52 protein-coding genes (1 of these 52 cut by a window edge) are annotated in these 57671 nt (G+C 51.8%); 30 read left to right on the top strand and 22 right to left on the bottom strand.

Going from position 1 to position 57671, the window contains the following annotated elements:
• The 4 genes from BW956_RS15820 to BW956_RS15805 form a co-directional block, all read left to right on the top strand.
• Positions 1-390 carry the 3' portion of a DJ-1/PfpI family protein gene (locus BW956_RS15820; RefSeq protein ID WP_076464083.1) on the top strand. The gene continues 213 nt to the left of window position 1, outside the view, so 390 of the gene's 603 nt are visible here — the last part of the coding sequence; its start codon lies beyond the left edge, outside the window; it ends in the stop codon at positions 388-390.
• Positions 375-1613, top strand: a complete 1239-nt coding sequence (locus tag BW956_RS15815; RefSeq protein WP_244894380.1) for an alpha/beta hydrolase family protein — start codon at positions 375-377, stop codon at positions 1611-1613. Before BW956_RS15820 ends, BW956_RS15815 begins: the two co-directional genes overlap by 16 nt.
• Positions 1614-1680: 67 nt before the next feature.
• Positions 1681-2085 (top strand): DUF1801 domain-containing protein, encoded by a 405-nt coding sequence (locus tag BW956_RS15810; protein WP_175612029.1) that lies wholly within the window; start codon positions 1681-1683, stop codon positions 2083-2085.
• A gap of 221 nt (positions 2086-2306) precedes the next feature.
• The gene (locus BW956_RS15805) at positions 2307-2681 is read left to right on the top strand and encodes a VOC family protein (protein ID WP_076464079.1); all 375 of its coding nucleotides are present in this window, start codon (positions 2307-2309) and stop codon (positions 2679-2681) included.
• Between the two features lie 215 nt (positions 2682-2896).
• On the opposite strand, the gene BW956_RS15800 is transcribed toward BW956_RS15805, so the two are convergent.
• Genes BW956_RS15800 through BW956_RS15790 form a run of 3 tightly spaced genes read right to left on the bottom strand, consistent with a single transcriptional unit; the run spans position 2897 to position 6850 of the window.
• A complete protein-coding gene (locus BW956_RS15800; RefSeq protein WP_076464077.1) occupies positions 2897-4594 on the bottom strand; it encodes a putative bifunctional diguanylate cyclase/phosphodiesterase in 1698 nt (565 codons plus the stop codon).
• Positions 4595-4613: 19 nt separating this feature from the next.
• Positions 4614-5039 (bottom strand): response regulator, encoded by a 426-nt coding sequence (locus tag BW956_RS15795; protein ID WP_083703111.1) that lies wholly within the window; start codon positions 5037-5039, stop codon positions 4614-4616.
• Positions 5039-6850 (bottom strand): CHASE domain-containing protein, encoded by a 1812-nt coding sequence (locus BW956_RS15790; RefSeq protein WP_076464073.1) that lies wholly within the window; start codon positions 6848-6850, stop codon positions 5039-5041. The genes BW956_RS15795 and BW956_RS15790 overlap by 1 nt, the downstream gene beginning before the upstream one ends.
• A gap of 301 nt (positions 6851-7151) precedes the next feature.
• On the opposite strand from BW956_RS15790, the gene BW956_RS15785 reads away from it, so the two are divergent.
• From BW956_RS15785 to BW956_RS22925, 3 genes are all read left to right on the top strand, one after another.
• Complete coding sequence (locus BW956_RS15785) at positions 7152-10883, top strand: PAS domain-containing protein (RefSeq protein ID WP_076464070.1); 3732 nt, start codon at positions 7152-7154, stop codon at positions 10881-10883.
• On the top strand, positions 10880-14515 hold the full coding sequence (locus tag BW956_RS15780) for a response regulator (protein ID WP_083703110.1): 3636 nt from the start codon (positions 10880-10882) through the stop codon (positions 14513-14515). The genes BW956_RS15785 and BW956_RS15780 overlap by 4 nt, the downstream gene beginning before the upstream one ends.
• A 108-nt stretch (positions 14516-14623) precedes the next feature.
• Positions 14624-14812, top strand: coding sequence for a helix-turn-helix transcriptional regulator (locus tag BW956_RS22925; RefSeq protein ID WP_076464067.1), 189 nt, complete (start codon positions 14624-14626; stop codon positions 14810-14812).
• Between the two features lie 327 nt (positions 14813-15139).
• Here the strand turns inward: BW956_RS22925 and metG are convergent, their stop codons facing one another.
• On the bottom strand, positions 15140-17185 hold the full coding sequence (metG, locus tag BW956_RS15770) for a methionine--tRNA ligase (RefSeq protein WP_076464064.1): 2046 nt from the start codon (positions 17183-17185) through the stop codon (positions 15140-15142).
• Positions 17186-17333: 148 nt separating this feature from the next.
• Between metG and trmA the strand changes: the two genes are divergently transcribed.
• The 3 genes from trmA (at position 17334) to BW956_RS15755 (ending at position 19716) form a co-directional block, all read left to right on the top strand.
• Positions 17334-18419 carry a tRNA (uridine(54)-C5)-methyltransferase TrmA gene (gene trmA / locus BW956_RS15765; protein ID WP_076464061.1) on the top strand — a complete coding sequence of 362 codons (1086 nt, stop codon included), beginning with the start codon at positions 17334-17336 and terminating at the stop codon, positions 18417-18419.
• Positions 18420-18445: 26 nt separating this feature from the next.
• Positions 18446-18889: a DMT family transporter gene (locus BW956_RS15760; RefSeq protein WP_010322417.1), complete on the top strand. Its 444-nt coding sequence runs from the start codon at positions 18446-18448 to the stop codon at positions 18887-18889.
• A gap of 65 nt (positions 18890-18954) precedes the next feature.
• Positions 18955-19716 (top strand): helix-turn-helix transcriptional regulator, encoded by a 762-nt coding sequence (locus BW956_RS15755; protein ID WP_076464058.1) that lies wholly within the window; start codon positions 18955-18957, stop codon positions 19714-19716.
• Positions 19717-19754: 38 nt separating this feature from the next.
• Here the strand turns inward: BW956_RS15755 and trxA are convergent, their stop codons facing one another.
• A complete protein-coding gene (gene trxA / locus BW956_RS15750) occupies positions 19755-20075 on the bottom strand; it encodes a thioredoxin (RefSeq protein WP_076464055.1) in 321 nt (106 codons plus the stop codon).
• 12 nt (positions 20076-20087) lie between these two features.
• Positions 20088-20678, bottom strand: a complete 591-nt coding sequence (locus BW956_RS15745) for a carboxymuconolactone decarboxylase family protein (protein ID WP_076464052.1) — start codon at positions 20676-20678, stop codon at positions 20088-20090.
• Between the two features lie 308 nt (positions 20679-20986).
• Here BW956_RS15745 and BW956_RS15740 point away from each other — a divergent pair, with 308 nt between their 5' ends.
• A complete protein-coding gene (locus BW956_RS15740; protein ID WP_076464049.1) occupies positions 20987-21985 on the top strand; it encodes a cytochrome-c peroxidase in 999 nt (332 codons plus the stop codon).
• 59 nt (positions 21986-22044) lie between these two features.
• Here BW956_RS15740 and rlmE read toward each other — a convergent pair whose 3' ends face one another.
• The 3 genes from rlmE to BW956_RS15725 form a co-directional block, all read right to left on the bottom strand.
• Complete coding sequence (rlmE, locus tag BW956_RS15735; protein WP_076464046.1) at positions 22045-22665, bottom strand: 23S rRNA (uridine(2552)-2'-O)-methyltransferase RlmE; 621 nt, start codon at positions 22663-22665, stop codon at positions 22045-22047.
• A gap of 78 nt (positions 22666-22743) precedes the next feature.
• Positions 22744-24255: an ABC transporter substrate-binding protein gene (locus BW956_RS15730; protein ID WP_076464043.1), complete on the bottom strand. Its 1512-nt coding sequence runs from the start codon at positions 24253-24255 to the stop codon at positions 22744-22746.
• On the bottom strand, positions 24239-25615 hold the full coding sequence (locus BW956_RS15725; RefSeq protein WP_076464041.1) for a GGDEF domain-containing protein: 1377 nt from the start codon (positions 25613-25615) through the stop codon (positions 24239-24241). The genes BW956_RS15730 and BW956_RS15725 overlap by 17 nt, the downstream gene beginning before the upstream one ends.
• 373 nt (positions 25616-25988) lie before the next feature.
• On the opposite strand from BW956_RS15725, the gene BW956_RS15720 reads away from it, so the two are divergent.
• A complete protein-coding gene (locus BW956_RS15720) occupies positions 25989-26717 on the top strand; it encodes a TrmH family RNA methyltransferase (RefSeq protein WP_076464038.1) in 729 nt (242 codons plus the stop codon).
• 50 nt (positions 26718-26767) lie between these two features.
• Here BW956_RS15720 and BW956_RS15715 read toward each other — a convergent pair whose 3' ends face one another.
• Positions 26768-28849, bottom strand: coding sequence for a TonB-dependent siderophore receptor (locus tag BW956_RS15715; protein ID WP_076464035.1), 2082 nt, complete (start codon positions 28847-28849; stop codon positions 26768-26770).
• Between the two features lie 99 nt (positions 28850-28948).
• Positions 28949-29965: an AraC family transcriptional regulator gene (locus BW956_RS15710; RefSeq protein WP_083703108.1), complete on the bottom strand. Its 1017-nt coding sequence runs from the start codon at positions 29963-29965 to the stop codon at positions 28949-28951.
• A gap of 23 nt (positions 29966-29988) precedes the next feature.
• Here BW956_RS15710 and BW956_RS15705 point away from each other — a divergent pair, with 23 nt between their 5' ends.
• The 3 genes from BW956_RS15705 to BW956_RS15695 all read left to right on the top strand — a co-directional run bounded on the left by BW956_RS15705 (position 29989) and on the right by BW956_RS15695 (position 35367).
• A complete protein-coding gene (locus BW956_RS15705) occupies positions 29989-30906 on the top strand; it encodes a DUF1853 family protein (RefSeq protein WP_217695140.1) in 918 nt (305 codons plus the stop codon).
• Between the two features lie 136 nt (positions 30907-31042).
• Positions 31043-32188, top strand: a complete 1146-nt coding sequence (locus tag BW956_RS15700) for an efflux RND transporter periplasmic adaptor subunit (protein WP_010322408.1) — start codon at positions 31043-31045, stop codon at positions 32186-32188.
• Positions 32185-35367, top strand: coding sequence for an efflux RND transporter permease subunit (locus tag BW956_RS15695; RefSeq protein WP_076464032.1), 3183 nt, complete (start codon positions 32185-32187; stop codon positions 35365-35367). The genes BW956_RS15700 and BW956_RS15695 overlap by 4 nt, the downstream gene beginning before the upstream one ends.
• A 78-nt stretch (positions 35368-35445) precedes the next feature.
• Here the strand turns inward: BW956_RS15695 and BW956_RS15690 are convergent, their stop codons facing one another.
• Positions 35446-36069 carry a TetR family transcriptional regulator gene (locus tag BW956_RS15690; RefSeq protein WP_076464030.1) on the bottom strand — a complete coding sequence of 208 codons (624 nt, stop codon included), beginning with the start codon at positions 36067-36069 and terminating at the stop codon, positions 35446-35448.
• Positions 36070-36289: 220 nt separating this feature from the next.
• Here BW956_RS15690 and BW956_RS15685 point away from each other — a divergent pair, with 220 nt between their 5' ends.
• The 11 genes from BW956_RS15685 to BW956_RS15635 all read left to right on the top strand — a co-directional run bounded on the left by BW956_RS15685 (position 36290) and on the right by BW956_RS15635 (position 47262).
• Entirely contained in the window at positions 36290-38449 is a 2160-nt protein-coding gene (locus tag BW956_RS15685) for a PepSY domain-containing protein (RefSeq protein ID WP_076464028.1), read from the top strand.
• A gap of 151 nt (positions 38450-38600) precedes the next feature.
• Positions 38601-39284, top strand: coding sequence for a lytic transglycosylase domain-containing protein (locus tag BW956_RS15680; RefSeq protein ID WP_076464218.1), 684 nt, complete (start codon positions 38601-38603; stop codon positions 39282-39284).
• A 96-nt stretch (positions 39285-39380) separates the two neighbouring features.
• A complete protein-coding gene (locus tag BW956_RS15675) occupies positions 39381-39875 on the top strand; it encodes an NUDIX domain-containing protein (RefSeq protein ID WP_076464025.1) in 495 nt (164 codons plus the stop codon).
• A 173-nt stretch (positions 39876-40048) separates the two neighbouring features.
• The gene (locus BW956_RS15670; RefSeq protein WP_076464022.1) at positions 40049-40336 is read left to right on the top strand and encodes a DUF1330 domain-containing protein; all 288 of its coding nucleotides are present in this window, start codon (positions 40049-40051) and stop codon (positions 40334-40336) included.
• Positions 40337-40428: 92 nt separating this feature from the next.
• On the top strand, positions 40429-41208 hold the full coding sequence (locus tag BW956_RS15665) for an SDR family oxidoreductase (protein ID WP_076464019.1): 780 nt from the start codon (positions 40429-40431) through the stop codon (positions 41206-41208).
• 185 nt (positions 41209-41393) lie between these two features.
• A complete protein-coding gene (locus tag BW956_RS15660) occupies positions 41394-42317 on the top strand; it encodes an AraC family transcriptional regulator (protein WP_076464016.1) in 924 nt (307 codons plus the stop codon).
• Positions 42318-42487: 170 nt separating this feature from the next.
• Positions 42488-43102 carry a LysE family translocator gene (locus BW956_RS15655; RefSeq protein WP_076464014.1) on the top strand — a complete coding sequence of 205 codons (615 nt, stop codon included), beginning with the start codon at positions 42488-42490 and terminating at the stop codon, positions 43100-43102.
• A gap of 165 nt (positions 43103-43267) precedes the next feature.
• Positions 43268-45172 (top strand): bifunctional diguanylate cyclase/phosphodiesterase, encoded by a 1905-nt coding sequence (locus BW956_RS15650; RefSeq protein WP_076464012.1) that lies wholly within the window; start codon positions 43268-43270, stop codon positions 45170-45172.
• A 53-nt stretch (positions 45173-45225) separates the two neighbouring features.
• A complete protein-coding gene (locus tag BW956_RS15645) occupies positions 45226-45849 on the top strand; it encodes a transglutaminase-like cysteine peptidase (protein WP_244894379.1) in 624 nt (207 codons plus the stop codon).
• 121 nt (positions 45850-45970) lie between these two features.
• Positions 45971-46993, top strand: a complete 1023-nt coding sequence (locus BW956_RS15640) for a sensor domain-containing diguanylate cyclase (protein ID WP_076464006.1) — start codon at positions 45971-45973, stop codon at positions 46991-46993.
• A gap of 59 nt (positions 46994-47052) precedes the next feature.
• Positions 47053-47262: a DUF3955 domain-containing protein gene (locus BW956_RS15635; protein ID WP_076464003.1), complete on the top strand. Its 210-nt coding sequence runs from the start codon at positions 47053-47055 to the stop codon at positions 47260-47262.
• 34 nt (positions 47263-47296) lie between these two features.
• Here BW956_RS15635 and BW956_RS15630 read toward each other — a convergent pair whose 3' ends face one another.
• Complete coding sequence (locus BW956_RS15630; protein WP_076464001.1) at positions 47297-47893, bottom strand: SAM-dependent methyltransferase; 597 nt, start codon at positions 47891-47893, stop codon at positions 47297-47299.
• Positions 47894-48038: 145 nt separating this feature from the next.
• Here BW956_RS15630 and BW956_RS15625 point away from each other — a divergent pair, with 145 nt between their 5' ends.
• Both BW956_RS15625 and BW956_RS15620 read left to right on the top strand, forming a co-directional pair.
• A complete protein-coding gene (locus BW956_RS15625; RefSeq protein WP_076463999.1) occupies positions 48039-48407 on the top strand; it encodes a hypothetical protein in 369 nt (122 codons plus the stop codon).
• 39 nt (positions 48408-48446) lie between these two features.
• Positions 48447-49832, top strand: a complete 1386-nt coding sequence (locus BW956_RS15620; protein WP_076463997.1) for a dihydrolipoyl dehydrogenase — start codon at positions 48447-48449, stop codon at positions 49830-49832.
• 189 nt (positions 49833-50021) lie between these two features.
• Here the strand turns inward: BW956_RS15620 and BW956_RS15615 are convergent, their stop codons facing one another.
• From BW956_RS15615 to BW956_RS15600, 4 genes are all read right to left on the bottom strand, one after another.
• The gene (locus BW956_RS15615; protein WP_076463995.1) at positions 50022-50354 is read right to left on the bottom strand and encodes a cupin domain-containing protein; all 333 of its coding nucleotides are present in this window, start codon (positions 50352-50354) and stop codon (positions 50022-50024) included.
• Positions 50355-50449: 95 nt separating this feature from the next.
• Positions 50450-50899 carry a GNAT family N-acetyltransferase gene (locus BW956_RS15610; RefSeq protein WP_076463993.1) on the bottom strand — a complete coding sequence of 150 codons (450 nt, stop codon included), beginning with the start codon at positions 50897-50899 and terminating at the stop codon, positions 50450-50452.
• Positions 50900-51329: 430 nt separating this feature from the next.
• On the bottom strand, positions 51330-52136 hold the full coding sequence (locus BW956_RS15605) for an SAM-dependent methyltransferase (protein ID WP_076463991.1): 807 nt from the start codon (positions 52134-52136) through the stop codon (positions 51330-51332).
• Positions 52129-53550 (bottom strand): MFS transporter, encoded by a 1422-nt coding sequence (locus BW956_RS15600; protein ID WP_076463989.1) that lies wholly within the window; start codon positions 53548-53550, stop codon positions 52129-52131. The genes BW956_RS15605 and BW956_RS15600 overlap by 8 nt, the downstream gene beginning before the upstream one ends.
• 68 nt (positions 53551-53618) lie before the next feature.
• On the opposite strand from BW956_RS15600, the gene BW956_RS15595 reads away from it, so the two are divergent.
• Positions 53619-54059, top strand: coding sequence for a helix-turn-helix domain-containing protein (locus tag BW956_RS15595; RefSeq protein ID WP_076463987.1), 441 nt, complete (start codon positions 53619-53621; stop codon positions 54057-54059).
• Positions 54060-54337: 278 nt separating this feature from the next.
• On the opposite strand, the gene BW956_RS22780 is transcribed toward BW956_RS15595, so the two are convergent.
• From BW956_RS22780 to BW956_RS15575, 5 genes are all read right to left on the bottom strand, one after another.
• Positions 54338-54463 (bottom strand): hypothetical protein, encoded by a 126-nt coding sequence (locus tag BW956_RS22780; protein ID WP_276327838.1) that lies wholly within the window; start codon positions 54461-54463, stop codon positions 54338-54340.
• Positions 54464-54708: 245 nt separating this feature from the next.
• A complete protein-coding gene (locus tag BW956_RS15590; protein WP_076463985.1) occupies positions 54709-55086 on the bottom strand; it encodes an AlbA family DNA-binding domain-containing protein in 378 nt (125 codons plus the stop codon).
• A 395-nt stretch (positions 55087-55481) separates the two neighbouring features.
• On the bottom strand, positions 55482-55805 hold the full coding sequence (locus tag BW956_RS15585) for a hypothetical protein (protein WP_076463983.1): 324 nt from the start codon (positions 55803-55805) through the stop codon (positions 55482-55484).
• A gap of 112 nt (positions 55806-55917) precedes the next feature.
• Positions 55918-56319 (bottom strand): GFA family protein, encoded by a 402-nt coding sequence (locus BW956_RS15580; RefSeq protein ID WP_076463981.1) that lies wholly within the window; start codon positions 56317-56319, stop codon positions 55918-55920.
• A 27-nt stretch (positions 56320-56346) separates the two neighbouring features.
• Positions 56347-57306 carry a LysR family transcriptional regulator gene (locus tag BW956_RS15575; protein WP_076463978.1) on the bottom strand — a complete coding sequence of 320 codons (960 nt, stop codon included), beginning with the start codon at positions 57304-57306 and terminating at the stop codon, positions 56347-56349.
• A gap of 117 nt (positions 57307-57423) precedes the next feature.
• On the opposite strand from BW956_RS15575, the gene BW956_RS22305 reads away from it, so the two are divergent.
• Entirely contained in the window at positions 57424-57660 is a 237-nt protein-coding gene (locus BW956_RS22305; protein ID WP_139327208.1) for a hypothetical protein, read from the top strand.
• Positions 57661-57671: the final 11 nt, after the last annotated feature.

Here is a 57671-nt window from a genome sequence, read left to right as displayed (position 1 = left end):
CGAACCCGCGAGGTCATTAAGGATGCCTCCATCATGTCTCAGCTCACCGTTGACCCCAATCGGCAGTTACTGGGAGCACAGTGCTCAGGCTCATTGCTGCTGGCGCAATTGGGGCTGCTTGAATCTTCTTCGGTATGCAGCGACCTGACGACCAGGCCCTGGTTGTTGGATAAAGGGATAGACGTGTTGGATCAACCCATCTATGCCGATAAGAACGTAGCCAGCGCAGGCGGCTGTATGGCCTCTCAATACCTGGCGGCCTGGGTGATTGCACGTTTGGATGGTATCGAGGCGGCTGCGCAGGCTCTGCACTACGTCGCACCGGTGGGTGAGAAAGAAGAGTATGTTGCTCGTGCCATGAACTGGATTGAGCCTTGTTTGAATGGATGAGGCTGGTGAGAGGGGGGCAAGTGGCGGGTAGCCGTTTCATGGCTGTGCTCATGTGTTACTGGTATCACACGGCAAAATCGTTCAGTATCGAAGGTCTATGGACCGGCCGTTACTGGATAACGCACACGGCAAATCAGCAAAACGCGCATGCTTTTTTTCAATGGAAGAGAATGGCTGTGATTCCTCGATTTATACCTGCTCTTCAAATAGTTAGAACGGCTCTGTCCAGCATTGGGGTGAGAGCAAAGGCGCGAATGCTCAAAATGAATTTAGGATTAAAAATGAAGCTTCGATTTATCTGCCTGGTTTCTTTCTTTTTTATGCATGCTGCGAATGCAACCATTATCAGTGAGTATGCTGTCAGCAGACCAGATGGATCAGATATAGATTACTACCTGGCACATCAGGTTATTGAATCGGAAAGCGATACGCTTTTACTCATTCTTCAAGGTTCTGACTGCAATAGTGTTTTACATATAGATTCAATACTTACCGATTATAAAAATGTGTGGCCGCAAGCTGATATCCTGCTGATCGAAAAATATGGTATCAACAAGAAGTTGAACTATAGCGCCAATGCTGAGCGAGCAGACTGTCCTGAAAAATATATACAGCACGACAGCCCACAGCAGCGTGTGGAAGATATTAAGCGCGTACTGAATAATGTACGAGCAGATGATAAATACTCTAACCTTATAGTACTTGGTGGTAGTGAAGGAGCTGTCGCAGCCAACTTGGCTTCTGCTCAAATTGACGGTATCAGTGCAACGGTTTCTTTCAATGGGGGAGGTCGAAAATTTATTGACGATGTCGTACACAGTATTAAAAAAAGCGCGTCTAGTGTAGCTGAAGCCGAAGCGAGCATTGCGGGGTTTAAAGCGTTTTCAACTCATATCATTAATCATAATTCAAAGGATATTGAGGTAAGTGGGCATGGCTACAAATGGTGGAATCAAATGCTATCCATTGATCAGTTGGAGGTACTCAACAATGTGAATACGCCTTTGCTGGTTGTTCAGGGAGGTAGAGATTTATCTGTTTCGCCCCAAAAAGTTGATGAGATGATATTCGACCTTAAAGAATCGGGAAAAGGTAATATCGATTATCTCCGGTACGAAAATCTTGATCATGTTTTTGATAGTCCTGATGGAACAAACATGCGAAAAGAGATAACTATTGATATAAATACCTGGCTTAAGTCAAAAATTGATAACCCTTGGTAAATCAATCCAGCGAGGCTCAGGCTTGTCGGTAAAATAAGGTGCCATGTATATCGAAACGGGAGGTTCCTTGAATCCTGAAGTAAAGGCTAAATTTTCAACATATCCTGATGAGGCGAAGGAGCAGCTTGAGGCTGTGCGTCAACTCATTCTTGCAGTTGCGAGAGAGAAGGAGTTGGGACCAGTTGAAGAAACGCTCAAGTGGGGTGAGGCCAGCTATCTTGTGAAAGGCGGCACTCCGATTCGAATGGACTGGAAGCTAAAAGATCCAAATGCCATAAAAGTATATTTCCATTGCCAGACTAAATTGATTGAAACCATCAAGGAGGTCTATAGGGATGAATTCAAGTATGAAGGTAATCGGGCAATGATTATTCCTCTGGACGCTCCCCTCAAAGAAGGGATACTGGGCCATTGCCTCCAAATGGCACTGCAGTACCATAGTCTAAAACATCTTCCTTTGCTGGGGGCTTGAGATAAAAATATGTGACAGCACATATTGAGTTTGCGGCCTTTGCTCGGCTGTTATTGGCGAGAGTACTGCTTCCTTAGGCCGGCCTCCTGCAGTCTGACTGTGATGGACGGAGAAGTTCAGCCCATAGCAGCTTCGCTTATGGAGAAGATCATTGCAGACATTAGCTGGCCTTTCCTTGTTTCACAACGCAAGCTCTCCACAAAAAAAGCACAGGAGTAACCATGTCAATTTCAAACATTAACAGCGTGATTGCGGTTGTACCGGTTAGGGATCAAGAAGCAGCCGTCGGGTGGTACAAAACGCTGCTTGCAAGGGATGCAGATATCGTTCCGGTGGAAGGTGTAGCTGAGTGGCAGCTTGCTGAAAACGCATGGCTTCAAGTAACAGCTGACCCAGGGCGCGCAGGTAGCTCAACAGTCATCATTGGCGTCGATGACATCAATGCGCAGTGCAACGCCTGCACGGCAGCTAACGTGTCACATGGCGAAGTTATAGAGTACCCAGGCATTATCAAAATGATTGAGGTGACTGATCTGGACGGAAACAAAGTTGCATTTGTCCAAAACATTTCCAATGAGACTCAATCGTTAGAGTAACGTCGTTTGGTAGCCAGCGGGACTATTGTGGAAAGGGCTAACATCGAAAACTTGCTCGGACACCGCCGAGCAAAATCTGGTGCTCTGGTGGCTTTGACACGTGCCGAAGCAGCAGGTAGCTCCTTCGCTCACAGAGCAGACGTTCTAACCGGATCTAATTTTTCAATACTTCATCAAAGCTTAAAAAACAGTTCTCTTATATAACAATTGAGACACTAAAACCAAGCCTTTTCAATTTCATTTGCAGGGATAGGCTTGGAAAAATAAAACCCTTGAAGGCGATTAATACCAAGCTTTTTACATATTTCAAGCTGAAGTTCTGTTTCAACACCTTCAGCAACTGTTTCATAATCCATTGAATGGGCAAAGTTAGTAACTGCTTTAAGCAATTTTGCCTGCTCTTCTCTCTCTATGCTCATTATAAACTTTTTATCAATCTTAAGAATGTCAAAAGGAAAGTCATCAAGGTGTGATAGGGAGGAGTATCCAGTCCCAAAATCATCAAGAGCAAGTTTTATACCAGACGCTGAAAGTGCATTAAGCATATCTAAAGCAACCAGGCTACTTTCCAAACTACTTTCAGTTAACTCGATTTCAAGCCTAGACGCTGGTATATTATAATTATCAATGCACTGCTGAAGGTATTCAACTAAACCTTTATCTCGAAGTTGCTTTGCGGAAATATTTACTGCTATAGAAAAAACAATATCCATATCAGGATAAGAGCGCACCCATGTGCTAAATTGCTCACAGGCTGAGTCCAAAACCCAACGCCCAATACTATTTATAAGATCGCACTCTTCTGCAATTGAAATAAATTGATCTGGTGGGACCAATCCTAATTGAGGATGATTCCATCTTATCAAAGCCTCAACACCTGCAAGCGAATGATCATTGGTATTTATTTGAGGTTGATAATATAAAACAAGTTCATTATTTTGAATTGCGTTTTTCAAATCGCGCTCAAGATTAATTCTACTTTCAATTTTTTCATGAAAGTCTCTTGAGTAGTACTGTACCTGATTTCGACCATTCTCCTTTGCTCGGTACATGGCAACATCAGCAGATTTCATTAGCTCAACTGCTGTCGTGCCGCACTCAGGATACGTAGCTACACCGATACTTGCAGATATATCAACGGGCTGCCCTTCAATAAAAGTAGGTTCAGAAAAATTGGAGAATATTTTTTCTACAAGCAGTCGTATCTGATAAGGCTCGGCAATTTGATTGGCCAGTATTGCAAATTCGTCACCTCCCAAGCGTGATAATCTATCTCCTTTCCTGATGGATTTTTCTAACCGTTTAGCTACAGCAAGCAAATAATTATCACCAGCCAAGTGACCCATAGTATCATTAATGCTTTTGAAATTATCCAGGTCTATAAATATAAGTGCTAACGTTTTATTTGAACGCTCGGCTTGCGGAATCGCATCTTTTAATGATTCATCAAAAAAGTAACGATTACTTAAGCCTGTAAGTGAGTCTTGCTCAGCCAGCCTCCTTAATTCGTTGTGACCTTCAAGTACCTTTTCTTCAAGAAAATGTCGTTCTGAAGAAATAAGGAGAGCCCTTTTTAACCTAAGGGCTGTAACTTCACTTTTCATAATAAAGTCTTGTGCACCGGCCTCGATACACCTTAAGGCTAGTTCGTCATCATTGCTATGGCTTAACATTACGATAGCAGTGGAAAAATCAGAGCTTCCTCTGAGTTCACGCAGTACTTCTATACCATTCGTTGGTGGCAGCTTATAATCTAATAGAATCATATCGTATCTTTTTTCAACAGCCATACGGATGCCTTCATCTCCAGTTCCAGCTTGATGAATAGCCCCAATGGGTAATTCTGACTGTTGTAAAATTCTAGTAGTTGAAATCCTATCAACTGCATCATCATCTATAATTAAAACGTTCATTTCGATACTACTCTTTAGATTATCTTGGAAGCTCAACCAGAACCCAGTAGGTATTCAAAAAAGAGAGCAATTTATTGAAGTCCTGGCTTAGAGAGGACTTTACAATATAACCAGCAATATTCTTTTTATAAGCCCTTGTTATTTCTTCATCATTTCTTGAGGTGGTTAGAACAAAGACTACAGCATCACTGATTGTGTCATCTTCCCTAAGGTGCTCTAGCATTTCTAAACCTCCCATTCGAGGCATATTCAGGTCAAGAAGAATGACAAACGGCTTTTTGACAGCACCCAATCGAAGCATTTCCAAGGCTTCAACACCGTCCTTTGCACGCTCAATAGGATTTAGAAGATTCATCTTTCTCATCGAACGTTCAATCCCTATGGCGTCAACATCATCATCCTCAATGAGAAAGATAGTAATTTCTTTATAATTGTTGTTACCCACTATATGATCCTCTTGATTTCATCATCTAATGGCCATGTAAAAGTGAACAAACACCCACTGCCGTCTTCTGATGAAATTTCATAATCAGAACCATACCGATCCAATATTTTTTTTATAATTGATAACCCTAAACCACTGCCTTCAACTTCGTCTCTAGGCTTTAAGGTATGAAATAAATCGAATACACGGCGTCGGTGCTCAACTGGAATGCCTGGTCCATTATCTGTAAATGAGAAAAGATAATAATCATCCAGTTTTTGTATTTTGATATGAATTTTGCAAATTTTTTTATCGTTATGCTTAAACGAGTTGGATATTAAGTTCCTGATTATTTGTTCAAGAGGTGTGATCATGGTGGTGATTTCTTTTATGTTGCAATCTAGTGTAAAAGAAACATCATCCCTTGGATTAAATAAATCAAAAATCTCGTTTACTTTTGATTTTATATCAACCTTTTGTAAAGATCCCTCTTTTCTTCCTATTCTTGAGTATTCCAGTAAGTCATCCAGCAACGATTCTAATCGCTGAACACGATTTTTTAAAAGGAAGAAAAAATTCTCGGTATCACTTGTTAAATAGCCTTTCGTATCCTCCTCGATCCAACCAACTAACTGTGATATGCCTCTTAGTGGAGCTTTCAAGTCATGCGATGCTACAAATGCAAATTGATCAAGCTCACTATTGGCTTCTTCAAGCTCCAGGTTTCGTCGTTGAAGGTTATGTTGTACATCCTCCAGGTCTTTATGCTTATTTTTAAGCTCGCGAGTCACTATATTTGCGTATTCAATAGCTCTTTTATTTGATCGAGACAATATAAGAAAAATGAGAAATAGTAGGCCATCTATAAGAATACCGCCAATTAGAATCATTGTTGGCTGGCTGCTACCAAACTGCTCACGGAATAAAAGTGATGTTTGTACTTGAAATTCCCAGTTCCTACCATATATATCCATTTCAACTGTTTTCGAAAAAACGGGAGATTGATCAAAGCTTTCTGATTTAATGTTTAGTTCAGAATATAACTTTGTATCCCCGTCAAATATATCGAAATGAATAAGCCTGTTTTCATTATACAATACCCCATCCATTAAGTTACTCATAATGAATGGCGCATAAACCAAACCTAGAAACCCGCTATCATCTCCATATTCTAACGGTACTCTATTATTGCTGAACCATGGCACATAAAAAAGAAATCCAGGTGTTTGCTTCGAGTCCTGCACCAATGTTATTGGCCCTGTTATCTGAGCTTCTTTCCTATCTCTTGATCTTTGAGCAGCCGTATATCTGTTTTTTTCATGAGCCATATCTAAACCAACCGCTTTGGCATTATTTGACTGGGGCTCAATATAACTGATTGGCCAGTATTCTTTATACTCGTGTGGAGGGTGTATTTTGTAAGCAGGAAGTTCTTTTCTCTGCCAAGCGAGATAGTTCTCAAGCTTGGCCGTAGGTACATAATGTATAACACCAACACCATTTATCCCAGGGTAGCGTTCTTCTACCTTCAGGCTTTCTGCAAACTCTTTCCAAGATGACCGGTCTGAAGGCTTACTCTGCATATGAAGTGCGGCTACACCAGCCCATAGCGCTTCTTCATATTTTTCCATCCGCTCACGAACAAGATTGATTATCTGGTTAGATTGAAACTCAAATCGTGCTTGTGTTTTTTGTTGCACTTGCTGGTCGGTAACATACCAAGCGCCGAATGTTAATATCAGTGAGAGTGCGAGTACGGCCCAGTGATACCAATGCAAAGAAACTTTAGACCACACTGACGGTGCCTTATCGTTTGAGATGTCATCACCCATATACCCACCAACTTTTTGTGTCTATTGTTGTTTTAACTCTTAATTGAGGTGAAGCAGATGTAAGGTTCTGAATTTTCTGAATTCAAGGGTTTGGATTTAATGAATTCCACCAATCTTGTAACCTATTATAATCCAAGGTTCAACTTGGAGAGCGATTGGTAATAGTTCTCTCACAAACTATCATAGTTAACCTTATGGGCATGGGCTGTGCCGTACTTTCATGTGGCGCTTTCTGACGCTATAGTCACTGTAGCATCCTTTACTGTCTGTTGAGGATGACACTTCCTGTTAGGAGGCTGTATTGACTGATCACAGCGAATATCTACTCTCTTTTTTTGAGCAAGGGCCAATCGTGGCTGTGGTTCGAGATCCTACAGATGGATGGCCGATCGTTGCTGTATCAGGTAACTACAGCAGCCTTATCCCCATTCCCCCGTACCAACTATCAAAACAACCTCTTTTTTCTGAATTGCTTCATCCTGACGATCTTCCCAAACTGGAGTCAGAGGTTAGGCTGTACCTTTCAGAGAAGCGAGAGCGATGGGGGATGTGTTATCGGATCAGCGATGGAGCTGACGGGTACAGGTGGGTTTTCGAACATACACATGTTTCATACGACAATCAGGGTGATCCTCAATCAATTCGCGGTTACCTACTTGACCACAGAGAACTGATGACATCCCTACAGGGTGAGCAACTGAGCCGGGATCGTCTTCAAACCCTTACAACACTTGCCGGGTGCATCGTTTGGGAGTGCTTACCAGAAGGTGAACTCACATACATTTCGGGGAACGTGTCGAGCCTGCTAGGAATAGACCCACTAGAGATCATTGGTAAGCGCTGTTTTGAAACACTCGATGGTGTCCAGCGCAATAGGGAGTGGCAGGCACAGATAAGAGCAGAACTTACCTCATTAAAGCCGGTTGAAAGTATCCAGCATTCATTTTTCACTACCGCTGGTGAAGAAAGGCGGTTTTCGACCAGTGCAACTCTCATTACCGATCAGGGACCTACAATGCGCCCCTTCTTTCGCGGGGTAAGCGTTGATATCACACACCAAACCCAGCTTGCCATACACGCCTCTGATCAGGAAGCACGATGGAGAGCAGTCCTTGAGGCAACCGGGCAAGGTGTTTGGGACTGGAATGCCAAAACAAACAAGGTTTGGTTTTCGCCCATCTGGAAATCCATGCTGGGATTCGAGGAAGATGAAATCAGTGACTCACTTGATGAATGGGAATCACGCCTTCACCCCGATGACTATAAACAAACATTTGAAGACTTAACCGCCCATCTTCAGGGGCAGACTCACTTATATGAAAATACCCATCGCATGATGGCTAAAGATGGACGTTGGCGTTGGATACTTGACCGTGGCAAGGTGTATGAACGCGATGCCAATGGTGACCCGCTCCGTGTAATTGGGACACATACTGACGTTACGGAGCAGTATGAATCAACCCGGCGCCTTAAGTTACTTGCTGAAAACGTCCCCGGCGTTCTGTATCAATTCAAACTCAACCCTGATGGTTCGTCATCTTTCCCCTATGCCAGTGGTGGCATCCGTAACATTTATGAGCTGCTACCAGAAGAGATCGACAAGGATGCCTCCAGGGTCTTTGATCGCCTACACCCCGATGACTTGCAACGAGTTTCAGAAACAATTCGTGAATCGGCGCGCACCTTAAGTGTTTGGCAAGATGAATACCGTGTTGTCTTACCAGAAAGAGGACTGCGTTGGCTCAAAGGTCAGGCAACGCCACGAGCTGAAGATGATGGATCTATTGTTTGGCATGGATTCATTGAGGATATAACCGAGGCAAGGGACGAGAAAGAAGCCCGGCAAGAATTTGAAGCCAGGTATCGTGTTGCCATGGAAGCCACCGGGATCGGTATGTGGCGTTGGGATTTGGTGAGTAATGAGGTTAAGTGGTCGGACCAGGCATACACGCAACTGGGATATAAACCTAATGCCTTTCCTATGTCCTTGGACAAGTTCCTTGAACTTATACATGAGGATGACCAAGAACGCGTGCTGGCAACCGTAAATGAGCAAATGGAGCGAGAGCAACGTTTTGCATCACAGTTCAGGCTTAAGGACGCTAACGGTGCCTGGGTCTGGATTGAAGGGCGTGGACGGACCACCGAGTACGATGATAATGGCCAGCCGGCCGTAATGATGGGGACTCATACTGATATTACCAGGATCAAAGAGACTGAATCAGAGCTTGTGACAGCACGGGCACAAGCAGAGCAAGCAAACCACGATAAGTCAGCATTTTTGGCCAACATGAGTCACGAAATTCGAACGCCCATGAGTGGCATTATCGGCCTGAGTGAACTCGCCCTTGGCGAAGTTGATTTATCTGTCATGCGACAGCAGCTTACACGTATTCATCAAAGTGCTAATCATCTGCTGACGGTACTGAATGATATCCTGGATTTTGAAAAGCTTTCTGGTGGGCATGTAGAGATCATAAAACAGCCATTTGATCTCGGAAACATGATAAACAGTGTTCATAGTCTCTTTTGCCAAACAGCCGAACGTAAAGGCCTGGATTTTATAATTGAGCTGGATGATTGCTTGGAATCATTTTATGAGGGTGATGAGCAGCGCTTACGACAAGTCATTTCTAACCTGGTTAGTAACGCAATTAAATTTACCACCCAAGGTAAAGTGACCTTAAGCGTTAGAAAAATCAATCCAGGTTCGGATGAAGTAACAATTGTATTTTCTGTATCTGACACAGGATCTGGAATATCACCTGATATTCTCAAAACACTTTTCCAGCCCTTTGTTCAGGGTGGTAAAGAGATTGCTCAACGTCACGGAGGAACCGGCTTAGGCTTAGCGATCAGCGATCAACTGGTCAAACTCATGGGCGGAGACCGAATTCAGGCTCAAAGTGTTCCCTCTCTAGGTAGTAGCTTTTCCTTTTCACTCCCACTTCAACCTGTTCACAGAAAAGTATGGGAGCAACAGCAGCCCAAACTTTCCGGTGAAGATACGTCTCAAATATCTGGAACAGTCTTGTTGGCTGAGGACGATGAGGTCAATCAACTGGTTGCTCGTGCCCAACTGGAGCGTTTGGGAGTGCAAGTACAGGTTGTGACTGACGGACAACAGGCTGTTGAAGCATTTCAGTCTCAGCACTTTGACCTTGTATTGATGGATATTCAGATGCCCGTTATGAATGGGTTGGAAGCCACCCGCCAGATCCGTTTACTGGATAGACAAATTCCCGTTGTTGCTTTGACCGCTGCTGTTTTACCTGAAGATCGCTTAAAAGCCCTCGAGGCAGGCATGAACGAAGTCCTGGCAAAACCATTTAGTCGAAATGAACTCATGCAGGTTGTGTCACGTTGGGTAGGGACCAGCCAATCCATCGAAGACCCAAATATTGAGCCTTCTACACCATCCAATCAGAGAGCGCTGCTCGATGTCGATTGGGCACTTGAACAGCTTGGGGACAACAAAGCACTCTATTATCGTTTACTTGGTGATTTTCTGATCGAGTTGCAAAACGTATATACACCTTTAGCTAAAGCCATTGCATCTCAGAACCTTACCCCACCTGATGACATAATAGATCTATGGCAACGAGAGACCCATCGTTTGAAAGGTACTGCTGGCAATCTGGGTATTCTGGCTCTTTCTGACCTTGCATCATTGCTCAATGATAGCCTTAAACAGGAGAAGCTACCTGCGCTCGAACCCCGTCAGGCTTTTGTTCAATGCATTCTCGATACCGTCAAAAGCATTCAAACTGCGCAGTCAGAATACCTTGACTCCCAGGAAACCAAAGGAAGACCTGTATCAGTTGAGAAGCCCTCCCTGGAGCCACTTATAGAGGCAGTCCAACGTCACGAGTTTCTGGATGAATCGGAATTGGCACAGTTTGATAAGAGCTTTACAGATATGGAGCAAGCTCGGTGGCTAGAGGTCAGAACAGCACTCAATGATTTGGACTTCGATCGTGCTCAGACCGTAATACAGCAAATTGTGCGTGCACGCAGGAGCGACAAACAATGATGAAGCAGCTATTTCAACATCGTTCTCTGCTTGGACGACTACTGTGGTTTTCACTGCTCATGCTTGCACTGGTAGCAGTACTCATAGGCGCATTGGTGAACTTCGTTGTGTCTCAAGACAGCCTTGAGAAGGCCATTCAACAACAGGCGACATGGAATGAGATTGCAGTCAGACAAATTGATGATGCACTCAATGAACGGGTCACACGTTTAGAACAACTGGCAGAACTTTTAGTCGATGAAGATGGGCTGAAGACCGGACCTGAAATTCAGTCTATTCTTGATTCAAGCCTTTGGCTTCACGGCGCCTTTAACAGCGGGCTGATGGTGGTGGATCGTAACGGCCGGGCTATTTTTGATTCTCCAACCCTAAAGGGAAGGGTGGGTCTTCAGCTTGATGATCGGGCCTATTTCCAAATTACGCGTGATACAGGCAAATCATACATCTCTGAGCCACTTTTCGGCCGTGTGACTGGCGCTCCTTTTTTTCTGATCAGCGCACCCATGTACGATAGAAAAGGCACTTTCCTGGGGATTGTCACAGGTAATACTTTACTGCTTGAAGATACGGTCCTTACCGCAGTGTCAAAGCTTGATGTATCTGAATACGATAATATCCATATCTTTGATGCTGAACATGGATTGATTGTGGCGTCCTCCAATCCATCAATAGTCATGAAGCCGTTAAGCAATGTTGCGGAAATTGATGTCGTACAGCAAGTGGTAACAGGCACGAAAGAAGGACGTGCCATCGCATTTGGTGGTAAAGATGTCTTTTTCAGTGCATCACGCCTTCAAACGACGGGTTGGATCGCACTCAACACAACCCCAGTCGACAGTTGGCTCAACACATCGGAGTCACTCGTTTGGCAAATTACTATTGTTTCATTCCTTAGCCTTGGAGCGGTCGGTCTGATTGCGTTTGTATTCATACGAAAGCAGCTCAAGCCGCTGAGTGACGCAGTTGGAGAGCTTAAAGGCATCGATACCGCCGCACTTGACGGTGCTAAAGCGTTAACAGTTCAAAGTAACGATGAGGTTGGCCAGCTTGTTCGCGCGTTTAATCAGGTCTTGAGTCAGTTAGACAGCCAGAAAGGGTTATTGGTGAGCGCCAGAGAGCAGGCTGAATATGCCAATGAGGCAAAGACGCGCTTTCTTGCGAACATGAGCCATGAAATACGTACCCCCCTAAACGCTGTCATTACCCTTGCAGGCATAGAGCTTGAAAAAACTGAGGATGCTGAGGGGCGGGTACGACTTCGAAAAATACAGCGCTCAGGGGAGGAGCTCCTTACAATTATTGAGCAAATCATCAGTTACATTGAGCTTGAAAAGGGTGACATAGAGTCTGTGCAGAATGCATTTGAGATTGAAGCATTATGTGCAGACCTTGGGCGCCAGTTTGGCGCTGCGGCATCGGAAAAAGGGTTAGAACTCCTGATATCTCTTGATGCCGATGTTCCCACATGGGTGGTGGGCGACAAACGACATTTGGGGCAGGTGTTGGGCCATATTCTTCATAACGCCATTAAGTTTACCCGCGAAGGGAGTGTATTGCTTCGGGTTAGCAAAGAAGAAGCAGACGATGACCAGGTTCAGTTGTTGTTTGGTGTAAAGGATACTGGTGTTGGCATGTCGCACGAAGATTCCGAACAGCTGTTTGAAGCCTTTGGGCAAATTGATGACAGTCACACCCGTGCTGTAGGTGGAGCAGGTATGGGACTGGCCCTCAGTCAGCGCTTGGTTTACTTGATGGGGGGGGATCGAATTCAGCTTTCGTCAGAGCCGGGGCAGGGCTCTTTATTTGAGTTTTCCCTAAGCATGAAGCCTGTTCATAAAGAACAGTCCAAGGTAGAGACCTCAAAACCCTTTGATGATAAATGCACCGTTCTTATCGTGGATGATCAAGACCTTTCTCGGCAATTACTTGAGGAGATTCTCAGCGAGTGGAAAATCGATACTGATCAAGCCAATTCAGGGGAGAAAGCAGTTGCTCATGTCAAAAATGCTCTTAAGCAGGGAAAGATGTATGACGCGATTCTGATGGATTGGGATATGCCAGGTATGGATGGCTTATCTGCACTGCGAATAATCGATTCCTTGTACACAGAACATTCCAACCCTGAGGTTGCACCGGCCATGCTGATGGTTTCGGCTCATGACTTGAGCAGTCTTGGTTATAAGCCGGATGATCAATATGCTTTTCTACACAAGCCCGTGACTCGCTCAAACCTGTTTGATGCTTTGAATGAGCTTCCATACTTCAGGGCAATTGGAGCAGCGCCAAAAAACAATGTTTCCAAGAGTGATAGCCTTGTGCTTGTTGTTGACGATAACAAGACCAATCGTGAGGTTGTAGAAGCACTTTTGAATAGCTTTGGCGTTCCTCACCGGCTAGCTGAGTCAGGTCGTGAAGCGCTGAAACTTGTCAGAGAGGAGGCATTCGACCTGGTTTTCATGGATATTCAGATGCCTGAAATGGATGGCTATGAAACAACTGAGCAGCTTTTAAAGATACGCCCGAATACACCGGTCGTTGCCTTAACCGCTGCTTCTTTAGAAAAAGACCGTAAAGAGGCTGAGGATGCAGGAATGGTCGGTTTTCTCACCAAACCACTGAACCGTGAAGCGTTCCAGGCAGTCCTCGAGAACTATGTCACGCTCACACCGCTGACAGAATCAACGTCCTTACATTCAGTCCAAACTGGTGGTGACAGTGCCCTGATCAGTGACGAGACCCGAATATTGCTGGTGGATGATGAGCCTATAAACCTTAAAACACTTGCAGGAGGTCTTAGCGCTGAATATCGACTACAACTAGCTAACAACGGTGAAAAAGCAATTCAGCTTGCAAAAAGCGACCCGCAGCCTGACCTGATTCTTCTTGATATCATGATGCCCGGAATGGATGGCTATGATGTATGCCGTTTTCTCAAGGGAGATCCAGAGACCCGTGATATACCCATCATATTTGTTTCAGGTCTCAATCAGTCTGACGAAGAAACCAAGGGGCTCAACCTGGGGGCGGTTGATTACATAACCAAGCCTTATGAAATGTCAGTCGTTAAGGCCCGCATCAAGAAGCAACTGGAAGCGCATCAAAAAAATGAGTTGCTGGAAAAAATGTCTTACCTGGACGCACTAACCCACGTAGCAAACCGCCGGCAACTTGATACGACACTGCAAAAAGAAGTTGGCCGGGCACAACGCACACAAGGCAGGTTGGGACTGATCATCCTCGACATTGATTTTTTCAAACCTTACAACGACAACTACGGACACGGTCAGGGAGATGAGTGTCTAAAACTGGTTGCACAGAAGTTACAGCAGCTGGTGAACCGGCCCGGTGATCTTTTCGCACGCTATGGAGGCGAAGAGTTTGTGGTTTTGCTGCCTGAAACTGACAAAGAAGGTGTCTCTAAATTAGCCGAAGACATGCGAAGTGCGATTGAAGATCTCGCAATACAACATGACTACTCGGCTATTTCTGATCACATCACAATTAGCTTGGGTGGCGTGAGCAAGCGCCCAGTCTCAAGTGACTCAGCAGCAACTCTATTAAAAGAAGCAGATGAAGCTCTTTATAGCGCAAAACATGAGGGTCGAAACAGGTCAGTCATTAGTGGTGATTGAGAAAGTAAACACGTACGTGCTGATACCTGATCTTAGTGATCGTACTTGAATTATAATGTACTTATATAACGGTATGATAATTACCTTTGGTGGTTTAATGGCTGCAAGATGGTAACAGAGATACTCCTCTCAGAAGATCAAGTAGCTGAACGCTACGGTATACATCGTTCAACCCTCTGGCGCTGGGTTCAGAAAGGTACATTCCCAAAGGCAACTAGATCTAGGAAGGGCTGCAATAGATGGCTATTAATTGACATTGAAGATTGGGAAAAAAGACATGGCTTTCCTAAGCTGTAGTAGAGAGTAAGCGCCTTTAACATTGAAAATACCGAATGAATGAAACCTGCTCTATTCCGCTTCTTTCTCAATTATCATGACCTGCCCCAGCTTTCTAATCAATCACGCTCCTAGCAATTGACGGAGCGGCCTAAGGTCCGCTTTGGGCCAACATCGGAAATTTTATGAGCCCAGCGAAGCCCTTTATGCTTTGAAGCCCACCTATAGGGTGTAATTACCCAAAAATGAAGGTCCGCTCCGCCCCAAAACAAAATAGCCGGCACAAAGCCGGCTATCGGGAGAAGAGGGCAGATTTTCTATTCCACCCTCCTATAAGCTGTTACCAGCTTACTTAATACGCATACCCGGCTGGGCGCCTGCGTGCGGTTCCAGAATCCACAGGTCCTCACCGCCCGGGCCAGCAGCCAGTACCATGCCTTCGGATACACCGAACTTCATCTTGCGCGGTGCCAGGTTGGCGACCATGACGGTCAGTTTTCCTTCCAGGTCTTCGGGCTTGTATGCAGACTTGATGCCGGCGAAGACGTTGCGGGTTTCGCCGCCCAGATCCAGTGTCAGGCGCAGCAGTTTGTCAGCGCCTTCTACGTGTTCGGCCTTGGCGATCTTGGCCACGCGCAGGTCTACTTTGGCAAAGTCGGGGAATTCGATGGTGTCGGCCACCGGTTCCTTGCTTAGCTCGGTTTCTTCAGCTGCCGGTTTAACGGCCTGAACCTGAGGCTGGGCCGCCAGGCTCTGCTTGGAGTCTTCGATCAGCTCTTCGATCACTTTCTCGTCCACGCGCTGCATTAGCGGCTTGAACTTGTTGATCTGGTGGTCAAGTAGCGGTTCCTTGATCGCCTCCCAGGCGAGGGTATCGATGTTGAGGAATTCGCAGGCTTTCTCGGCCACTTCCGGCAGTACCGGTGCCAGGTAGCTGATGATGACGCGGAACAGGTTGATGCCCAGGCTGCAGCAGGCCTGAACCTCTGCTTCCTTGCCTTCCTGTTTTGCCAGTACCCAGGGCTCGGCCGCATCGATGTACTGGTTGGCCTTGTCTGCCAGGTGCATGATTTCACGCATGGCGCGGCCGTATTCGCGTTTTTCATACGCGTCGGCGACGACGTCTGCCAGTTCAATCGCTTCCTGGTACAGGGCCGGGTTGGCGAGGGTGCTGTCCAGCTGGCCATCAAATTTCTTCTTGATGAAGCCGGCGCAACGGCTGGCGATGTTGACGACCTTGTTCACCAGGTCGGCGTTTACACGGTAGCGGAAGTCTTCCAGGCTCAGGTCGATATCGTCGATACCGGAGCCCAGCTTGGCCGCGAAGTAGTAACGCAGGTATTCCGGACGCAGGTGCTTGAGGTAGGTCTCGGCCATGATGAAGGTGCCGCGAGACTTGGACATTTTCTGTCCATTGACCGTCAGGAAGCCGTGGCAGAACACGCCGGTGGGTGTGCGGAAGCCTGCGCCTTTCAGCTCGGCCGGCCAGAACAGGGTGTGGAAGTAGGCGATATCCTTGCCGATGAAGTGGTACAGCTCGGCATCGGAGCCTTCTTTCCAGTATTCGTCGAAGTCGACGCCGTTCTTGTCACACCAGTTCTTGAAGCTGGCCATGTAGCCGATCGGGGCGTCCATCCAGACGTAGAAGTATTTGCCCGGCGCATCGGGGATCTCAAAGCCCCAATAAGGTGCGTCACGGGAGATATCCCACTCCTGCAGGCCGGATTCGAACCACTCGTTAAGTTTGTGGATCATCTGGCTCTGTACGTGCTCGTTCACCCAGTTGCGTAGGAACTCTTCGAAGTCACCCAACTTGAAGAAGTAGTGCTCGGACTCTTTCTCGATCGGGGTAGCACCGGAGATGGCGGAATAGGCGTTTTTCAGCTCGGTGGGCTGGTAAGTCGCACCACAGGCTTCACAGGAGTCGCCGTACTGGTCCTTGGCGCCACATTTGGGGCAGTCGCCCTTGATGAAGCGGTCCGGCAGGAACATGTTCTTAACCGGGTCGTAGGCCTGGGTGATGGTGCGACGGTTGATATGGCCGGCATCACGCAGACGTTCGTAGATCAACGCCGAGAACTGACGGTTCTCCTCGGAGTGCGTGGAGTAGTAGTTGTCGAAGTTGACCATGAAGCCGGCAAAATCACGCTGGTGCTCGGCGCTGACCTGGTCGATCAGTTCTTGCGGGCTTTTGCCCATCTGATCGGCCTTGAGCATGATCGGCGTACCATGGGCGTCATCGGCACAGACGTAGGTGCACTGGTGACCACGCTGTTTCTGAAAACGAACCCAGATATCGGTCTGGATATACTCGACCAGATGGCCCAGGTGAATGGGGCCATTGGCATAGGGCAGGGCACTGGTAACGAGAATCTTGCGCTTGCTGTCGGACATCGTTGGCTCTGAGTCGGTTAAGAACGAAAAATAAAGGGGATCATTCTACGCGTGATTGATCCCCGAATGAAGGCTGCCGGTGGCTATGCTAGAATTCGCCGCCCTGAATCCCATTCCCGTTAGATGACATCAAGTGTAGAGGTCGCCGATGCCCCTTCCCCGTGTGGAGCCTGAACAGTATGACGCCCTGCTGGCCGAGAAACAGGCTCGCATCGAGGCACAGTTTGCCGAATTCGATCTGCCCGAGGTGGAGGTGTTTACCTCGCAGCCCGAGCATTATCGCCTGCGTGCGGAGTTTCGCACCTGGCATGATGGAGATGACCTGTACTATGTAATGTTCGATGGCGACAAGCGCACGCCTGTCCGCCTCGACAGCTGCCCCATGGTGTCCGAGCGCATCCATGATGTGATGTTCAAGCTGCTGGATGTGATCCGCCCTGATCCCGTGCTGCGCTTCAAACTGTTCCAGGTGGACTTCCTCAGCACCCTGTCCGGCGAGCTGCTGGTGAGCCTGCTGTATCACCGTCAGCTGGATGACGAGTGGGTGGAGCGCGTGAAGCCGCTGCGCGAACAGTTCAACATCGACATCATCGGCCGCGCCCGTAAGCAGAAAATCCTGCTGGACCGTGATTTTGTCGTGGAAGAACTGAACATCAAAGGAAAGACCTACCGCTACCAGCAGACCGAAAACGGCTTTACCCAGCCTAATGGCCATGTGTGCGAAAAGATGATCGAGTGGGCTATCGATGCCTCATCGCATGCCGGTGGTGATCTGGTCGAATTCTATTGTGGTAATGGTAACTTTACGCTGCCGCTGGCGCAGAACTTCCGCCGTGCGGTGGCGACCGAGATCTCTAAGGTATCGGTGCGCTCAGCCGAATGGAACATTCAGGAAAACGGCATCGATAATATCGATGTGCTGCGCATGCCGTCGGAAGATCTGTCACTGATCCTGAAAGGTGAGAAAACCAGCCGCAAGGTGAAAGGGCTGGCGCTGGAAGAGTGCAACTTCACCACGGTACTGGTCGATCCGCCGCGCTGTGGCCTGGATGAGCACACGGTTGAGCAGATCTGCGAATACGAGCATATCCTGTACATTTCCTGTAATCCGGATACGCTGCAGGACAATCTTAAGCAGATCAGCAAAACACATAAACTGGAACGGTTCGCGATCTTTGACCAGTTCCCCTACACCCATCACCTGGAGTGCGGGGTTTATCTGACCCGTCGCTGAAACCACTGACCATGAAGGGAAGCAGGATGCTCTATTTCTGGCTGTCGCTGGCGTTTGTTGTGGGCATGATCATGCCTATGCAGGCCGGAGTAAACAGTACGCTGGCTATTCACAGTAATGGCGCGCTGTGGGCGTCTCTGGTGTCCTTCGTGGTCGGGTCCATCGCCTTATTGTGCCTGGCCATCGCCATGCGTCAGGACTGGCCTGTACTGGCCGACCTGCGTCAGGCCCCCTGGTGGGCCTGGACCGGTGGCTTTATGGGCGCACTGTTTGTCTTCACTGGCGCTATTCTGGCACCACGCATTGGCGCGACCACCATGATGGCACTGCTGGTGGCGGGGCAATTGATCATGTCGGTGGTACTCGATCACTTCGGCTGGGCCACTTTCCCGCAGCATGACATCAACTGGGGCCGCATTCTTGGCGTACTCTTTCTGATCGCGGGCGTTGTGCTGATCCGGATGTATTAAGGTGGCGAATTTCACCTTGTGCAGGCGACTCATGCGCGAAGGGCAGAGAACAAGGAGCGTTTGCGTTGCTTGATCCTGATGCGATTGCTCGGTTGGTCCTCGACCTGGGCGGCCCTCATTTCTCGGATAGTCTGCTGCAGGTACTGGGTGATCTCTGCGAAGTGAATCACCTGTCGGTCGTTCATCTGGAAGATCAGGACAGGGTGACGTACATCCTGTCTGCCAATGACGAAACCCTCAACATCACGCCTGAAATGCAGCAGCTCTATCTGACGATCTACTATCGATTGGATCCGAATAAAGAGTTTCTGCAGGCTTTCGACCATGACGGTCAGGTCATCTCGCGCCGGTTACGTCAGCAGGATATCAGCGACCAGGGCTACCGCCGCCTCTGGTATGACAAGATGGGCATTGTGGACCGGTTTTCGATTTTGGTTCGTGCTGACAAAGGGCTGTACTGCCTTAACCTGTTTCGCAATCAAACGCCGTTCCCTGATGAGAGCATTGAGACCTTTGATGCGATGGCTCCCTTGCTGGCTAGTCTGGTGGTGAAGCATGCGCGGCTGGCGGGGGCCTTATCCAGCTTTATGACGCGAGATGCGCAGATCGACATGCTGATCATGCGCCTGAATAAAGTCGATGCTTCATTAAGTCAGCGTGAAAAAGAAATGTGTGCCCGTGTGTTACTGGGGATGAGTTCTGATGGCATAGCGTTGGACCTTGGCGTCAAGCTGCAGAGTGTACTGACTTACCGCAAACGTGCTTACAGCCGCTTGAATATCTCCAGTCAGAATGAGCTTTTTGGGCTTTGCCTCACGGTTGTATAAGGCCGCCCGGCTGCACAGATCAACCGGGCTCTCTCGCGTTAAATATATTGATCCAGCCAATTGGCTATCTGGCTTTCCATCAATGCTCCCGTGCGACGTGCTATCTCTTCACCGTCCTTGAATAACACCAGTGTCGGTGTGCTTCTGATCTCCAGATTGGAGGCCGTCTGTTCAAATGTTTCCATATTGGCCATCGCCACCTGAAAGCGCTCAGGTTGTCTGTCTGCCAGGCGCTCGATAGCAGGGCCAACCATTTTGCAGGGCCCGCACCAGGGCGCCCATACATCCAGTAGAACTGGGCGCTCAGCCGTTGCCAAAGTGGTCTCAAAATCAGTGTCTGTAACCGGATAAGTAGCCATCAAGGGACTCCTTTAATCGTGCTTGCCCACTTCCCAGCTGGTGTGCCCAACCGCACGTTCGGTGACCTGTGCCGGCACGGCTTCAAGCTGTGTTGCCATCGTGTCGTTCCAGCGGTTGAGGTAACCAAACAGCGCGATGGTGGCCACAATTTCCACGATTTGCCCCTCGTCAAAATGCTGTTTCAGCTCATCAAAATCTTCAGAGGTAACATCATTGGGCAAGGTGCCGGCTTTCAGCCCAACCTTGATGGCGGCACGTTCGGCAGCACTGAACAGGTCGCTGGTTTCGAACTCCCAGATGGCAGCAATTTTTTCGTCGGATGCCTTATAGATACTCGACAGGTTGGTCATGTGAGATTGGCAATAGTGGCAACCGGACGCCAGACTGGAGGCCAGTGCGACCAGCATCTTCAGCTCTTCGGGTACCGTGCCTTCATACAGGATCACCTGATTCAGTTTGCCGAACGTCTTCGAGATATTGGGGCGACGTGCCATGGTTTTTACACTGTTGGGGCAGAAGCCTCGCGTGTTTTCGTAGTGCGTAAACATCTCACGCAGTTCCTGGTCGACTTCATGGTTTTCCAGCGGTCTCAGATGGGCCATTGTGATCTCCGTTTGTTGTTCTTGTTTATGGCTATGCATACTAAAAACGGAGGCTGAAGCTGTCTGTCCCTACAGATAGGTACAGATCATACATACAAGGCAGACAGCGAAATTGCGGTGGGGTATGCGCCACCGTTTATGCAGCTGGATGAATCGTTGATCCATGTCTACAGACCCGGGCTCAGGGTTGCCTACACTGGCTCAAGGACGACGGATTCGGGAGTTTTATCCATGAATGTCGTCCCGTTCTTTCGGCTCCAGTCGGGAGTCGTTCGATGCCAATACAGTGCAAAGGGGAGAGCACCGTTATGCGTATCAAGCATCACCTGCCAGTCGCGCTTTTGAGCGCAACCGCCGCAACCTTTTCCATCAACGTTCAAGCAGAAGAGCCTATTCAACCGATTCAGCCGGTCAAGGAGATCAACCTGGCGCTGGCCGAACTGGGTAAAAAGCTCTATTTCGATCCGCGCCTGTCCAAGTCCGGTTTTATTTCCTGCAACTCCTGCCACAACCTGAGCATGGGCGGTACGGATAACCTGAAAACCTCCATAGGTGACAAATGGCAGCAGGGGCCTATCAACTCGCCCACGGTGTTGAACTCAAGCCTGAACGTGGCGCAGTTCTGGGATGGTCGCGCGGCTGACCTTAAAGAGCAGGCGGGTGGGCCTATTGCCAACCCTGGTGAGATGGCGTCTTCACATACACTGGCCGTGGATGTGATCGCTTCTATTCCGGGGTATGTGCGTGAATTTACGCTGGTGTTTGGCGGCGAAGAGGTCAGCATTGACCGTATCACCGATGCCATTGCCGAGTTTGAAAAAACGCTGGTGACACCGAATTCCCGCTTCGACCAGTGGCTGCTGGGTGATGCCAATGCGATCAGTCAGTACGAGCAGGAAGGCTATGAGCTGTTCAAGAGCAGTGGCTGTGTGGCCTGCCATAATGGTGAGGCGGTAGGGGGCAACTCTTTCCAGAAAATGGGCCTGGTGGAGCCGTATCAGACCAATAACGAAGTGGAAGGGCGTGCGGCTGTGACCGGCAAGGATGCGGACCGTTTCACCTTCAAAGTGCCCACACTGCGTAACGTTGAGATGACCTATCCGTACTTCCATGACGGCGAGGCAGAAACACTCACCGAAGCGACCGATATCATGGGCCGCCTGCAGCTGGGCCGCAAGTTCTCGGATGACGAAAATGCCAAGATTGTGGCCTTCCTGAAAACCCTCACCGGTGATCAGCCTCAGTTCCTGATGCCGATTCTGCCGCCTTCAGTGGATGCGACACCCAGGCCGCAGCCTTTTGATTGAGTTAATTGCAGCTACCGGCCCCGCGCAAGCGGCGCCGGTTTGATGCGGGAGGAGGCTGATTAACCTTTGAAGCCGCGACCGACCACGTAGACTTCGCGCGAGCGTGCCCGTGAGGCTTCGGGTTTGCGAATCACGACGCTGTCAAAATGGTTGCGCACTTCCTTGACGAACTCTTCATAGCCCTCGCCCTGGAACGCCTTGGCGACGAAACTGCCCTTGGGTTTCAGCACCTGCTGGGCCATATCCAGCGCCAGTTCGATGAGGTAGATGGAGCCGGCCTGGTCGGCAGAGGCTACGCCGCTCAGGTTGGGGGCCATATCGGAAATCACCACGTCCACCGGCCGGTCGGCGATCACGCCCATGATCTCGTCAAATACGCTTTCTTCGGTGAAGTCACCCTGGATGAAGTCCACATCGGGCAGTGCATCCATGGGCAGGATATCCGACGCAATGACCTTGCCTTTCTCGCCCACCAGCTCGGATGCAATTTGTGACCAGCCGCCAGGTGCGGAACCCAGGTCGATCACCAGCATGCCGGGTTTGATCAGCTTGTCCTTCTCGTTCAGAGCCAGGAGTTTGTAGCTGGCGCGGGAGCGGTAGCCATCCTTCTGGGCCTGTTTAACGAAGGGGTCGTTGACATGCTCTTTGAGCCATCGGGCGCTGCTTTTGGAACGGGCCATAGTGTTTCGCAAACCATCATTGTGACTGAATCGCGTATTGTACGTGGCAGGGCGCCAGCCTGCCACCGGGTGCGCGGCTTACCGGGCTTTCGTCCAGTGCACATCTTCCAGTACGAAGGAGGGAATGGGTGTCTTGTTCCAGATACCGGCCAGGCGTTTGTCCATCAGGTTTTGCTCAGGCCGCATGAACAGGAAAACGTTTACGGCATCTTCCGTGATTTTGCGCTGGGCATCGCCAAGCAGGCGGTTCAGATCATCGTTGTTGCGTGCGTTCAGCACCTGCTCCCAGATCTGTTTGAAGTCCTGATTGTCGTAGTTGAAGTAGTAGTTGTCGCGGGCGTAGATATTCAGGTCCATGGGCTCAACATGCATGATCAGGGTGAGCTCGTAATCTTTTTGAGTAAAAACCTTGTCCAGCCAGGTCGGCCAGTCGACCTGTTCAAGCTCTACCTTGAACCCGACTCTCTCCAGGTCCTCGGCAATTATAAGGCCGCCATAGCGCCCGTAATCCGTGGGCGGGATGGTGAGCCTGACCGGTTTGCCCTCTGATACACCGCCTTCGGCCAACAGGATCCGTGCTTTTTCAGGGTTGTAGGGATAGCGGTCAACCAGATCGACATAGGCAGGGTGAGAGGGTGGAAAGTGGCTGCCGATCAAGTCGGGTTGAAACTGGGCTCCATAAAGCTGACTCACGCGTTTGCGGTCGATTGCATGGGAGAGGGCACGACGCACCTGCAGGTCATTGAAGGGCGGCTTGGCATTGTTGATGGCCAGAATCATCTTGCTCTGCAGTTTACGGGCATTCATGCGGTAGTCGGGGCGAATCACGAAGCGATTGCCCACCCGGGTAACACTCAGCAGCCCGTCCACCAGCCCTTCGGCCAGCGCATTTTCGGTGCCGACTGACGTCTTCATGAAGATGAAGCTGGCGCTGTCCAGGACCGGCTGTTTGCCCCAGTAGTCGGGGTTGCGCTCCAGGGTAACCGCGTTGCCCTTGTCCCAGTGGTCCAGCAGGTAGGGACCGGTGCCGACCGGGCGTTCGCCGTTGTTGGCTGCTGATTCGGGGTGGACCATCACAGCTGCCGGCAGAGACAGGGCAAAGGGCAGCATGGAATCCGGGCGGTACAGGTGAATAATGAGCGTGTAATCATCTTCCGCGGTAATACTGGCAACCTGCTCAAACCATTTGCGTTGCGGGTTCTGATTTTCCGCATTGAGAATACGCTGCAGCGAAAACGCGGCAACCTGAGCGTTAAAATCGGTGCCGTCGTGAAACATGACGCCTTTGTGCAGTTTGAAGGTGTAGGTCAGCCCATCCTCCGACAGGCTCCACTCCTTCGCCAGCCGTGGCTTGAGCAGCCCCTCACCATTTACGACTGTGAGCCCTTCAAAGATATTGCACCAGGTGATTTCGCCTGCCGATGCGGCTGCAGTACGGGTCGGGTCCAGTGATGGGGGCTCCAGTTGGATACCGAGTCGAACCTGTTCATTGGCCTGCAGAGGCAGTGAAAACAGGAGGAAAGCACACACCAGAAGGTGTTTAAGCGATCTGCTCAGTGATAATTTGAAGCTTTTATATGGCTTTTGCATACACGGTCTCCGCTGCTGCAACCACTTGGTTGCGCCCCTTGCGTTTGGCGGTGTAAAGCGCCTGGTCGGCCGCTACCAGAGCAGCGTCGAGTAGTGTTTCAATCTGCTGATCGCTTGCGTCACAGGTCATTTGGCTGTTGTCGATCAAGGCGATCCCGAAACTCATGGTCAGGTCGGTGTGGGTATCCGGTGTCAGGTGTTGCGAGCTGATCTGAAGGCGCAATTTGTCGAGAACGGCCTGACCATCTTCCAACGAGCTGATGGGCAGGATGATGGCGAATTCTTCGCCACCGAAGCGGGCGAGAACATCCGATTCCCTGAGCCCCTCGGACAGGTGTTTTGACAGATTAACGAGCACCTGGTCGCCTTCAGCATGGCCGTAGCGATCGTTGACCTGCTTGAAGTGGTCAATATCGCCAATGGCAACACAGAGCGACTGGGTGCACTGGCGCAGCAGGCGTCGGGCGGCGGCCTGGAAGTGGCGACGGTTGGCCAGTCCGGTTAAGGCATCGTGCTCGGCAAGATAGGTCATTTCCTGGTGTGCCTGCTGCATCTGCGCTTCGTGTGACTGAATGCGCTGCACGTAAGAACGAACTGTACTGGCAAGGCTGGCGATCTCATCCCCGCCACGGGCATCGAATTTGTCCACGTTCACAACAGGAGAGCTGACCAGACGCTGCAGACTCAGAATGCGGCGCACCACCCTCAGCTCAAAATACAGGCCGGCCAGCAGAGTGAAAATCAGTACCAGTACGCAAACGGCCAGCAGGTTCTGCTGCTGGCTTTGAATATCGCCGGCCAGGCGCTCGCTTTGGTTGGCTATCTGTTGGCGCATGGTGGCAGAAAAATATCCCGCCAGAATGGATAACTGTCCAGCCAGTTCCTGGTTGTTGTGCGACAGGGCCGAGATCTGACGCAGCAGGCCAACTGTTGTGCTGCCATCAATATGCTCCGAGACCAGCGCATTGAGCTCATCAATGTTGCTATTGAGATGGTCCTGAGTGGTCTTCATCTGGTTGATGAGTTCGGTGTTGAGGCTCAGGTTGGCCAGCTGCTGAGTCAGCCGGGAAACCCAGTTAAGGCGATCGGTGAGTTCAATCAGGGCGCGGCGGCGAACGCTGTGGGTGTCGGCAGATGCCAGGCGTGCTCCCAGGCTGCCTAGGGATTCGGACTGTTGTACCAGTCGAACGGAGATCATCAGGTTCTCCATTTCGCTGGTCGCCAGCGTTTGGGTCTGATCCTGCAGTTGCTCGAAGGAGCGGCTCATGGTCAGGGTGGCGCCAATAATCAACGCCAGGATCATCAAAGTGATGCCCAGTGTTTTGGCGGTGAGACCAAACCCCCTCTTGCGATGGATCATGGTCCGTCCGCGGAGGCTTTCTGTTGAGTGCCTGTATGTAGCACGGGAGCTGCTTTCATCATCGGTACAGTTTCGTCTGTATTTGCGTTGGGCCACAGCGGCCAGAACAAGCAGCGAAAGAGCCACAAAACAGCAGGCAGAGTTAAAACGGGTGTCTGACGCGGTCAGATCGCTTGGGTCTGGTGGGGGCAGACCTGGCGAGTCGAAAACAGCGTCGCTGCTTTACTACTAAATGGTCGCTACCTAAATTAGAGGCAGGCCTTAAACATGTCAACGGTCATCGTACACTGACTTTAGTGGCATGAGTCACTATACTGCGCCGTTTGCCTGGCTCCGGACCTTTCGGTGCCTTTTCTTGTAACGGGTGAGCTGGATGAAACTGGATCTGATCAAAAAGCTGCAGCAGAAAAAATTTCGCACTGAAACCGGGTACTGCCTGGTTGAAGGGGAGCACCTGGTACTTGAGCTACAAAAGGCTGCCGAGCAACAGCCAAGTCTTGCAGCGGCTGAGTTGTATCTGACAGAGCAGTATGCCGATTGGGAAACCAGTCTCAATGTTCATCCGGTTAACAGCAAGCAGATGTCAGCCATCAGTGCGACCAAAAGCCCTCAGGGCATTGTTGCGGTCGTGCCCATGTCTGCCATCCAGCCAAAGTCGACACAACAGGAAGTCGCGCTCTACTTCCATGAGATTCAGGACCCGGGCAACTTGGGTACTATCCTGCGAACGCTGGCCTGGTTTGGCGGCTATCGTTGCTTACTCAGCCCCGGCAGTGTTGATCCGTTCAACCCCAAGGTGATCCGTGCCAGTATGGGGGCGATTTTTCATGTCCCGATGGAGCTGGATGTAAGTCTGGATAGCCTGGCGGATCGATATGAGCACATCGGCTGCCTGGATATGCAGGGCGAGCCGCTGCATTCCAAAGCTTTCAAAGCATGTGATTGTTATCTGTTCGGAAATGAAGCGCGTGGGGTGCCTCGTGACCAGCTGGATCGCCTGGGTGCCAAGGCGTTCACCATTCCGGGGGCCGGTCTGATTGAATCACTGAACTTGGGTACGGCGGTTAGCCTGAGCGTTTACGAACGTCAGCGTCAGAGCTGAGAAAGGCAGTGGCCGTGCGGCCACTGCGGTGTTGAAGGGGTGAAGGGGGATCAGAAGCGGTAGCCGAAGCTCGCCTTGATACTGCGCTCGCCACCGAAATAGCAGAACTCCAGTGAGTTACAGGACGCCACGTATTCCTTGTCCAGCAGGTTGTTTACGTTCAGCTGAACATAGGCATCACCCGAGCCCATGCGGCCCAGTTCATAATGCAATGCCATATCCACCAGCGTGTAGCTTGGCAGGGTATGCGTATTGGCACGGTCAGCCTGAATATTCCGGTAATGACGCACGCCCAGAGATGAGGTCAGTGCGTTGAGGCGATAATCCAGCCAGAGATTGGCCTGATGTTTGGGCGAGTAGATTACGTCATTGCCCTGATTGCCGTCGTCGCTCTTGCTGTATTTGGCATCGGTGTAGCTGTAGCTGGCATTCAGTGCTACCGCCGGTGTCAGCTGTGTACGCGCTTCAAGCTCCAGGCCCTGTGACTCAATCTCGCCAATGGCGCGGTAAGGGTCGGTGGGCTGCTCCTTGGTGGCAATGTTGCTCTGGGTAATATGGAACAGAGCTGCGTTATAGCTGCTGTTGCTGCCGACCGGTTCGTATTTCAGACCCACCTCATACTGTTCACCTTCCATCGGTTGCAGCAGATCCCCGTTGGCATCGACAAAGCTGGTCGGAGTGAAACCGGTTGAGTAGCTGGCATAGGGCGCCAGTCCGTTATCCATCAGGTAAAGCGCTGCCAGGCGGCCACTGAACTGACCTTCATCCAGCTCGCTGGTGGTGCCGGTGCTCAGGCCCTTGTTGCGAATTTCCACCTGGTCATAACGACCGCCCACTGCAAAGCGCCACTTGCCCTGAGTGATCTGATCCTGCAGGTAGAAGCCGGTCTGTTTCAGGCGGTGCTCTTCCTCGGTGGCGGGCCACATCGAAGTGGGCTCTGTGCCATAGACCGGATCGAAGGGGTTAATGTTGGAGAAGGCGCCGGACGGCCAGCTCACTTCATTATTACGGTACTGGTAGTCCAGCCCCACCAGCAGACGGTGCTCGGTGTTGCCGTGGGCGAGGAAGCCTTCCAACTGGTTATCGATGGTCCAGGCTGACAGGTCTTCTTCACCGCCGGAGTAGTAGCGGGTGAGTTCATTTTCGTTGGCCCAGCCGTAGGCGTATACCTGCTGGTTTTCTACCTCAGAGCTCAGGTGGCGTGCTTTCTGGCGGAAGGTCCAGCGGTCATTGAAATGGTGCTCAAGGGCATAGCCAAACAGCTGCTGGGAACGGTCGAACTTGTCGTAATCGTCTTCGCCTTCAAAGAAATTGTTGCTGATGCGGCGACCGTTGTAATCCACGACCGTACCTTCATAGGGAAGGCCGGAATGGTAACCGCCCTCGGGCTCATCATGCAGGTAGGCCATGACATCCAGCGTGGTAGCATCCGACATCCGCCATGTCAGTGCGGCGTTGAGGGCTCGACGCTCCTCTTCCACGGGGCCAAACTGGGTGTCCTGTGCACTGACAATGCCGCCCAGACGGAACGCCAGTTCATCGTTTTCACTGACCGGGCCGGTGAGATCGAATGCCAGGCTGCGATGGGCGTTATTACCGGCACTGAGGCGTACTTCGCCACCGGAGGTGAACTCCGGCTTGCGGCTCTTCAGTGCAACCAGGCCACCGGGGGAGGCGCGGCCGTAGAGAACAGAAGCCGGACCGCGTACGACTTCAATGCTGTCCAGGAACCAGGGATCGATCACCGTGGCAGTGTAGGAGTTGGTATCCCCCATCAGCTTGAGGCCATCCAGGTAAGTGTTGCCAATGCTGCCATCGGAGAAGCCGCGCAGCACCAGGTAGTCATAGCGGTTGGATGCGCCGACCTGGTTGGTGAAAATGCCCGGCGTATAGTTGGCGGCACGCTGCACGCTCTGTGCACCACGGCGTTCAAACTCATCTCGGCTGATAACAGACACCGCCTGAGGCGTTTCGACCAAAGGGGTTTCCAGTTTGGTGGCACCCTCTGTGGCGGTGATGACCAGGGTGTCCTGCTCGGTGGTATCTGTCTCCGCGGCGTATGAAAGGCCGCTGAAGGCTGCACCTGCGGTGGCCAGCGTGATGGCTGCGGACAGCTTGCTGTATCTGAACATTCTAGTCTCTACTCAATTTGCGTTGACTGAAAATGAGAATGATTCCATTTAATGGTTATGCGCAGTTATGCAATATGACAAAATGGTTATGAGAACTGTTCAGGTTTGGCGCAGAAGGCTACCGGGCGAGTATCCGAACTGCCGCTTGAACGCAGTTGTAAAGTTGGAGGCGTGACGATAGCCGCAAATATAGGCGGTGTGCTCAATGGCATGACCACTGGCGAGCAGGGCGTGTGCCTTGGTTAAACGCTGGCGGCGGATAAAGTCGAACAGTGGCTCCCCGAACAGGTCGCGGAACTTGCTGCGCATACTACTGCCACTCATGGCGGTCTGTTGCGCCAGGGTTGCCAGTTCATAAGGTGCTTCGGGTGCCGCAATGATTTGCGCATGTAGTGCATGGAGTCGGGAAGACTCGGCCGGTGACAGCTTTTTGTTCACTGTCAGCGGTTGTTGCGCCTGCTGTTGCCCGTGCTGCCCCAAGAGTTGTAAGGCCAAACCTTCCAGAACAAGTCTGTCGGCAGTATCGAGCGAGGAGCGCGAGGGTTGCTCATTCAACTGCTGATGTAGCGCAGGTGAAAGCCGCCAGAGTTGAGGCGTATCGGATGCGGTTAGCTGTTCAAGCAGCTGGCTGAGGGGGGAGTTATCCGGGAGCCGCTGGGGGCAGGCCAGCGTGAGCGTGCGCAGATGTTGTTCGGCGCGGTGATATACAGTGACCGGCTGAGCCTGTTTTAAGCACAGGCTCAGCGCCATGCCCGGTTGCAGGGCAAAGGATTGGTGACCGACACTGAAATCGAGCTGCCCTTCGAGTACCGAGCAGATGAACAGATCCGAGGCTCCGGCAGAACGTGATTCATAGGGGCTCAACACCTGAACATCTGAGAGGGTAAGCTGAAAACCCGAGGCCAGGGACTGTTCGCGCACACGGCCTCGCAATACCGGGCGCGAGGCACTGTGACCCGCTTCTGGAAAGCAGTATCGAATATCGTATTTACGGCCCAGTGCATGAAAGTCACTGGCGGTAAAAGATGTATCAGCAGGTGTAGCAGCCGGGTTCACGTCCAGACTCCAGGTAAGGGCGATAGCACTTAAAAGTGAAATATTGTAAATGATAAACATTATCTTTTTAAGGGAGTGCGGTAATGACAGCCATAATGTCAGCTGACAATCAGAACATACTGACTGAGCTGCGAACGCCTCGCCTGCGTCATTTGGCCTGGCTCTGTCAGGCACCCCAGCTTTATGTGGGAGAACAAAGTTTCATGCCCCAAGACTGGCTGCCCAGTGGTTGGCACCAGACTTTACTGGCGTGGGAGCAGCAGCCCGATCAGGCCCCCAAACGCCTACAAACACCGGCTCCGCGACGCTTGGGGGCCTATTTTGAAATTCTCTACCAGGTTCTGATCGAAGACCTGCTGGGGTGGATTATCGAGGCTCAGAATCAACAGATCATCAAGGGTGGTCAAACATTGGGTGAGCTGGATTTTCTTGTGCGCAACCAGCACACCGGAGGCCTTGAGCATCATGAAATCGCGGTGAAGTTCTACCTTGGGTATCCCGGTCAGTCAGGGGAGGCGTCGCTCTGGTATGGGCCGAACAGCCGGGATCGGCTCGACATCAAGACAGATCGGCTGCTGACCCATCAATCAAACATGGCGCTGCGTCCGGAAGGGCAGCAGTTGTTGCAGCAATTGGGGCTGGATGAGCCGGTAACACCGAAAGTGTTCATGCCCGGTTACCTGTTCCAGCCTGAGGGGAATGCCTTGCCGCTGCCTGAGCAGGTCGATGCAGATCTTCATACCGGCCACTGGCGCCGGTTAAGCACTTTTTCGGTGGCAGGTGGGGTCTGGGTGCCGCTGCACAAGCCCGACTGGCTGGGACCTTATTGGCAGTCAGACTGTCCCGAGCCAAGTGCCGTAGAGGCCAGAGTCCGTGAGTGCACAGAGCAGGCCTGGCCCTGTCTTTTGGCGCGTCTGGAACAGACTGAGCTGGGGTGGCAGGAACGCGAGCGTTGCTTTTTAGTCCCCGATGTTTGGCCCGGAGCTGCTGTAAGATCCTGAGCGCCATTCCGGGCGCTGTCTTGGTGCTGTCATTGGGTGTTGACTAAAGTGGTAGGAAGCAAGTCTCTTTTGTTTACATTCATACATGTATGAATGTAAAATTTGACTTTATCTACCAACTCTCGGGATCCACGTAATGATGACATCCGTTTCCAGGTGGCGAGTCCTCCTGCTGGCCGGCGCAACGCTGTTGCTGAGCGCCTGTAGCGAAGAACAGAAGCAGGCCGAGGCCGGTGCACAGAGTATGCCGCCGGTAACGACTGAAGTAGCGACCATCCAGCGCCAGGATATTGCGCTGAATAAAGCCTATTCATCACTGCTGACCAGTGAACATGAAGTCACACTGGTGGCACGTGTAAATGGCACCTTGCAGACCCGTCAGTTTGAGCAGGGTGACCAGGTCAGCGAAGGCCAGCTGCTCTACACCATCGAGCCCGAGCAGTACGAGGCGATGGTGAAGCAGCACGAAGCCGATCTGCAAAGTGCCAAGGCTGAACTGGCACGTGCGGGCCGTGATGCCGAGCGTTACAAATCCCTGCTGGCGCGCAGCTCGGTCAGCCGCCAGCAATACGATCAGGCCCTGGCTGAACAGCAGGTTGCGCGAGCACGTGTGGCTCAGGCTGAAGCCGCCTTGGCCAGCGCCAATATCGATCTGGGCTATACCCGTGTGACTGCGCCGGTCTCCGGTCGTATCGGTCTGAGTCAGATCAATCTGGGTAACCTGGTTAACGCCGGTACTGAGCTGGTCACCATCACCCCGCTGGACCCTCTGGAAGTCCGTTTCCAGATGCCGCTCAAGGATGCGTTGGAACTGCGCAGCCAGCTGGAACTGGATGATCTCAACCAGATTCATGCCAGCCTGAGCGTGGCCGGTGGCAGTGGTCAGGCAGATACCGAGCTGCAGGGCACGCTGGACTTCCTGGGTGTTCGTGTTGATCAGAAAACCAGTACGGTTCAGGCGTCTGCAAGCTTTGCCAACCCGGGTGCCAAGGTGCTGCCCGGTCAGTTCGTGCGTGTCAGCATCGAAGGTCTCAAGCGCTACAACGTGCTGGCGGTGCCGGAGATTGCGGTTACCCAGGGCCTGATGGGGCCTCAGGTGTTCGTGGTTGATGATGAGAACAAGGCCCGTGCCCGCACCATTGAACTGGGTGAAATTGCCGGTGAAATGCAGATTGTTGTGAGCGGCCTGGAATCCGGCGACAAGGTGGTTGTGGGTGATCCGTCCGGTATCAAGCCGGGCACACCGATCAAAGCGGCGTCTGCCCAGGGTGACGATGCATGAACTTCGCCAATTTCTTTATAAAACGGCCGATCTTCGCCACCGTACTGGCGATCATCCTGACAGTGATCGGGGTGGTCAGCCTGCGCGTGTTGCCGATCGAGCAGTACCCGAGTGTGGTACCGCCCAGTGTGTCGGTGGAGGCTACCTTCCCCGGTGCTAACGCCGAAACGGTGGCGCAAACAGTCGCTGCGCCTCTGGCCGAGGCCATCAACGGTGTCGAGGACATGATCTACATGACCTCCACCAGTGCCGATAACGGTTTGATGTCGATGGAGGTGTCCTTCAACGTTGGCACCGATGGTGATATGAACACCGTAAACGTCAACAACCGTGTGCAGGGGGCCTTGTCCCAGTTGCCGGACTCGGTGCGGGCACAGGGCGTAAAGGTTGAGCAGCGCTCCAATTCCATCCTGTTGCTGCTGGCATTGATCTCGCCGGAAGGTGACTACGACAACGTCTACATGCAGAACTATGCGACCCTCAATATCCTCGACGAACTGCGCCAGATTCCGGGCGTGGGTGCTGCCGAGGTGCTGGGTGGTGGCGAGTTTGCCATGCGTGTCTGGATGGACCCGCAGAAACTGGCACAGTACGACCTGACACCGACTGAAGTGGCAGCGGCCATCCGTGCCCAGAACACCGAAGTACCGGCAGGTAACCTGGCAGGCACCCCGCAGAGTGAGCCGCGTGCCTACACTTACACCGTCAATGCGGGCGGGCGTCTGTCCAGTGCAGATGACTTCCGTAATATCTATCTGCGTACCAACGCGGATGGCTCGGCACTGCTGCTGAAAGATGTAGCACGAGTAGAACTGGGTGCGTCTTTCTACGGTGTAGAAGCACGCCTTGATAGCGCCACCATGGCACCGATTATCATCAACCAGCAGCCGGGTGCCAACGCGCTGGAAACGGCTGATGCGGTGAAGGCGAAGGTAGAAGAGCTGTCTCAGCGTTTCCCGCCGGGGCTGGAATATGTGGTGCCTTACGACACCACACTGTTTATCTCCGCTTCCGTGGATACGGTGATCCAAACCTTCATCGAAGCCTTTCTGATTGTGGGTGTCATCCTGTATGTCTTCCTGCAGAACTGGCGTTTTACCATCATCGCCATGTCGGTGGTGCCGGTATCGGTGGTGGCCACTTTTGCGGGTTTCTACCTGTTCGATTTCTCGCTGAACCTGCTGACGCTGTTCGCACTGGTGCTCTCGATAGGCATAGTGGTGGACGATGCCATCCTTGTGGTGGAGAACGTGGAGCGTGTGCTGGCGGAAGATGAAAACATCAGCGTGCGCGAGGCCACGGTACTGGCGATGAAAGAAGTGGGTGGGCCGGTTATTGCCACCTCGTTCATCATGGCGGCGGTATTTATTCCGGTCGCCTTCCTGGGCGGTTTTACCGGCCAGATCTACCAGCAGTTTGCATTGACGGTAGCCATTTCCGTTGGTTTCTCGGCCCTGATGGCGCTGACCTTCACGCCGGCTCTGTCTGCCGTGTTTATCAAGCACCACAAGCCGGGTGAGAAGGAAAGCGGCTTCATGCATGCCTTCCATGCCCCCCTGCGCTGGTTCGAGCGTGGCTTCAGTGCGGTGACCGCTCTGTTTACCCGCATCGTAACCTTCCTGGTACGACGCTGGGTGGTGGCGCTGGTGCTGACTGCCGGTTTCAGTTACGCCTCCTGGTGGATGTTTGCCAATACGCCCACCACGCTGGTGCCGCAAACCGACCAGGGCATTGTGCTGGTCAGTGTGCAGCTGCCGGATGCGGCGTCGCTGGATCGTACCAACGACTACATGGATAACGTCAGCAAGCAGATTCAGGAAATTCCGGGCGTTGATCACGTCGCAGCGGTGGCCGGTTACGACATCCTCACCAGTGCCGTCAACAGCGCGCGTGGCGTTATGTTTGTGAGCCTGGTGCCCTGGGAAGACCGAGACCTGAAGGTAGATCCGCTGATCGGCCAGATCATGCAGATCGGTGCCATGACGCCGGGCGGCAGTGCTATCGCCTTCAACATGCCGCCGATTATGGGGCTGTCTACCACCGGTGGCTTCACCGGCTATCTGCAGTCCTATGGCGGTGCATCACCTGAAGAGCTGTATCAGGCTTCGGTGAAAGTGATGCAGGCAGCGAACGAGCATCCGGCGCTGAACCGTGTGTTCACTACCTTCAACGTCAATGTACCGTCCTACCGGGCCGAAATTGATCGCCAGAAGGCGCTGAGCTACGGCGTGGCACTGGAAGATCTGAACGCGACGCTGTCCAACACTCTGGGTAATGGTTTCGTTAACTACTTCAGTTACCAGAACCGCAACTTCCAGGTATTCCTGCAGAACGAAGATGCCTACCGTCAGCAGCCGGACGACCTCAACACCATCTTTGTCCGCAGCGGCATTAGTGGTGAGCGTCTGCCCCTGTCTGAGCTGGTTACACTGGAGCGTCAGCTGGCACCCGCAGTGGTTTCCCGCTTCGGTGTCTACCTGGGTGCGCAGTTCCAGGGTGGACCGGCGACCGGTTACAGCTCCGGTCAGGCCGTGGCGGCAATGGAAGAAGTGGTCCAGGAAACTTTGGGTGACAACTGGGGTATGGGCTGGACCGGTACTGCCTATCAGGAAACCACCGTCGGCAACACAGCCGCACTGGCCGTGGGCTTCGGTATCCTGATGATGTTCCTGATCCTGGCGGCCCAGTATGAAAGCTGGTCGCTGCCGCTGGCGGTACTGACAGCAACGCCGTTTGCCTTCTTTGGTGCCGTGGGTGGCATCATGATGCGCAGTCTGGATGTCAGTGTGTATGTGGAGATCGGCTTGCTGGTGGTTGTGGGCCTGGCGGCGAAGAATGCGATCTTGATCGTCGAGTTTGCCGAGCTGCAACGTCGTGAGCTGGGTAAAAGTATTCAGGAAGCAGCGATTACAGCGGCGGAACTGCGATTCCGTCCCATCGTAATGACATCGCTGGCGTTTATCCTGGGTACCATCCCGCTGGCCTTGGCTACCGGTGCCAGTGATACCAGCAGTCACCACATCGGTACGGCGGTATCCGTGGGTATGGCGTCTGTTGCCATTATCGGTAGCTGCTTTGTACCGACGTTCTACGCAATGATCGCTTCGGTTTCGGAGTGGCTGCAGAGCAAACGCTCATCGTCTGACGAGCAGGGGAAGGTTGGAGACGTTACCAGCTAACCTATCCTGACAAGCTACATACTGAAAAGGGCGCCTCGGCGCCCTTTCTTGTGTTCGTTTATGTAGTTTAATGTGGAATCAGTCAGGACTTTCCGTGCCGCCCATCATGTTCAGCAGGGTGTCCAGCAATACGCGACCCTGCTGCGAGATGGAGTAGTCTTCCGGCTGGCGAATCCAGGTATGGAAAAGACCGGATAAAAGCGCATAGAGCATTTCGGTCGCGACATCAGCCGAGATGTTTTTCAGCTGCCCCTGGGCTTCTGCCATCTTGAAGTAGTGCTGCAGTACCCCGAAGATTTCTTCAGTGATTTCCCGCTCCATTTCCTGCGGGTCGATATCGCCGAAGAGTTCGCAACGGTAGGTGAGAATGGTGTGCACGCGGATTTTTTGCGGCGTTTCCAGCTGTTCAAGGCCATGGATGCAGGCTGCACGGATGGCTTCCAGTGGCGAAGCTTGCGGGCAGACCGTATCAACCTGGTCAAACAGATCCTGGAAGGGCAGGTGGACACGCTGTAGCATGGCCTTGACCAGGTCGGCCTTGTTCTTGAAATGCCAGTAAAGCGCACCCCGAGTCATGCCTGCGTGTCGTGCGACCTGTTCCAGAGAAGTACGGGCAACACCGTGCTCCAGAAACATCTCTTCTGCGGCATCAATGAGCGCCTCACGGGTGGCCGCAGCTTCAGCTTTGGTACGTCTTACCATCGCGTTAAAGCTCCAAATACGTGTACGGGAAATAGGGTTAAGTTTACCGTATCGGGGCCTGAAAAACATCTATACATCTCTGTTTGTATGTTTAATGGTGCCCACTCCCGGCCAGGTTATTTACATATCTTTACGCTAAATTAACCCTTGTTTAAGCATGGGAAAGTTAAAATTGAACAACTGCTGAATTAAGCCAATCAATTCTAAGGATGGTTGTTCCATGAGAGCTTACCTGTTGCAGGTGCATCGCTGGCTGGCGTTGTGCCTCACCCCTCTGTTTATCCTCATTACCTTGACCGGCATCGTGCTGGCATTCAAGCCGGTGGTCGAGGATCTGGCACCCTCTGCCTATCCAGGCGAGGTGGATGTTTCACAGCTGACACGACTGGTATCAACCGCATCCTCTGACGGCAATATCCGCTCTATCGAGCGCAGTGATGTTGATGGCCAGTGGCGTGCCCCTGGCATTGGCGAATACCGTTTGAGCGATTTTGAGCGAGTGGGGGATGCCGAGGATGCAACGGGCGCTTTCTTTGCCTGGGTGAAGGACTTCCACAAGGATCTGCTCGTTGATGCCGGCTGGCTGGTTGAGTGGGTCACCTATGCCATGCTGGCGATTATGGTGGCAGGTGTGTTCCTGGGCTGGCCCAAGTTCAGCCAGTCCCTGATCGGTTGGCACCAGTGGCTGGGTGTCTGGCTTCTCCCGCTGGCGCTGCTGCTGCCGCTGACGGCAATATTGATGACCTTGCATGTAGGGCGGCCAGACCTGGGGTTGCAACGCGGGGCTGGCGCGACGCATTTGGCGCAGGGTATTCAGCAGGCGTCAGAGCGCTATGATCTTACGAGTATTCAGAGTGCCAGCCGTTTCAAGGCGGGCTCCGTCCTGATTCAAACCTCGGACCAGACATTGGTTGTCAGTGGTGGGCAGGTCACCCCCATCGATGTTGAATCCAACTTGCCCAAGCAGCTCCATGAGGGTCTTTGGGCAGGCTGGTTCTCCGGTCTGTTTAACGTGCTTGCCGGCAGTCTGGTGCTGGGGCTTACCCTGACCGGCGCGATTAACTGGCTGCGCCGCCAGCGTCTGGCCCGCTCCAGCCAAGTCAGCGGAAATGCTGAAGTGCTGGTGCTCTTTGCCAGCCAGACCGGTACCGGGCAGGGGCTGGCAAATGCGACGGCAGGTGCGCTTGAGCAGGCCGGGATCCAGGTTGACCAGGGCGCACTGCCAGCGTTCAAGCCGGAAGACTGGCAGCGTTACCGCCAGGTGCTGGTGGTGTGCTCCACGACCGGTGAGGGACAGTTGCCGGACATGGCAAAAAGCTGGGTTAAGGCACTTAAAGGTGATCAACTCAAGGATGTCAGCTTCAGTCTGCTGGCATTGGGTGATCGTCGTTACAGACAATTCTGCGCCGGTGGCCATCAACTGCAGACAGCGCTGATGAACGCGGGTGCTGTTGAACAAATACCGCTGCATGAAGTGGATGGGGACCCCTCTGATGACTGGTCTGCCTGGATGCAACGGCTTGCCGAGCACAACGGCTGGTCCCTTCAGTCGCAAACCCTGGAGCGCCAGCGTCAGACATGTCAGGCGAAACTGGTTGAGCGTGTGCGCCTTGATGAGGCACTGGATGCCGATAGCCCCAGCAGCTATGGCCTGATACTGGAAGTGCCGGAGCAGACTCGCTTTGCACCGGGGGACCTGGTCCAGGTTCAGCCAGTACCCGGTGCCGAGCCTCGAACCTACTCGGTGGGTTCTTCATCAGATGTGAGCCCCGGGCGTATTCGCTTAACGGTCGGCCTGCTGCGCTATGAAAATGAGCAGGGAGAAGAGGTGCTGGGATTGGGCAGCAGCGAGCTTTGCCTGAACTGGCCGGTAGGTGAGTCGCGCGAGCTTGAACTGGTCTCACACCCCGGCTTCAACCCGCCCGAGGATAGTGAGCAGCCCTTGATCCTGGTCGCCACCGGCTGTGGTATCGCTCCCTTTATCGGCTTTCTTGAAGCACGGGCAGCGGCGGGGCGGAAAGGGCCGGTCTGGTTGCTGTTCGGCAACCGGTATCAGGAAGGTGATTTCCTCTACCGGGATCAGATTGAAGCTTTGGCACAACAGAATGTCATTACCGACCTGGATACGGTGTTTTCCCGAGACGGCGGTTCGCAACGCTATATTACCGAGCGTCTGCAGCAGCGCAGTGACCAGCTGATGGACTGGATAAACCGTGGTGCAGCCCTGTATATCTGCGGCCGCGCGTCTACCCTGGGGCGGGGCGTTGATGACCTCTTGCATGGATTGCTGCAGGCACGTGGCATGAATGCAGAAGAGGCCGCTCTGGAGTTGCAGCGCTGGGAGCAGTCCGGTGTGATGCACCGCGACCTGTTTGACTGACAGGCTGGTTTCACAGGGGGCAATTGGCCCCCTGATGTTGAACAGGATCAACCCAGATAGACAAAGCTGTTACAGATGGCAGCATTTCTTGTGACAGAGCACTAGAATGAAGCATTCAACGGTTTATGTTTGATTTGCTGCCATGTTTCCAATGTCCCGATTCTGTTTCACATTTCTGCTTTCAGGTGTATTGCTTGCGTCGCCACTGGCTCAGGCTGAGGTGCGCCGTATCGTGCACCCTGATGGCCGTGTGGAGTACACCAACATTGCCCCCCAGCAAAAAGCGGGCGTGGTAAGCACCTATTACAAATACCGCAAGGATAACGGGGTACTATCGTTTACGGATGAGAAGCCCAGCGGTGTGGAGTACGAAGTGGTGCGCTTCGACTGCTATGCCTGTCAGGTCAATTCAACCGTTAACTGGGAAACCACGCCGCTGTTTCTCGAACCCTATCGCAACCTCGTGAACCGTTTTGCCGATGCCCACGGGGTAGATCCTGCGCTGGTCCGGGCGATTATTCATGCCGAATCCGCCTTTAACCCTGCCGCCTTGTCACGGGTAGGGGCACAGGGCCTGATGCAGCTGATGCCGGGCACTGCAGGGGAGTTGGGCGTTACCAACCCGCTGGATGCCGAACAGAATATCTCCGGCGGGGTGCGTTATCTGGCCAAACTGCTGAAGCTCTACGATGGCAACACCCGACTTGCTACTGCGGCCTATAACGCCGGCCCCGGCGCTGTTGGCGAGTACTCTGGCGTACCGCCTTATGCTGAAACCCAAGCCTATGTGAAGCGTGTGGCCATTCTGCACCGCCGCTACCAAACCGTCGAATAGGTATCGGGCACTACGGGTTTACCCAATATCTGGTGGCTTCGGGCTCAATAAAACTGCTAATCTGAACGGACAGTTGTGTTGAGCAGGTGCCGGATCATGACAGGAATCGAGCCTCAAAAACGGAACGCGGTGCGGGGACTGATAATTCAGAATGATCAGGTTCTGCTGCTGAAAAAAGATGGCTATGAAACCGGTGGTGTGCGCTATGCCCTGCCCGGTGGTGGCCAGGATGCAGGTGAATCCCTGGCTGATGCGCTCAAACGCGAGTGTCAGGAGGAGATCGGTAGCAGTGCCGAGGTTGGCAACCTGGTGGCCGTGACTGATTTCATCAAGCAGCGTGCTACCGAACCGGTCACCTGGCGTCATGTGGTTGAATTCCTGTTTCTTTGCTCGCTCCCCGATGACTACCAGCCGAGAAATGGCCCTGCGCCCGATAAACACCAGGTGGATGTGGTGTGGATGCCGGTTGCCCGTCTAGGTGAGCTGCAACTGTTTCCCCAGTTTTTGAATACGCTGATTCCAGCCATTACAGGCGGTCAAACTCAGGATATTTATCAGGGACGTTTTGTCGATACGGGGTTTGAGGACTAGCTGCTGGTTTGAGCAAGCAGTGTTATTGCCGCGCTCTATCGATCCCACTTACTATCGCAAGATATCAACCTGCTTGCGTATTAAGTCAAATAGCTGCCTTCAGACTCTCTTAGTATGTGGTGACAGTCCTGCCGGAGCTTGCAGGTATTCGCAGCACAATAAGAGGAACAAAGATGGCCGCGTACGTTATTTTCGATATCGATATTTTCAACCTTGAGCGCTACCAGGAATTCATGATGAAGGCGAAGCCTGCGATTGAAGAGGCGGGTGGTAAATACCTGGCCCGTGGTGGTGAGCACAAGGTGCTGGAAGGTGACTGGGAACCGCGTCGCATTGTGTTGTTTGAGTTTCCCTCCATGGAAAAGGCTGAAGCATTTTACTACAGCGACCTGTATCAAAGCCTGAAATCGATTCGCGATGAGTGCAGTCACGGCCGTGTTGTTGTGGTGGAAGGGCTTTAAGTACGACAAAAACACTGTGAGTGAGGAGGTCGGCAGGGTGTTGCGCGCATCTCGGTCTTCTCATGCTCAAGCAGCATCAATAAGGTTTGGTTATGAATCTCAATATTAAAGGCCGTAAGGCGATAGTCTGTGGCGCATCCAAGGGGCTAGGGCGTGCCTGCGCATTGGCGCTGGCTGAAGAGGGCGTTGACCTGGTGATCAATGCCCGCAGCCCGGAAGCATTGGAAATTACGGCTAAGGAAATCAGCGAGCAAACCGGTGTCAGCGTTCAAGCGGTGGCGGCTGACATCACAACGGAGGTTGGTCGTGCCCAAGTACTGGCAGCCTGCCCAGATCCCGATATTCTGGTGACCAACGCCGGTGGTCCACCTCCCGGCGACTTCCGCGACTGGGATGAAAAATCCTGGCATGACGCTGTAGATGCCAACATGCTGACACCGATTTTCCTGATGCAGGCGGTGGTTGATGGCATGCTGGAACGTGGCTTTGGCCGCATCGTCAATATCACTTCTTCAGCGGTTAAAGCGCCTATCTCTATTCTGGGGCTGTCCAATGGTGCACGTACGGGCCTGACCGGTTTTGTCGCGGGCCTGTCCCGTGAAACCGTTGCTAAAAACGTGACGATCAACAACCTGTTGCCGGGCTCATTTGAAACTGATCGTTTGACCTCAACGGTCGAGTCCTATGCCAAAAAACTGGGTGTTACCGCTGACCAGGTACGCCAGCAGCAGATCGAAGCCAGCCCGGCCAAGCGTTTTGGTGATCCTGCCGAATTTGGTGCCATGTGTGCCTTTATCTGTGGTGCCCAGGCTGGCTTCATCACCGGCCAGAACCTGCTGCTGGATGGCGGTGCCTACCCGGGTACGTTCTAAAGATTCAGCTCCAAGTCGCTGTATCGCGGTTTCACTGCGCTTCAGGCAGAGGCGCAGTGAACTTGCTCCCGCTTTCACTCGTGTGATGCTTTTCTGACTCCCGCTGGTATAGCTATGCAAGGCTGCTGCCGGTGCGTATTCTCTTGGCTTGATCAGCCTCGATAAAACGGACACCGGTTGTTGTTATGGATAAAAAATACAAAGCACGAATTGAGCGGGTGCTGGCCTATATCGAAGAACGACTGCCGGAAAAGCTGTTACTGTCTGAAGTGGCCGCCGTGAGCCATTTTTCGGAGTATCACTTCCATCGTATTTTTACCGCCGTCCTGGGCGAAACTGTTAACGATTATATCGCCAGGCGCCGGCTGGAACGTGCTATTAACAGGTTGATTTTCAAACCTGATATTCCCATCACGCAAATCGCGCTGGATCACGGATACTCATCAAGTGCGAATTTCTCCAAGGCTGTCAGTCTGCATTTCGGATTCAGTCCCAGTGAAATACGTAATCCCGCCAAGATTAAAAATAGCAAGATTGGAAAACTGCAAAGCAAGTATGGAAAAGTCTTCAACCCCTTCGATTTATATCCTGATGCCATCACTGCTGAGGTGATAAAAAGCAAACCGCAAAAGGATGTAATCATGAATGTTGAAATCAAGGAATTGGCCGGGATGCCTGTCAGCACCCTGGTATCCGAAGGGGGATACACCCCTGAATCCATCTATGCGACCTGGGACAGGTTGATTGGTTGGGCTGAAAACAGTGGAATAGCAGCCTCCAAACAGACTCGCTTTGCGCTGGCGTACGATAACCCGACGGTTACACCAATCGACAAGTGCCGCTATACCGCTGCAATCGTCATTCCGGAGTCGGTGCCGGTTGCGGAGCCCTTTGTAAAGTCGGAGATCCCCGCCGGCAAATACGCGGTGCTGTATTTCAAAGGGACACCCGAAGAGACCTTGCAGGCTCAGCTTGGCCTTTATGCCGAGTGGTTTCCGGATAGCGGATTTGAGCCGGATAACTACCCGATGATGGAGCATTACCTGAATGATGCCCGTGTTGATGGGTACGTTGAGATGGAAATTTACGTCAAGTTGAAACCCCTGTAATGGTGTTCAGCCTGGAGTGATCATCTGGTCCTCACTTCAGGCTGTTTAAACCGGTCTCGACAAAGGCTTCTGTCCTGTGTCACAACTGAGTTATTGGAATCCGGCAGGGCTTACGTTACCGCACAGGCTGCAGGTATATCAGTGCAAGGCAATCAGGAGTAAAGACGTCCATGACTTCGTTTATCGCGTTTATCATTGCAGCAACACTCCTGACCCTGACACCAGGCGTGGATACGGCTATGGTACTGAGAGCGTCGCTTGGCAGTCATCGGCGTGTGGCATTCTGTGCCGCATCCGGTGTTGTTCTGGGCTGTTTGGCCTGGGGAGGCGCCGTATCCCTCGGTTTGGGGATTGTATTGCAGGCCTCGGAATGGCTATATCTAGCCGTTAAGTTGGCTGGTGCGGCTTACCTGATCTGGCTCGGTCTCGGCCTGCTGCTGCAGCCTCGTAAAAAGATTGATTCTGATGGCAGCCACCCCGGTTTGCAGCCTTGGGTGGCCTTCAGACAGGGTCTGGTAACCAACCTGCTCAACCCCAAAATCGGCATTTTCTATGTCTCGTTCTTACCCCAGTTCATTCCTTCTGAGATGAGTGTGTCGCTGTACTCGTTCTTTCTAGCAAGCGTTCACGCGGTACTCACGCTGTTGTGGTTTACTCTGTTAATCCTGATTGCCAGCAGGATCAGCCGATGGATGCAGAGCCCGCGGGTCATTTCGCGATTTGATCGTATCACCGGTGGCCTTTTCATCGGTTTTGGTGCCCGGCTGGCTTTGTCCCAGGGGTAAAACCTATCTGCTGTGTTATCGCAGAATGCTTGCTTTTACATTCGGAAACTCTGGACTAAGCTGAATCCGTTTCGCATTGCAAAATGTACGAAGACCAATCCTGCTGGCGAGCGTTTGGTCAGTGTCAGTTCCTGTGCGTGGGCTGCATGAAAAAGGAGTCTTTCGATGACGCTCTCAAAGCAGTTGATGTTGTTGATATCGGCCATGTTCCTGGCCATCTTCTCGATAAACTTCTACACCAGTCTGAATAACATCCGCGACTACCTTCAGGAAGAGTCCGAAGTACATGCTCAGGATACTGCGACGTCTCTCGGGCTCTCGCTTAGCCCCTATATTCTTGATCAAGACGACACCATCCTCTCAACAATGGTCAACTCCATCTTTGACCGTGGCTACTATCTTGAGATACGGCTGGAAAATATCGATGGTGAAGAACTGCTGAGCCGCACCAACCCCAAACGTTTCGAACAGGTGCCCGAGTGGTTTACCGAACTGTTCCCACTGACTACATCCACTGCCAAATCGGAAATTGATGCCGGTTGGGTGGTCGGCGGAACGGTCTACGTCACCACGCACCCGGGCCTTGGCTACCTGAAACTCTGGCAGCAGGCCCAGGATTCACTAATGTTTGCAGCCATCGTACTGGCTGTCTTTGTCATCCTGCTGTTCTGTATGCTGCTTCTGGTGCTGAGGCCGCTGAACAAAATCAACCAGCTGGCCCTGAGCATAGGCGAAGGCGACTTTGCCCGAATTGATTCACTGCCCTGGACCACCGAAATCCGGAATGTCGCCAAGTCGATGAACCTCATGTCCGGCAAGATCGAAAAGGTCATCACCAACCTGAATAACCGCCTCGAGGAGACCGGCAAACGGCTGCATGTAGACGAACTGACGGGTCTTGAAACCAAGGCAACATTTGAAACCGAGATGAAAGAGCGGTTCATGTCTCGCCAGCAGGGCTACCTGTTTATCCTGCGCATTGATGAACTGGGCAAGCTTGCGGCGACCCTGAGTGCTGACAAGGTTGATACGTTCATCAAATCTTTCGTCAACGAAACCCGTGCCGGGCTCAAGGATGAAGGGGTGGCCGGTGATTTCCTGTACCGCATCGTGGGTGCCGAATTCATTCTGATTGCCGACTGCCAGAACCAGGCCAGTGCCGAGTCACTGTGTAAGGCCATTTTAAAGCGGCTTGAAGCGCTTGGAGCTGAATACGATAAGGACAGCGTTGCGCACATCGGTGGCGTGGCGTTCGACCCTCAGGGTACCACCGCAGCGCTGATATCAGCGGCGACAGAAGCTTACGAAAAGGCACGCCTGATTGGCCAGAACAGCTTCGCCATCACCGAATACAGCGCCAATACGCGCAGCATGGATGAGTGGAAACAGCTTGTCGGCGATGTGGTTGATAACCAGAGGGTTGAGGTTAATTACGGCATGAGAGCCTACAACCTCGACGATGATCAGCTGGTTCTGGAAGAGGCCATGTCCAGGGTATTTGATGAGCAGGGCGAGGCGCTGCCTATTGGTACTTTCATTTCCGTAGCGGAAACGCTGGATCGGATCATCGAGTTCGATCTGGACATCGTGTCTCGGGTACTCGACTACATTTGCACTGAGCAGGTCAGCCATACTGTAGCCGTGAATATCTCGTTTACAGCCTTGGCCAGTAATGAATTCCGTGGTCAGTTGTACCCCTTGCTGGAAGCGGACCGAAGTACCACCGAGCACCTGACGTTCAGCATTACTGCCTATGGTGCTACCCGTGATCTGAAGGCGTTCAGCAGCTTCATCGACTTTGCGCATCGTCTGGGCGCCAAGGTAATGCTCAAACGCTTCGAGAGCCGCTTTATCCCGATGGATAACCTCAAGCAGTTCCGTCTCGACTATATCCGTCTGGCACGTATCTATACGGAGAACATTGGCAACGATCCCGAGAAGCGGCGTCTGGTTGAGGCCATGAAGGAGCTGGGCGAACTGCTCAATGTCGATATCCTCGCGGAGTCGGTCGAAACAGACAATGACCTTGAAGCCGTGCGCGAGATTGGACTGACAGCGGCCAGCCGATGAATACCTGCCATCGCCCCCAGCGGTCCGCATACAGACGCATACTCGGTGCGCTCTTGCTAAGCGCACTAATGCTCTTGCCTTCGCCATTCGTCTCAGCCAAGGGGCTGGTTGAGTTCAGCCCTGCACTGTTGGGACGTGTTGAATCCAAGTTCGGCAAGGAAGCCGTACTCCGGTTGCAGGCGTTGAAAAAGCTGGTCGAAAGCAACCAGGCTCTGTCTGAAAATGACAAGATCAAAATCGTGAATGACTTTTTCAATCGCGTGCCGTATTACACCGATTTACAGCATTGGAAGGTGAAGGATTACTGGGCCACGCCTTTCGAAAAACTGACTACCTATGGTGGCGACTGTGAAGACTACTCCATCGCCAAGTATTTCACCCTGCGTGAGTTGGGTGTTCCCGATGATCGTCTGCGCATCATGTACGTAAAAGCGATCAACTGGGGGGAAGCTCACATGGTGCTGACCTACTTTCCCAAGCCCCGTACAATCCCTCTCGTACTCGACAACCTCAACCCCAGAATTCTGCCTGCCAACCAGCGTAAAGACCTGATACCGGTTTACAGCTTCAACGGTGATGGCCTCTGGCTGGCCAAGGAGCGCGGCACAGGTAAGCGCGCCGGCAGCTCGTCAAAAATTGGCCTCTGGTCAGACCTGCAGCGCAGGGTTCAGCAGTAACAATCCATCTTATGGCAGGGCCCTGATGAGGGGAGCCATTATCTGTCAGTATTTTTGAATAGCCCGTCTACTGAGTAATAATGGTATCAGGACGATTTAGGCTTACACATTGGATGTCACCATGAATGTTTCCGAACCACCTGATCTTTTCTTTGAGATCAGCCAGCTATTACCGCCATGGCTTTTGTTGAGCCTGATTCTGATACTGCTTGTCGTGTCTACTTTGCTTTTACTTGCCAATAGAAGGTTGAGCCGGCGCCTGCGTAAGCAGGGAGCAGAGCTGCAGGAAAGCGAACAGTCCTATCGTTATCTGGTCGATAATGCCCATGACGGGATCGCCATCGTGCAAAACAAGCGGCTGGTCTATGTGAACCAGCGCATGTGTGAGATGACCGGCTATGATGAACCGGCACTGCTTGCTTTGGATACATTTCTGCCGCTGATTGCGCCCGAGGCACGGGAAACGATGTTGGGAAATTACATGAGACGTGTGGCTGGACAGGGTGCTCCAAGCCGTTACGAGAGCCTGTTTTTGAGGCGGGATGGCACAAGCTACCCAATCGAAATAACAGGTGTATTGATAAGCTGGGGCGGCATGCCGGCAACGCTGAACGTGGTATCTGATATCAGTGATCGCAAAGCGGCGGAAGAGGCCGTCCACTTTTTGGCACATCACGATACCCTGACCAAACTGCCCAACCGGCACCAGTTTATGGAGAAGCTGGAGTATTCAATCGTTCAGGCATATCGTTCCGGGCAGCGTTTGGCCGTCATGTTTATTGACTTGAACGGGTTCAAGCAGGTCAACGATACCTACGGTCATCACATGGGGGATGAGCTGCTCAAAGGAGTAGCGGGTCGTCTTAAGCAGCAAGTTCGTGACGCAGACACCCTGGCACGTATTGGCGGAGACGAGTTTGTGATCTTAATGCCCAGTGTGACAGGACGTGAAGGTGTCGAGACACTCATTGATCGTATCAGTACTGAACTTGAGCCGCCTTTTGCAATCGAAGAGCAGAGCCTGAAAAGCAGTGCGAGCTTTGGGTACGCGCTTTTCCCTGAAGATGGCCAAACGCCCGCAGAGTTGCTCAAAATAGCTGATCATAAAATGTACCGTGAGAAGCGAGCACTTTCTGAAGGCTAACTTGAGCGAAGGGCTAGGCTTGAAATTTTCTGATTTGAATACTGAGTCACGAGGCAGCAATGAGCGTAATCAAGCGATACCTAGTGGCATTTCTGTTCAGCATCTGCGGATGTGCTTGTTTAATAGCCTATAAGGCAATCGGCTCGTACATCGATGAAAACGGGTTTCTGGTCGAGCCATTCGGGTTTATTCCCTTGTTCTGGTTGTTCCAATTACTGGCCGTGTCAGCCTTCGCCGTGTCTTTTATCAAATCACGGCGTGCTGGCTGACAGTGCTGAATGAAATAACCCCGGAAGCAAGACGCTAAGGTGACCTTTTAACCCCAACCAGCTGAACCACATTACACTCCCCTTGATGAAGCTCACCTTCATCAACCGTCCTGACAACCTCTCTGGCTATCTGCAGGTCCAGTGCTTCAAATTCCTGCTTCAGGTCTGTCAAAGCCATCAGCATATCGAGGTCGCGGGGGCCACCTAAACCGGGGCTGCTCAATTGATCTGGGCTGAACGCTTCCAGAATCAGCACGCCACCGGGTTTCAGGCCAGCAACCACCTTGGCATGGAGTTCACGTCTTAACGCTGAAGGTGTGTGAGCGAAGATGGAAACGATGCCACTCCATTGGTCCTGGCCGGGTTCCAGGTGTGCCAAATCACCGATGTCGTAGTGAATACGGGTACCGGATTTTGATGCCAGCTGCAGTGCCTTTTCGCGCCCGACCACGGATTGGTCTACTGCATGCACTTCGTATCCCTGACTGGCCAAATACACTGCGTTGCGTCCTTCACCTTCTGCAAGGCAGAGAACAGGCCCCTCCGGTATCAAGTGAGCCTGTTGCGCCAAAAAATCATTCGGCGCTTCGCCGTACATGTAAGTGTCAGAGTTGTAACGTTGATCCCACATAAGTCCCTCAGATCAGTCGTAGACTTGGCCAGCACGAACGGCATCAGCACGTGATGTGACGATGGGTGATGCTTAAAACCGGCTATCAATTCATATTAAATATCATTATATTAGATTTGTTTAATGTAATGATAGATGTCGTTAAATGAAAATTACAGATGCACTGGCAATGGCCTCAGTTCGGCGCGTACTGTTCTTGGGTGTGTTGCTGGCTCTACTTGTAGGCGGGGCAGTGGGCCGTTTTACCAGTCCGGTTACAGGGCTGGAAGTGACCTTCTACAATGCCGGTGATCTCATGATTGAGTCGATCAGTCTGGACTTTGGCAGTGCTGATACTCAATCCAGTATTCAAGCGTTTCGAATCCCGCCGGGCAAGGCCCGGACACTGGTGCTTAACCATGCCCCCGGTATGGGGTTCAACGTGCAGGTCAACTATCCTGATGGCCGTAAACAGGAGTTTTGCGCCTTGCGGGGCGACGTGCAGGTAAAACCAAGGATCAACCTGAAGCTCTGAGCCTGTGGTTACGGGCAGCCAACCTGACAAGGAGTTTGTATGCGCAAGGTAGATATAGCGGTAATAGGTGCCGGCAGCGCGGGCCTCACGGCCTATCGTACGGCACGTCGGCATAATCAATCAGTCTTGCTGATTGACCCGGGCCCACTGGGAACAACCTGCGCACGGGTGGGGTGTATGCCCAGTAAACTGCTGATTGCTGCGGCCGATGCTGCCTGGCACATCCAACATGCCGATACCTTTGGCGTAAGTGCCAGTGGTATACAGATTGATGGTGAAAAGGTGATGCAGCGCGTGCGAGGCATGCGAGATCGTTTTGTCGGCAAGGTACTCAAGGGTATGGAGTCCATCTCTGAAGAGGATATTTTGCAACAGCCCGTACGTTTCAAAACAGACCACCTGCTGGAAACTCCTGACGGAGAGCTGATAGAAGCTGGACGCATTGTGATCGCGACGGGCTCTCGACCGGCAATACCCGGCTTCTTAAATGCCGCTGGCAAGCGCCTGCTGGTAAATGACGACCTGTTTGAACTGGATACTCTGCCTGAGTCTGTCGTCGTATTTGGGCCGGGTGTTATTGGCCTTGAGCTGGGACAGGCACTACACCGCCTGGGTGTGCGAGTGCGCATGTTTGGTGTTGGCGGTGCAATAGGTCCCATAGGTGACGATGACATACGCCAGGCTGCACAGAACTGTTTCGGCAGTGAGTTCCCACTCGACCCCGATTCACAAGTGATAGACGTGAAAGAGACGTCATCAGGTGTGTTGGTGAGTTTCGAGGGAGAAAGCGGCCAAACTCTAACCGAAGAGTTTGAATACCTGCTGGCAGCGACGGGGCGTCGTCCCAATGTGGACCAGCTGGGGCTTGAACACACCAGCCTTGAACTGGACGCACGGGGTGTACCGGTGTTCGATCCCGACACACTCCAGTGTTCTGCGGAGCACCTGTTTATAGCCGGGGATGCCAATAATTATCTGCCACTGCTGCACGAAGCCTCTGACGAGGGTGCCATTGCTGGCCGCAATGCCGCGCTATGGCCAGATGTCGCAGCAGGAGACAGAACGGTACCGCTGGCGGTAGTGTTTTCCGACCCCCAGATTGCAACGGTGGGGATGCGACCCGATCAGATTGAACAGGCATTCGCCAACGCCTTTGCCGTTGCCTCGTTCGATTTTGCCGACCAGGCCCGCGCCAAGGTTATGGGGCGTGACCTTGGTCTTATGAAAATCTGGGCCGAGAAGGGCAGTGGTCAGTTGCTTGGCGCTGAAATTCTGGGGCCTGAGGCAGAGCATCTGGCACACCTTCTGGCCTGGGCCATGCAGCAAAAGCTTGGCGTCGATGAACTGCTTGCCATGCCGTATTACCATCCGGTGCTGGAGGAGGGAGTACGCAGTCTTCTCAGGGCCCTGAAAGGGCGGATCTAATCCTGATATGGGTGAGCAAGCTATCCGATTTTCTTAGCAGAAGTAAGTCAATGGTTGGGTTGCAGCCAGATGAGCTGTGGTGCTGGAAGTGAGGCTCAAGTCAATCAGCCATCACTTCCGGTATTGGCCCAAAGGAGACATTAGCTCCGAAAGTTCAGGTGAGCTTGTTTAGTAGAACGGTAAAGCTCATCATCGTGGCGCATCTTGTTGCATTGATACATCAAACCAAAACTCGATTTCGTCGGTTTCCTGCTCGAAATAGGCGGCGTGCTCAACCCCTGCCGGCACATGATACCAATCTCCTACGCCAAATCGCTCAACCTTCCCCTGCATTGTAAGAATCAATTCGCCTCGAATGATCACACCGTGATTTTCAGTGTCATGGGTGTGAGGTGGAATACTGGTTCCTGGCTGGTAAGAGGCAAACAATACATCTGTACCTTGTGCTGCAAGCTTGTAAGCATCAAACCTACCATCGAATAGGGGCAATGTTCGAATTTTATCTGGGTACTTCCCTGGCATCGAAAACTCCTTTATTAACTTCATGGTAAAAGCCATAGATGAAGAGGAAATCCGAAATAAATATTAATAGATTTTTAGATAAAATTCATATATTGCTATGGCAAGATTAATTTTGAAAAATTCAAATCATTATTATCTTTATTTTTTTCAATGTAGCCATGGTGCTTATAAAAACCTCTGGCAGTTACGGTGCTTTCGAGAAAAATAAGCTTTGAATCCAAGTTGACAACACTCCTCTCAGCTACTGAAAGCAACGCTCCACCAATACCAAGACCTTTAACACTAGGTAACACATAACACAGAAATAAGTGCCCGTTATGGCCGATATGACAAACACCAACTATATTGCCATTTTTTTCAGCTATAAATGAATTGGAATTTTCATTTATAATCCATGCTTTACAATTTTCTACCGTTTTGTTTTCCAACCAATCCTCCAAGATCTCTTTATTTCCTTGGTGATCAGGTCCACAAAGCTCAATAATTGATGTGCGGATAATATTGCAGAACGCTTCTGCATCACTTTCTGTAGCCTTCCTTATCATTCTTGCTTCCCTAAATTTCCATGAAATATAACAGTGCACGCCTCACATCTACTCTCTGAAGTCGCTTGGTATAGCCGATATAAATCCAATAAACGAATTTTGGTTTAAGCTATTACCGCTTCTGTTCCAGTGAAAGCGAGCATGCTTATGTTACTATCTTGCCATGCGTAGCACCCAGCAACGGCCAATCAGTATCAACTCTGATACTGAACGATTTTCAATCCTGTTGCCAGTCATGAACGTCAGCATTTTCAGCAGTTTCGCGATATGACTGACAGATCACCACCAAGGTTTAATTATGCGTTGGGCAGTACCGTGACCAGAGTTAGAGCCGATGGACCAAAGGAGCGATCCCTAACAGGCCGCAAACAATATGAGATCCAGCCCAGCCGTGCTGGGCATTAGTTGACGTCTTTATACAAACAAACCACTAATAAGAAAGAAAGTCACCTACATAGACGAGGTGCTCGAATGGCAATTCATGCCCTTGTAGTGCTGCGACAGCGGTGTCGAGTGTCGCGAGAACAATTGTATGCTGCTCACTTCTACCGGCGTGACAGACTACCGCGAGAGGGGTTGAGCCGGGCAGAATACGCTTCAAACGTTCGGTCAGTTGCTCGAACTTTGAGCGCATCGCAAAAAAAACTAGCGTGGACCCCGTCTGTGCTAAACGCTCTAGGGTATCGGTGCCGTCATAGTCCCCACGAGCATCATAAGCGGCTGCCAAGATTACCGATCTGCTCGTGCTTCCGTTCATGACATCGCAAGCCAAGGCAGCGTTTGCGGCATTAAAGCTCGATACACCTGGAATAACTACCGGATTGAGGTCTCTGAATTCTTGGATGAAGCCTGCCTGCGGCCCAAAAATCATGGAGTCACCATAATCAATTACGGCGATTCGCTTGCCATGCTCGGCAGCTTGCCGAATGGTTTGTCTGGCTTTGGCCTCCATGATGTCCGCTTTCTCAGCCGAATAGTCCCTGCGTACTAGGTCCATGAAGAGACCGTGTCCGGCATCATGGAGCTCTTTGCCCCTGAGAAGATCCGCAAATTTCTCCAACAAGCTGGAGGTCCCGAACACGACGTCGGCACGTCTCAAAACCTCCTGAGCGTTCACAGTGATGTTTCCTGCATCGCCAATACCCGTGCTGACCAAATGGAACTGGCCGCCGAGATAAGACGGCAGAGGTGCACCAACTGTTTGCGTGGCAAGAGGGTGTGAGTTTACATCAGTCATGATTGATTCCTTGATGAGTAGATAAAATAGGCATTGATGGCTGGAGTTTTTTCCCTATGAAGAAGGTAACCATGGCAAGTCCGAAAGAAGCTGCTGCCAAGAGAAACGTGTGAGAGAAGGCTTCTCCGACAGCTGACGAGGAGCTCAAGGCTACAGCCTGATCACCGAGTAAAGTGGCGAATAGCAACGGAATAAGTGATGCGCCGGTCATGAAACCAAGATTACGCGATAGTCCAACCAGTCCGGAGACCATGCCTCGCTGTGCGTCTGGTGCACTTGTCATGGCGGCAGTGTTGTTCGCGGCCAGGAACAACTGAAAGCCCGGCGTTGTTAGTATCAGCGCCACCACGTAGCCAGGAATTCCGATTCGAATAGGCAGCAGTGCGAAGCAGATCAACCCGGCTGTAGCAAGCGCCAAACCTGCAAGCAAGATTCGACCGGTGCCGAACCGATCCGTAAGTTGGCCTGCGGGCACACCGGACAGCGCGGCAGCAGCAGGGCCGACAGCCATAACAACACCCGTCACCAGTTCGCTCAGGCCAAGACCAAACGCCAGGTAGAAGGGCCCAACTACAAGCGTCGACATCATGGTGGCGCTGACAATGAGATTCATACTCAGTGATGAGGCAAGGGCTCGATTACCCAGTAGAGCCAAGGGTATCAGCGGGTGAGTCGCTCGCATCTCGAAGCCAACAAATGCCGCCAGTGCGATTGCAGCCGAGGCAAGTAACATCCAGATAGGGATAACCATTCCGACTTTTCCGCCTGTAGCAGCCAGCGAGAAAAACAGCAGAGCCAGGCACAGCCAAAGACTTCCAGCCCAGTCCATGCGAGCCGTCCTGGTTGCCAATTTTTTATCCTTAGGTATGCCCATTACAGCAATGGCGAGCATGCCAAGTCCACACATGAGCAATAGAATAAAAATCGAGCGCCACCCCAGCAGGTCGATTAAGCCACCACCTAGAGAAGGTCCCAGCGCAGTGCCGATTGCCGACATAGTACCCAGCAACCCCATCACCGCACCCATGCGCTCCTTAGCAACCAAGCTCTTGGCGAGCGACATCGGTAATGCCATTAGAACCGCGGCAGCCAGGCCTTGTCCCACCCGGCCCACGATCAGCCAGCCCATGTTCGGTGCTACGGCACAGACAATCGAAGCCAAGGTGAAGAGCACCAAAGCAGAAAGCAGCATACGGCGGCTTCCGTACAGATCCCCCATGCGCCCTGCGGATACGATTGCAACCGTTAGAGATACTAGATAGGCGAGCACGACCCATTGTACCTGCTGTATTGATGTCGAAAGAAAGGAAGCTAGCGTTGGGAGCGCAACCGTCGTGACGCTGATGCCGAGTGAAGCCAGAAGGATGCACCCAGCCATTGCGGCCAAAGCGAGCTTGTTAATAGGTTCATTCATGTGTTTGACCCTTGATAGAAGCTTGGTTGCCAACTAGTATGCAACTTCAAGTCAACTTGAGGTCAAGCATGAATCTCATCGATATCGGTGTACTCTCGAAAGCCAGTGGTGTCGCCACTTCGACGCTCCGCTATTACGAGGAAATTGGCCTGATCAAGTCCATCGCCAGAAACGGATTGCGCCGGCAATACCACAGGGATACGCTCGTGCAGCTAGCTTTGATTTCATTGGGCAAGAGTGCGGGGTTCTCTCTGGAAGAGATTGGTAGCATGTTCGACAAGGATAGAAAGCCAAACCTTCCTCGACCAACATTGAGTGAGAGGGCTGATGAACTCGATCGCCAGGCACGCAGGCTGAAGACCTTGAGTAACATGCTACGGCACGTTGCAGAATGCCCCGCGCCTTCCCATCTAGAGTGTTTCAAGTTCCAAAAGCTGTTGCGGGCTGCTTGTCCCACGGAAGCGGCCAGGGACGTGCTGCGGCACGCTGTCAAAGGGAGTGACGCGTAATACTCCACGTTATCTCTCAATTGTCAGAGGGCCATGCACCAAGCGCAACATAGATCGGCTCGTATAGATCCCAAGTAGCCTGATTTAATACTTGGTTCCTGAAGTGCTTCGCAACAATAATGAAGGCTCAATGTGTCATAGCTATTTGATAAATCTTTTAGCCTAAATAGCAGGTGCTGGCCTAAAGCGGACATTAGCTCCGTGTCATGGGGGCCGCAGCAGCGTAGCTGTAGAGGACCCGGTGAGCAACGTAGGCGACCTTAGACACCTTGTATCAATCACGTATCCAGCTCACGCTCGATACGGTTTTTTTTACGCTCAATTTGCTGTTCAATGAAATCATAATATTCGTTGAGAAAGGGGCCGAATAGGCTCTCTTTCATCACTTCGGAAATATCAAGCACGCCTATCCCTGTCTTTTTCCTGGATTGGTAAAGAACTTTTAGTTGCTCTAGGTGTTCGCGCAAATCGAGAGTGTGGCTTGAGGAGTACCCACTTTCTACTCTCAGGTTAATTAGGTGCTCCAACTGCTCATGGTTCGCCTCAATAGACTCCGTCCCCTCCCGAACATATGCAACATTACCCTTAATATCAGTTCCGCTTTTTAGAGAAAGTAGCGGCAGATATTTTTCAGCGTACTCTACGATTACTACCTGAAATTTTTTCCTTTGATCGCGGGATATTCAGTATCCTCAAAGGAGAAATCGATTACGTCGTAACTCAAGCTTGTAGGTAGGTACTTTTTGACGACTTTTACGATTTCAACTTTATCGATTAACTTATCTAAGCCGCATGCCTTCAGCGAACCATCTTCATTTTGTTTAATTCCAACAACTATCGCACCGCCACCGCTATTAGCTAAGGCAAGAATGTGTTTCGCGATTTTATTTAGATCTGGCCACTGTGCCTTGAAGTCCAGATAGTCAGTTTCTCCAACGCCTTGCCTGACCAGCTCGCGGAGACTTTCCCTTGTTGGTTGCTCGAAAAAACGAGCAAACCCTTCGTGATGAGTTTTAGCTAGTTTCATGATTTCCCTTAATTACTAACATTTTTAATGCTGCGCATGCGCATATTTGCTCTCAGTCGAAGACTGGAAAAGCTGCTGTAAGCACCTGAAGAGAAAGGATAAATCGAGATACCACAGTCATTCTCTTCCGGTGAAAACGAGCATGCGCGTTTTGAAGCCTTGCCGTGCGCGTTATCCTGCAACGGCCAGTCCATAGTCTCCTGATACTGAACGATTTTACTGCCTGTTACCAGTTACAAATGAGCACAGTCAAGTGACAAAACAAGCACCCTAGGCTCGTGGCTTTCAATACACTGTATGTAACCGCAGAAACTTAAAGCAGCTTATCCACATTTCCTATGGTTCACGGGGCAACCGAACGATTCCTGCGAATGTCCGCTCTGTGCGCCAAGCTGTCATTTTTGATAACCAGCTTTATCGGCCTTTTCCTTATGACGTTTGAGCTGCCAGCGTGCATAACTCAACATGGCCTGCGCATACAGAGCCCCAAAGGCCAGTGTTCCGACAACTACACCCAGAGCAATACTTGCCAGCCATCCCAGTCCGCCTGGGTTTGGGCCAAAGTTTACATGCCTGTCCCATGCTACAAACGCGCCTGATTTGAATACCCAGGTTACAGCGCTAAAGCAAATACTCCAGAGCGTAAGGCAAGCCAGATTATGAAAACGAAGGTTTGTTAATGGCTTGGGAGAAAAGTCAGATTCATGTTCATCGGTCATTATGATCCCCGGGGAATTTAGGCAGGCATGCTGTAGCTATTGTCAGCCTACTATATGTGACCGCAAGAAGTGCGAAGCAGTGTCATCTTGCTAAAGGTCAGGTGTCCTGAGACTACTCCGGAAGGTTTTCGAACTCTGGAATTTCATCGAGTGCCCGGTCCCAGGCTGCTTTCCTCGATGTGAAAATGTGTGCAGTTGGCGCAAGCGTGCATTCAGTATCCAGAGATCCTGCGGGGACGACGAGCACGCCTTCAGCTTGAATGTTGGGTAACGCTGAGCCGCACAACTTACAAAAGCTTTTGCTGTGGCGGGTGCCCGGCAGGGTAAACGAGGTTACGGCCTCTGCACCCGTCAACCAGTTCAGCTGAGCGGTTTGCGAGAACAGGTTTGCTGCATGGGCAGATCCCGTATCTTTTTGACAATACCGACAGTGGCAAAGGTAAAAACTATCGAAGTCTCCATTTACTTCAAATTTGACTGTGCCACACAAACAAGAGCCCTTGTGATCCGTCATTTGATTCCCTTCCTGTAGTCATGAATGTTATTTCAGTGGCAGCCCGGCCAGGCGTTGCGTTTGTGCCCTGACTGCATCTGTCAGAAATTCCATCAATGCATGAATCTTCACCACACCGCGCAGGTCAGGGTGGGTTAGAAACCAGAGGCCATATTCCATCTCGGGAATGGGGTCACTGAGTTGAACAATGTCCGGGTCCTGATCAGCCAGGTAGCAGGGCAGTACTGCAAGCCCCATGCAAGCGCGAGCCGCGCTGAGTATGCCCAAAAGCGTATCAACACGGTGGACACAGGCAGATTTTAGCCCGTTGTTCTCCATCCAGTGCTCCAGCTCTGCGTCCTGAAGCCTGGGCCCGGCACCAATCCAGGGGTGGCTGGCGTAGGCATGGATAGGCTCCCCCGGGATCAAGCCGAGGCTTCGGTGTCCGTATATTGCTTGACCAATCTTGGTCAGTGGTCGACCGATAAGGTTTTCAGGGGGCTGGTTGGAAGGGCGAATGGCAACATCCGCTTCCCTGCGTGTCAGGTTGAACAGTTGGTTTGAGATGGCAATATCGAGCAGGATGCCGGGATATTCGTGCCGGAATTGTGTGAACAGCGGCGCAAGCAGGCCCATTAGCAAGGAGTCTGTGGTGGTCGCCCAGATTTCGCCACTGGGCTCAAGGTCACGACCGGCCACTCTCCGCTGGGCATCCAGAGCCGCCTCGTCCATTAGTTTGGCCGTTTCGGCAAGCTCCTCACCAGCGGGCGTCGGCCTGTACCCGGTGCGGCTTCTTTTAAAAAGGGTTACGCCCAAACACTTTTCGATCTCACCCAGGCGTCGAAAGATGGTGGCATGACTCACTCCCAATGCACGAGAGGCGCCAGACAAGGAGCCTTCGGTCGCGATGGCAAGAATCGTCTCAAAGTCATTCCACGCAAGATGCCCTCGCGTTTTATCTGAGGTAAGAGTGCCGGTCTCGTCCTTTTTTGCTGTTCGTTTTTGCAAAGTCAGTTCTCATGTTTTTGGAATTTCTTGCAATGAAGAACACGCCTAGCATGTGCCCGAAATCATCAGATAGCAAATGCCCCTGTTTTCAGGGACAGCGTATTGGAGGACAAAGACATGATGTACGTAAGAGGTGACTATCACCCTCAGTCGTGTGAGGCATTAGTCCAGGCAAAAAGCGGTGACAGACAGAAAAGCGCTGTTGGCGATTCATTCTCCGAATCCATTCCGCATAGATATCGGGATGGCAAAGACGGTATCAACTACGAGCAACTGAGACGGGATCGGATTCGTGCTCGACGCAAGGTGGTACAGGAGATGCTGGGAAGCCTGAGAAAGCTCTGGCGTAGTTGAGCGCTGGTTAA

The sequence above is a fragment of the Marinobacterium stanieri genome (assembly GCF_900155945.1).
Lineage (GTDB): Bacteria > Pseudomonadota > Gammaproteobacteria > Pseudomonadales > Balneatricaceae > Marinobacterium > Marinobacterium stanieri.
Note: the sequence above shows the minus strand (reverse complement) of the source record. Positions and strands in the feature narration are given on the sequence as shown.

Bases quoted from the DNA above. Each gene is read 5' to 3' on its own strand.
- BW956_RS15805 (WP_076464079.1), top strand. From the start codon at position 2,307: ATGTCAATTTCAAACATTAACAGCGTGATTGCGGTTGTACCGGTTAGG.
- BW956_RS15800 (WP_076464077.1), bottom strand. From the start codon at position 4,594: ATGAACGTTTTAATTATAGATGATGATGCAGTTGATAGGATTTCAACT.
- BW956_RS15790 (WP_076464073.1), bottom strand. From the start codon at position 6,850: ATGGGTGATGACATCTCAAACGATAAGGCACCGTCAGTGTGGTCTAAA.
- BW956_RS15780 (WP_083703110.1), top strand. From the start codon at position 10,880: ATGATGAAGCAGCTATTTCAACATCGTTCTCTGCTTGGACGACTACTG.
- BW956_RS22925 (WP_076464067.1), top strand. From the start codon at position 14,624: ATGGTAACAGAGATACTCCTCTCAGAAGATCAAGTAGCTGAACGCTAC.
- metG (WP_076464064.1), bottom strand. From the start codon at position 17,185: ATGTCCGACAGCAAGCGCAAGATTCTCGTTACCAGTGCCCTGCCCTAT.
- trmA (WP_076464061.1), top strand. From the start codon at position 17,334: ATGCCCCTTCCCCGTGTGGAGCCTGAACAGTATGACGCCCTGCTGGCC.
- BW956_RS15760 (WP_010322417.1), top strand. From the start codon at position 18,446: ATGCTCTATTTCTGGCTGTCGCTGGCGTTTGTTGTGGGCATGATCATG.
- trxA (WP_076464055.1), bottom strand. From the start codon at position 20,075: ATGGCTACTTATCCGGTTACAGACACTGATTTTGAGACCACTTTGGCA.
- BW956_RS15745 (WP_076464052.1), bottom strand. From the start codon at position 20,678: ATGGCCCATCTGAGACCGCTGGAAAACCATGAAGTCGACCAGGAACTG.
- BW956_RS15740 (WP_076464049.1), top strand. From the start codon at position 20,987: ATGCGTATCAAGCATCACCTGCCAGTCGCGCTTTTGAGCGCAACCGCC.
- rlmE (WP_076464046.1), bottom strand. From the start codon at position 22,665: ATGGCCCGTTCCAAAAGCAGCGCCCGATGGCTCAAAGAGCATGTCAAC.
- BW956_RS15730 (WP_076464043.1), bottom strand. From the start codon at position 24,255: ATGCAAAAGCCATATAAAAGCTTCAAATTATCACTGAGCAGATCGCTT.
- BW956_RS15725 (WP_076464041.1), bottom strand. From the start codon at position 25,615: ATGATCCATCGCAAGAGGGGGTTTGGTCTCACCGCCAAAACACTGGGC.
- BW956_RS15720 (WP_076464038.1), top strand. From the start codon at position 25,989: ATGAAACTGGATCTGATCAAAAAGCTGCAGCAGAAAAAATTTCGCACT.
- BW956_RS15715 (WP_076464035.1), bottom strand. From the start codon at position 28,849: ATGTTCAGATACAGCAAGCTGTCCGCAGCCATCACGCTGGCCACCGCA.
- BW956_RS15710 (WP_083703108.1), bottom strand. From the start codon at position 29,965: ATGTTTATCATTTACAATATTTCACTTTTAAGTGCTATCGCCCTTACC.
- BW956_RS15705 (WP_217695140.1), top strand. From the start codon at position 29,989: ATGACAGCCATAATGTCAGCTGACAATCAGAACATACTGACTGAGCTG.
- BW956_RS15700 (WP_010322408.1), top strand. From the start codon at position 31,043: ATGATGACATCCGTTTCCAGGTGGCGAGTCCTCCTGCTGGCCGGCGCA.
- BW956_RS15695 (WP_076464032.1), top strand. From the start codon at position 32,185: ATGAACTTCGCCAATTTCTTTATAAAACGGCCGATCTTCGCCACCGTA.
- BW956_RS15690 (WP_076464030.1), bottom strand. From the start codon at position 36,069: ATGGTAAGACGTACCAAAGCTGAAGCTGCGGCCACCCGTGAGGCGCTC.
- BW956_RS15685 (WP_076464028.1), top strand. From the start codon at position 36,290: ATGAGAGCTTACCTGTTGCAGGTGCATCGCTGGCTGGCGTTGTGCCTC.
- BW956_RS15680 (WP_076464218.1), top strand. From the start codon at position 38,601: ATGTCCCGATTCTGTTTCACATTTCTGCTTTCAGGTGTATTGCTTGCG.
- BW956_RS15675 (WP_076464025.1), top strand. From the start codon at position 39,381: ATGACAGGAATCGAGCCTCAAAAACGGAACGCGGTGCGGGGACTGATA.
- BW956_RS15670 (WP_076464022.1), top strand. From the start codon at position 40,049: ATGGCCGCGTACGTTATTTTCGATATCGATATTTTCAACCTTGAGCGC.
- BW956_RS15665 (WP_076464019.1), top strand. From the start codon at position 40,429: ATGAATCTCAATATTAAAGGCCGTAAGGCGATAGTCTGTGGCGCATCC.
- BW956_RS15660 (WP_076464016.1), top strand. From the start codon at position 41,394: ATGGATAAAAAATACAAAGCACGAATTGAGCGGGTGCTGGCCTATATC.
- BW956_RS15655 (WP_076464014.1), top strand. From the start codon at position 42,488: ATGACTTCGTTTATCGCGTTTATCATTGCAGCAACACTCCTGACCCTG.
- BW956_RS15650 (WP_076464012.1), top strand. From the start codon at position 43,268: ATGACGCTCTCAAAGCAGTTGATGTTGTTGATATCGGCCATGTTCCTG.
- BW956_RS15640 (WP_076464006.1), top strand. From the start codon at position 45,971: ATGAATGTTTCCGAACCACCTGATCTTTTCTTTGAGATCAGCCAGCTA.
- BW956_RS15635 (WP_076464003.1), top strand. From the start codon at position 47,053: ATGAGCGTAATCAAGCGATACCTAGTGGCATTTCTGTTCAGCATCTGC.
- BW956_RS15630 (WP_076464001.1), bottom strand. From the start codon at position 47,893: ATGTGGGATCAACGTTACAACTCTGACACTTACATGTACGGCGAAGCG.
- BW956_RS15625 (WP_076463999.1), top strand. From the start codon at position 48,039: ATGAAAATTACAGATGCACTGGCAATGGCCTCAGTTCGGCGCGTACTG.
- BW956_RS15620 (WP_076463997.1), top strand. From the start codon at position 48,447: ATGCGCAAGGTAGATATAGCGGTAATAGGTGCCGGCAGCGCGGGCCTC.
- BW956_RS15615 (WP_076463995.1), bottom strand. From the start codon at position 50,354: ATGCCAGGGAAGTACCCAGATAAAATTCGAACATTGCCCCTATTCGAT.
- BW956_RS15610 (WP_076463993.1), bottom strand. From the start codon at position 50,899: ATGATAAGGAAGGCTACAGAAAGTGATGCAGAAGCGTTCTGCAATATT.
- BW956_RS15605 (WP_076463991.1), bottom strand. From the start codon at position 52,136: ATGACTGATGTAAACTCACACCCTCTTGCCACGCAAACAGTTGGTGCA.
- BW956_RS15600 (WP_076463989.1), bottom strand. From the start codon at position 53,550: ATGAATGAACCTATTAACAAGCTCGCTTTGGCCGCAATGGCTGGGTGC.
- BW956_RS15595 (WP_076463987.1), top strand. From the start codon at position 53,619: ATGAATCTCATCGATATCGGTGTACTCTCGAAAGCCAGTGGTGTCGCC.
- BW956_RS15590 (WP_076463985.1), bottom strand. From the start codon at position 55,086: ATGAAACTAGCTAAAACTCATCACGAAGGGTTTGCTCGTTTTTTCGAG.
- BW956_RS15585 (WP_076463983.1), bottom strand. From the start codon at position 55,805: ATGACCGATGAACATGAATCTGACTTTTCTCCCAAGCCATTAACAAAC.
- BW956_RS15580 (WP_076463981.1), bottom strand. From the start codon at position 56,319: ATGACGGATCACAAGGGCTCTTGTTTGTGTGGCACAGTCAAATTTGAA.
- BW956_RS22305 (WP_139327208.1), top strand. From the start codon at position 57,424: ATGATGTACGTAAGAGGTGACTATCACCCTCAGTCGTGTGAGGCATTA.